The sequence below is a fragment of the Shewanella sp. 1180_01 genome, from assembly GCF_052850535.1.
In genome coordinates this window covers 1-56,873 of sequence record NZ_VXCT01000025.1, presented here as the reverse complement: position 1 = coordinate 56,873, position 56,873 = coordinate 1, and the positions used below count along the sequence as shown (strand labels likewise).

The window sequence follows — 56,873 nt, the reverse complement described above, 5'->3', positions numbered from 1 at the left end:
TTTTTCAATCACATTACCGTAGGCATCTTCGACGCGATCGATATAGAAAGGTTCGAGTAAGAAACCGCCGTTAGCAAACACGTTAAATGCAGTGACCACTTGTAATGGCGTTACTGAAGACGAACCTAAAGCTATCGACTCGTTACGCGGTAAGTCATTAGGGTCGAAACCAAATTTTATCAATTCAGCAATGGTGGCATCGAGTCCGACATGGCGCATTGCACGCACAGACATCACGTTGATTGATTGCGCTAAGCCCACACGTAAACGGGTTGGGCCGCCATAGATATCAGGCGAGTTTTTAGGGCGCCATGCGGTGCCTTGGCTGATATCGGGTTTATTGATCGGTGCATTGTTGATGAGAGTCGCTAAGGTAAAGCCTTTCTCTAATGCGCCAGCATAAATGAAAGGTTTGATGTTTGAACCTAATTGGCGTTTCGCTTGAGTGACACGGTTGTACTGGCTTTGGCTAAAGCTATATCCACCGACTAAAGAACGAATCGCACCATTTTGTGGGTCGAGTGACACAGTCGCGCTGGCAACTTCTGGTACTTGCGATAACTGCAAATATTGGCCGTTATCACGGATCCAAATACGCTCACCAACCTTGAGCATGTCAGAAGCTGACTTAGGTACACTGCCTTGACGCTTATCGGTAATAAATTTACGCGCCCACTTCAAACCATCCCAAGTAATGACTTTAGTCTCGCCCTTGGCGGTCATGACGCTGGCTTGTTGATCTGCAACGCTGATGACGGCTGCAGGTTGCAGTTCTTGAATCGAAGCCACCTTAGCAAGTTCAGCCTTGATTTGAGCTTGTTCTGGTTTTTCGTCTGTCCACAGTACGGCGGCAGGACCACGGTAGCCATGACGCTCATCATAGGCATAAACGTTATTACGTAATGCTTGCTGAGCTTTCAGTTGTATATCCGATGAAATGGTCGTGTAGACGTTGTAGCCATTGGTATAGGCTTCTTCTTCGCCGTACTTTTGCACCATATAATCCCGAGCCATTTCAGAAATATACGGGGCATAGAGATCAATTTCGGCGCCGTGGTATTTAGCGACCAGCGGCTCTTGTAGTGCGGCTTGGTATTCAGCTTGGCTGATGTAACCCACTTCATTCATCCGCATGAGGACGACATTACGGCGAGCGACGGCACGAGAAGGTGAGGTCACAGGGTTGAGTGTTGAAGGCGCTTTAGGTAAGCCTGCGATCATACTCATTTCTGAGAGTGTAAGGTCTTTAACATCTTTACCGAAATAAACTTGTGCAGCGGCACCAACACCATAGGCGCGTTGGCCTAAGTAAATGCGGTTTACATAGAGTTCTAAGATCTCATCTTTGGTAAGTAATTCTTCAATGTGATAGGAGATAAAGATCTCCTTCACTTTACGAATAATCGTTTTGTCGCGGGTTAAGAAGAAGTTACGTGCGACCTGCATGGTAATGGTACTCGCACCTTGCTTCTTCTCTCCTGTGGTTAGCATGACTAATGCTGCGCGAAGTACGCCAACGGGATCTATACCGCCATGCTCGTAAAAACGCGCATCTTCAGTTGCGATAAACGCCTGAAGTAGGGGTTTTGGTACTTCGTCTAACTTCAATGGAATGCGACGTTTCTCACCAAATTGTGAAATAAGTTTGCCGTCACTGCTGTAAATGCGTAAAGGTGTTTGAAGTTGCACATTTTTTAGTGTTGAAACATCCGGCAAATCCGGCAAAACATAAAAGTATGCTGCCACAATGGCGCCTACTCCCAAAAGGGCTAGACTGAATAGTGCTATAACAATACGTTTTAACCACTTCACCAAAATTTATCCTAATGTTCCGTTAAGTGCGACAGTATATAAGGCGCACACCTCTTGGTGAAGTAAAAACGTGAGAAGCCTAAAATAGCGTTTGTAAAATTATGAAACATTCTATACAAGTAAGTATAACAAGTTGATTTTGTGCTAATCTCTTTTACTGAAATATAAATAAAAAGTGACCACGGATTATGCTTTCAAATTTATGGAAGCGTCAGGCTCCGCAGATGGTGGGAATCGATATCGGTTCCCATGAAGTTAAGGCCATTTTGTTGAGCAAGACTGCTGATGGATACAAGATATTGAGTCATGCGGCGGTACCCATTAAAAAGGGAGCCGTTAACGATCATGATATTCGTGATGCTGATGCCGTTGTCGAATGCCTTAGGCAAATAAAACGCAATTTACCTAAATCGGTTAGATATGCGGCGGTGTGTGTTTCAGGCTCTGCTGTGATGACAAAAGTGATCTACATGGATGCCTCGCTGAGCGAGGAAGAAATGGAGGCGCAGATAGAAATTGAAGCCGACAACCTTATTCCATACTCACTTGATGAAGTCAGCATAGATTTTGAAACCCTCAGCGTAAATAGTACTGATCCTACTAAAGTGGATGTGTTGTTGAGCGCGTGCCGTACTGACAATATTGATGTCAGAGTCGATGCGCTCGATAGCGTAGAGCTGGAGGCAAAAGTTGTTGATGTCGAGGGTTATGCTTTAGGTCGCGCCGCCGAATTGATTCTGGCACAACTACCCGAAGGGGCGAAGCATAAGGCCGTCGCTATGATCGATATCGGCGCGAATATGACCACTTTCTCTGTGGTTGAAGCGGGTGAGACGACTTTTATTCGCGAGCAAGCCTTTGGTGGTGAGCAATTTACTCAGTCAATATTATCTTTCTATGGCATGTCCTACGATCAAGCTGAGAAAGCAAAAGTTGAAGGCGACCTACCACGAAATTATATGTTTGAAGTCTTGTCACCTTTCCAAACTCAGCTATTACAACAAATAAAACGTACGCTACAAATCTATTGTACTTCGAGCGGTAAAGAAAAAGTCGACTATCTCGTATTGTGTGGAGGGACATCTAAATTAGAAGGTATGGCTAACTTACTGACTAATGAATTAGGGGTTCACACTATTATTGCCGATCCTTTTCAAGGATGTTTGCACGCCGACGAGTCGATTAAAAGTGTGCTGCAACCGTCAATCAGCAAATATATGGTTGCTTGTGGCTTAGCATTGAGGAGTTACGGTCAATGGCGAACATAAACCTACTCCCTTGGCGTGAAGAGGCGAGAGAAAAACAAAAGCGCGATTATATTGGTATTTTAGCTGCGGTATTTTTAGCGTCAGCGGTCTTAGTCTATGTGGCAGTATCTCTATTGGACGTTATGACTGATGAGCAGAAAGCGCGTAATAGTTATTTGCAATCGGAAATTAGCCTGCTCGAAACACAAATTTCTGAGATTAAGAAAATTACCGAGCGTAAGAAAGACATTGAGCGTCGCACCGAAATTATTCTGAATTTACAACAATCCCGTAATTTACCTACTCATGTGTTAGATGAGCTAGTGCGAATCGTGCCCCCTGGAATATACCTTTCTAGCTTAGAGAAAAAGGGCAGTTTGTTACTGATAGAAGGGCGTAGCGAATCAAATAATAACGTTGCTAATATGATGCGTAAGGTAAAAACCTCTGAATGGCTAACCGATCCGAATATGCAATCGATCGTGACCCAAAATGAAGAATTACGGCAATTACAGCGATTCAGTTTAAGAGTCACGATTAAAGGCGCGAATGTAGGTGAGCCTGAGAAAATGACAAAAGGAGCGAGTAAATGAAACTCGATCTAAGTCAGTTTAATGATATCGACTTTGAAAATATTGGTGGCTGGCCAAACCAAGTTAAAACCTTTTTCGCGGTCCTATTAGCACTTTGTGTTTTTGCTGCGGGTTATTTCTTAGTCGTTTCAGATTCGGTTGATACTTATACCGCAGAGCAAGATAGGGAATTACAACTCAGAGATGACTTTAAGAATAAGTATCAACTTGCCGCAAATTTAAAACTCTATCGTGAGCAGCTAGCAACGATGGAAGTGCAATTCGCCGAGTTACTGAAGATGCTACCCTCTGAGAATGAAATGCCTGGTTTGCTAGACGATTTAACCTTCGTAGCGACCGATGCAGGACTTCGCATAAAGAGCTTAGATTGGGAGCCTGAAATTCAGCGGGATTTCTATATTGAGTTTCCCATCAAAATGTCCGTGACGGGCGATTATCATCAGCTAGGTAATATGGTGAGTGGCGTAGCAAAACTGCCACGTATTGTCAGCCTTCATGATTTTACCATTAAGCGCGATGATGCTGGCAACTTAGCTATGGAAATTTTAGCCAAGACCTATCGTTTTAAAGAGGGGGCTGAATTACCGCCTGAAAAGCCTGCTAAGAAGGGGAAGAAATAATGAAATTCTTACCTCTGATAGCTATGTGTCTTTTTTTAACGGGTTGTGTTGGCGATCGCAGTGATTTAGAGCTATTTGTTACTACAACCAAAGCACAACACGTTGCTCATATTCCACCTTTAAAAGAACCGCCGAGATTTGAGCACTTTGCCTATCAGGCCGAGTTAATGCGTAGTCCCTTTGTACCTCCTTCACGTGAATTAACGGAAGAGGTTGTTGATACCAGTAAGGATTGTTTACAACCGGATTTAAAGCGTCGAAAAGGGCGGTTAGAAACTTATCCTTTAGATAATTTAAAAATGCGCGGCACCTTAAGTGAAGCTGATACGACTTGGGCGTTAGTCGAGACAAATGATGGTAGTGTGTATCGGATGGGAGCTGGTGAGTATTTAGGTCTGTTTAATGGACGCATTTCTAAAGTTACTTCACAAAATGTCGAAGTAGTAGAATTAATTCCAGATGGTTCTGGTTGTTGGTCCGAAAGGACAAGCAATTTAGAACTTTCTGGAGAATAACGAGCGAAGGATGAGGAAATAATGAAATCTTCTGCCGCGATAAAAGTCCCGTTATTATCTTCAGGCTTAATCAAGTCTGTCATAGGGATCGCACTGGTATTTGGAATTTTGCCATCGAGTTTTGCGGCAAATCGATTAATGGATGTTAAATACCACGCCTTGGTTGACCATCAATTGGAGCTAGAGCTGGTCTTTGAAGATGCGATCACTCCGCCTGCAATAGACTCAAATGCCTCGCCCGCAGAGCTAGTGCTGACCTTCGATAATAGTATCTCAGGTTTATCTAAGGATCGTTTATCCATTAATCAGGTTGGGGTGACAGACATCACTACTGAGCAGCAAGATACTCGACTTAAAGTCATCTTAGGTATGTCCAAAGTGAAACCTTACCAAGGTTCAGTAATGGGGAATTCATATCGACTCACTATCAACGATGAAGTGGCGGGCACTCAAGCCCAAGCTGAAAACCCTTTCGTTAATAGCATTAAAAATATCGATTTTCGTCGTAATGATAATGGCGGCGGTGAATTATTAATCTATCTAAATAATCGTTCGGTTGCGGCTAATGTCGAGCAAGTGGGCGCTAAGCTCGAAGTGAAGTTATATAATACAGATATTAATAATGATCTTCTGTATGTTATGGATGTGAAAGATTTCTCCACGCCAGTAAAAAGCTTCGAGACCTTTAAAGAAGACTTAACAACGCGCATATTAGTTGATATCGCTGGTGAGTATGAATTCACTTACAAGCAAGAAGATAACCTCTTTAGACTTTCAATGAATAAAGTCGAGAGAGCTGCCGCCAAGAAAGATGTTAAAAAATACAATGGCCGGACTTTGTCGCTTAACTTCCAAAATATCCCAGTGCGCACTGTGTTGCAGATCATCGCCGACTATAACAACTTTAACTTAGTCACCAGCGATACTGTGGAAGGAAATATCACCTTAAGATTGGACGATGTGCCTTGGGATCAAGCTTTAGAGTTAATTCTGCAAACCAAAGGATTAGATAAGCGTATCGAAGGCAATATTTTAATGGTGGCGCCGAGTGAAGAACTGGCCATTCGTGAAAGCCAAAACCTCAAAAACAAACAAGAGGTTAAAGAGTTAGCACCGCTCTATTCTGAGTACTTGCAAATTAACTACGCTAAAGCGGTCGATATTGCTGAGTTATTGAAAAGCGCGGATTCAAGCTTACTTTCACCACGCGGTTCAGTCGCGGTCGATGAACGTACTAACACAGTGTTAGTGAAAGATACGGCTGAAACGATTGAGAACATTCACCGTTTAGTCGAAGTGCTCGATATCCCCATCCGCCAAGTGTTGATCGAGTCACGTATGGTGACAGTGAAAGATGATGTCTCCGAAGACTTAGGTATTCGTTGGGGCGTCACGGATCAACAAGGTAGTAAGGGAACCTCTGGCACATTAGAAGGTGCACAGAGTATTGCCAATGGGATTATTCCCACTCCCGATCAGCGTTTGAACGTTAACTTACCCGCGGCAGCCACCAATCCAGCGAGTATTGCCTTCCATGTCGCTAAATTGGCGGACGGTACCATTCTTGATTTGGAATTAAGTGCGCTAGAGCAAGAAAACAAAGGTGAAATCATCGCTAGCCCTCGTATCACCACCTCTAACCAAAAGGCGGCTTATATTGAGCAAGGTGTCGAGATCCCTTATGTGCAGTCTACTTCGAGTGGTGCAACGTCAGTCACGTTTAAGAAGGCGGTGTTGTCTCTACGGGTTACACCCCAAATTACGCCTGATAACCGAGTCATTTTAGATTTAGAAATCACTCAAGATTCTCAGGGTAAAACCGTTGATACTCCAACGGGTCCTGCTGTGGCCATCGATACTCAACGTATTGGTACCCAAGTGCTCGTTAATAACGGCGAAACCATAGTACTTGGTGGTATTTATCAGCAAAATCTGATCAGCCGTGTGAGTAAAGTACCAATTCTAGGTGACATTCCTCTGGTAGGTTTCCTGTTTAGGAACACAACAGACAAAAATGAGCGTCAAGAGCTACTTATTTTCGTCACCCCCAAAATAGTCGGTGAGAAGATCTAAGCACTTGCTATGTATCGACTAAAGCCAGCAGTTATTGCTGGCTTTATTATTACTGTTATACAATTCTTTGCATAAATAGCGCACATGGCTTGCCATAGTAGACCCTAAGCTGAGATAATCCTCGGTCAAGTCTCATAAGAGCAAGGTAACATATAGGTCGGCTTGATTTTGAGTCGATATAGGCATACTTTTCAATAAGATTCAGACGTACAAGAAATGGCTGAAAAACGTAATATTTTTCTGGTAGGCCCTATGGGCGCAGGTAAAAGCACAATTGGTCGCCATCTGGCGCAAATGCTGCATTTAGAATTCCACGATTCAGATCAAGAGATTGAGCAACGCACAGGCGCTGATATTGCTTGGGTGTTTGACGTCGAAGGTGAAGAAGGCTTCCGTCGTCGTGAAGCTCAGGTTATTGCTGATTTGTCTGAAAAACAAGGTATCGTCCTTGCCACCGGTGGTGGTTCAGTACAAAGCAAAGATATCCGTAATCATCTGTCTGCTCGTGGCATTGTGGTTTATCTGGAAACCACTATCGACAAACAGGTCGCTCGTACTCAAAGAGACAAGCGACGCCCATTATTGCAAGTGGATGATCCTCGAGAAGTGTTGGAGAATCTTGCAGAGATCCGTAATCCATTGTACGAAGAAATTGCCGATGTGATTGTCAAAACCGATGATCAAAGCGCAAAGATTGTCGCCAATCAGATCATTGAGCAATTAGGTTTTTAGGCAGAATTTATGAAGCAAATTCAGGTTAATTTAGGTGTACGTAGTTATCCCATTTACATTGGCCAGAATTTGATGAGTGATGGCGAGACCTTGTCTCGCTACCTGCTTAAAAAACGTATTCTTATCGTCACCAATGAAACTGTCGCGCCTTTGTATCTTAAACAGATACAAGAGACGATGGCTTCGTTTGGTGAGGTAGAGAGTGTTATCCTCCCCGATGGCGAACAATTCAAAGACTTAGCGCATCTAGATACTATTTTTACTGCATTGCTGCAGCAAAACTATGGTCGAGATTCTGTGCTGGTGGCTTTGGGTGGCGGCGTAATTGGTGATATGACGGGCTTTGCCGCGGCATGTTATCAACGTGGGATCGATTTTATTCAAATTCCGACAACCCTATTGTCGCAGGTGGATTCTTCCGTCGGCGGTAAAACGGCTGTTAACCATCCTCTTGGTAAAAACATGATTGGGGCCTTTTATCAGCCACAAATCGTGCTTATCGATACTTTATGTTTACATACGCTTCCAGCGCGCGAGTTTGCGGCGGGAATGGCGGAAGTCATCAAGTATGGCATCATGTGGGATGCTGATTTTTTTCAATGGCTTGAAGATAATGTAACGACACTAAAAACCTTAGATGCCCAAGCATTGGTTTATGCTATCTCCCGTTGCTGTGAGATTAAGGCCGATGTGGTTAGCCAAGACGAAACTGAGCAGGGTGTACGTGCTTTATTGAATCTAGGTCATACCTTTGGTCATGCGATTGAAGCCGAAATGGGCTACGGTAATTGGTTGCATGGTGAAGCCGTGTCAGCTGGCACAGTCCTTGCTGCTCAAACAGCTAAGGCACTGGGGCTTATCGATGAGTCAATAGTTTGTCGTATCATACAGTTACTACAAGCTTTTGATCTTCCAGTGAGTGCGCCGGAATCTATGGATTTCGACAGTTTCATTCAACATATGCGACGCGATAAAAAAGTTTTAGGCGGTCAGATTCGACTGGTGCTCCCAACGGCAATAGGCCGCGCGGATGTGTTTAGTCAAGTCACAGAATCTACCCTTGAACAGGTTATTCGCTGCGCATAAACACTGTGTGGTGGGCGAGTGACGTTTCAAGGTTCTGTCTTGCTTCCTTCTCAGGAAGCCCTCATACAAAGAATGCATCATGTTGCCAGTTATAGCGATCAGCTACTGGTGCTTTCTGGTGTTAGCGGTTCAGGCAAAACCACCTTAGTGACCGGATTAGCGACCGATTTTGACGAGTCAAATGCAGCATTTGTGATTTGCCCTATGCATGCCGATAACGCTGAAATCCGCCGTAAAATTTTGGTCCAGTTAATTTCATCCCCGATTTTTGACGACGATATTCCCCTCGCCGATACCCTGTTGCGGCTTGCTAGCACGCAAACTAAACCCTTACATATCATTATCGATGATGCGCATTTATTGCCTAAGGCTTTGTGGGCTGAGTGCATTATTCTCAATCAAATTCAGTGTGCGGGTAAGAATATTGCCGTCACACTCACGGTTCCACCGGCATTTTTAGCAGATCTACTTCCACAATTACCGGAGCAGTTACGGCGGCAGATATTGCCTATCAGTATTGAGCCGTTAACTATGCCTGAGCGTGAGGCCTTGTATCAAACGCTACTGAGATACAGCGAACAAAATCCTTTTACGCCAAGGGAAATTGTGCGCAGTCAGCTTGAGAAACAAACCGGTACGCCGCAGGAAGTGGTTAATTTATTAGATAAAGCCTTGCATAGCGCGCCGGAGAAGACATCTTCTTGGATGAAATATAAAGCTGTGATGGTGACTGCTGTGAGTATGCTACTCGCCTTAGGCATTTGGTTTGGTGTTACTCAGCCTTTTTCTGAGGAGCAAGCCTTAGAGGCTGCGACTTATCCTGCGATAGATTCACCCGCCTTTTTGTCCTACGGGCAAAAAGTCTTAACGCCGTATTTTACGCTGCGCGCTGAGCAACTGAAGCTCGCCGCGGAGACTGCGAAAGTTATTGAAATCGAGACGGCAGAAGAAGCCAAAACTGAACAAGCCGTCGATCCCTTAAGTGAATTCCACGGTGAAGCGCCACATCCCATGCCTGACGGTGCTGGCTTCGTGAGTGTGGGTGAAGTGAGTAGTAAGTCTTTTGGTGAGGATAAGCCGCTTGAGGATACAGAACCACAAGCTAAAGCGGCTCAGACTCAACCCGCAACCATTGATGCTGCAAAGGCCGATAAGCCGGTAGCTAAAGCGGGCTTGGATACGCAAAAGCCGCTCAAAGGTTACACAATACAGATTGCCAGTGTTGCTCAGTTGGACACCCTGCGTGCAACATTAAAGAGTATTGAGCATCTTGAGGGCGTTCGCGTTGCACAACATAAGCAGCGTTGGGTTGTCCTCGTTGGCAACTACGGTAGTAGCAAGTCAGCTTCGAATGCGGCGGCACAATTGGTTAAAGAGTATCGTTTCGAGCAGCCTTGGGTAAGAAAGTGGGCGGATTTAAAAGATTATCAACTAGAAGAAAGTCTGCCAAATCGTGAAATTTCAGAATAAACAGAGTACAATCATGGCCTTTATTTTTGTCGGCATTCATCAAGTTAAATGATAAAAAAACACAGAGCCTTCCTTAAGTGGGCTGGCGGTAAATTTAAATTGGTGGATGATTTGGCCAGTTATTTACCCACAGGAGACCGTTTGGTCGAGCCATTCGTGGGTGCAGGATCCGTTTTCTTAAATACGGATTATCCTAGCTACCTGCTCTGTGACATTAATCAGGACTTGATTGAGTTATACCAGATTGTGAAGCATCAACCAGAAGCTTACATTGCCGCGGCTAAGGCAATGTTTGTTGATGAGATGAATCAAAAAGACGCTTACTATCAGGTGCGGACCGACTTTAATAAATGTCGCGACCCTTTCCAACGTTCCGTGTATTTCCTCTATCTAAACCGTCATGGTTTTAATGGCTTATGCCGTTATAACCGTAAAGGCGGCTTCAATGTGCCCTTTGGTTCCTATAAAAAGCCGTATTTCCCCGAAAAGGAAATCTGGGCCTTTTCTGAAAAAGCGCAACGTGCCGAGTTTAAATGCATAGGCTACGAAAAAGCCTTTGAGCAGACACGTAGCGGCGATGTGGTTTACTGCGATCCTCCTTATGCGCCATTATCTACCACATCCAGTTTCACTACGTATGTCGGTGCGGGCTTTAGTCTAGATGACCAAGCGCTGCTGGCCCGTCATTCGCGCCATACAGCACTAGAACGTGGTATTCCTGTGTTGATCAGTAATCACGATATTCCATTGACTCGCGAGTTATACCGCGGCGCTCACTTAGCGAAAATCCAAGTGCAACGTAACATTAGCCAAAATGGTAGTGGTCGTAACAAAGTGGATGAGTTGATGGCGTTATATGATGAAAATTACGATCCAAAGGATGACTAGGTTCGACATAGCTTAGGTTTAGCTGAGCACTTGTCCTACGAGAAACATCAGGCTTGCCACTAAGATGACTGCCAACACGATTCCCATTGCGATATAAGGTAATGGTGAGCTAGTTTGGAAATCTTTTTTTCGATTGTCGTCAGTTTGTACCCCGAAAAAGGCGGCGACTGTGCTTTGGAATACTTGCCAGATACGGCTAAGCATTAGCATTAATAGGCGAGATGCGACGTAGTGGGTTTGAGATCATCCATAGGTTTATCTTGATGACCGTGTAATAGCTCAAGCAGATCGACAAAGTGGAACTGACTCGAACGGTTTTTACCTGTGAGCCACGTTTTCCAGCTTAGGGTTTGTGCTTGATCGGCGCAGCGATTATTGGGATGACTACTAGGTAAAGCACTATTGTAACGAGTGTCACTGCTACAAGCGCAAGAAGCTGTTTCGGTATTTTCCGTGAGTTTTTCAACACCAAAGGCTAACGTGGCCACGACAACTGCAGTGAATGCCAACATCATAGATGACTTAAATGTCACCGACCTAACATAGTGTGAAAACAAACTAAATCGCCCCTTCATAACGCTTCCTTTGAAATGAACCAGCATTGCGCCTCGAGTATAACAAACTCGCCTAGTTTATGAACAAAAATTTATCAATTGCCGCCAAAATGCGCGCAAATGTTAGCAAATTTCATCTTATCTAGACCCCAATTGACTACGATAGTTGCAGAATGTGTTGCTTTGCTGACTGCTACATCGCGTATCAATTGCCAGAAATGTGGCTTTAGCTATAGAGGCTTAGCTTAGCTCAGGGTAAAATAAGGCACTTTTTATCCAAATAGCAGCGAGTGTTTTATGCGTCCATTCTTGATTGCTCCATCGATTTTATCTGCCGATTTTGCCCGTTTGGGTGATGATGTAAAAGCCGTGTTAGATGCGGGGACCGACGTAGTGCATTTTGATGTGATGGATAATCACTATGTTCCTAACTTAACAATTGGCCCCATGGTGTGCCAAGCGCTGCGTAACTACGGTATTACCGCCGATATTGATGTGCATTTGATGGTTAAGCCAGTTGACCGTATCGTGCCTGATTTTGCTAAGGCGGGCGCATCTATTATTACTTTCCATCCAGAAGCCTCAGAGCACGTCGATCGCACACTTCAGTTGATCAAAGAGTGTGGTTGTAAAGCGGGTCTCGTGTTTAACCCTGCCACACCACTGCATTATCTCGACCATGTGATGGATAAGCTGGATGTGATTCTATTGATGTCGGTCAACCCTGGTTTTGGCGGGCAATCTTTTATTCCATCGACCTTAGATAAGCTGCGTCAAGTGCGTGCGCGTATCGATGCCAGCGGTTTTGATATTCGCTTAGAAGTGGATGGCGGCGTTAAGGTCGACAATATTGCCGAAATCGCGGCCGCCGGTGCCGACATGTTTGTTGCGGGTTCTGCCATTTTCGGCAAGCCAGATTACAAAACCGTTGTTGATGAGATGCGTGCCGAACTTGCTAAAGTTGGGGCATAGGTATGTGGGATAAGATTAAAGCGATAGCGTTTGATCTTGATGGCACGCTGATCGACAGCGTGCCTGACCTAACCGTTGCCACGCAGGAAGCCTTAGCCGAGTTAGGTTTGAAGAGCTGCTCTGAGGCCCAAGTGCGTACTTGGGTCGGTAACGGCGCCGAGATGTTGATGCGCCGCGCCATGACCCATGCCTTGGGATCGGATGTTGAGCAAACCGCGCTTGATGCGGCCATGCCGATTTTTATGCATCACTATCAAGAGAATCTTGAGAAGCACAGTGCGCTGTATAGCGACGTGCATCAAGTGCTGCAAACCTTGTTCGATGCAGGTTTTAAGCTCGCCGTTGTGACCAATAAACCCTATCGTTTTACCTTGCCATTACTCAATGCCTTTGGGATTAATGACCTTTTCAGCTTAGTGTTAGGTGGCGATACCTTAGCTAAGATGAAGCCCGATCCTTTGCCGCTACAGCACTTATTACATGAGTGGCAATTGGATAAAGAGGCGTTATTGATGGTCGGCGACTCTAAAAACGACATTTTAGCGGCGAAAGCGGCTGGGATAGCGTCAATCGGCTTGACCTACGGCTACAACTACGGTGAAGATATTGGGCTCAGTGGCCCAGATGCCGTATGTGAGCAATTTAGTGAGATTTTGAACTGGGTAAAACCTACTAAGTAATGCGTGTTTACCCGTTTTTTAGTCGATTTTTTTATAGTCTTTTTATATATAGATAGTGGAGCAATGACGTAATGACCAAACCCATAGTACTCAGCGGTGCACAGCCGTCCGGCGAATTAACCATAGGTAACTACATGGGTGCATTGCGTCAATGGGTTGCGATGCAAGATAGCCACGACTGCCTCTATTGTGTGGTCGACTTGCATGCCATTACCGTGCGTCAAGATCCTAAAGCGTTGCGCGAAGCCTGTTTAGACACCTTAGCCCTGTATTTGGCCTGTGGCGTCGATCCTAAAAAGAGCACAGTGTTTATCCAGTCACAGGTGCCACAACACACGCAATTGGGTTGGGCATTAAACTGCTACACCCAAATGGGCGAGTTGAGCCGCATGACGCAGTTTAAAGATAAGTCACAAAAGCATGCTAACAACATCAACGTGGGTCTGTTTGGTTACCCAGTGCTGATGGCGGCGGATATTCTGATTTATCAAGCGAACGAAATCCCAGTTGGTCAAGATCAGAAGCAACACCTTGAGTTAACGCGTGATATCGCGACTCGCTTCAACAATGCCTACGGCAATACTTTCACCATTCCTGAGCCGTTTATTCCTGAACATGGCGCAAAAGTGATGTCGTTGCAGGAGCCGTTGAAGAAGATGTCTAAGTCAGACGAAAACCGTAATAACGTCATCGGCCTGCTTGAAGATCCAAAAGCCGTGCTGAAGAAGCTGAAAAAAGCCATGACAGACAGTGATGAGCCGCCAGTCGTGCGTTTCGATATGGACAATAAGCCAGGCGTTTCTAACCTGCTGAGTTTAATGTCGGGTGTGACGGGACAAAGCATCGCAAGCCTAGAAGCCGAGTTTGAAGGCAAGATGTATGGCCATTTGAAAGGGGCAGCAGGCGAAGCGGTTGTGAGTATGTTAGCGCCGCTGCAAGAGCGTTACCGCACGATTCGTGCCGACCGTGCTTACTTAGACCAAGTAATGAAAGCTGGCGCTGAAAGTGCGCAGGCGCGCGCCGAAGTGACATTGAAGAAAGTGTACGAGAAGATTGGTTTGTTAGTGTAATCAATCGGTATCGATAAATTAAGCCGACGTCAGCGTCGGCTTTTTTGTGTCTGTATGTTCACCTTAGGCCTGTGATTTTAGCCAAGAGGAGAAGGCAGCAATCGCAGGCTCAGATAAGCGGCGCTGTTTACAAAAGAAAGTAAATTCAAATCCGGTATGCACATCGGGAAGATTCAAAGCGACTAAACGCCCCGTGGTGATATCGCCAGCCACCATAAAGTCCGGCGCTAGGGCTAAGCCTTGGCCTGCAATCGCCGCCTCAATTGCCATCACAATATGACTAAACACATGCTGTTGTTCGTTATCGAGTGGGATCTGGTGTGCCGATGACCACTTGTGCCAGTCGAGTCCGAGTGGGCCTTCATCGACAACCAGCAGGGCTTGTTGCTGGAAATTGCTCAGGCTAATGTCGCGCCATTTAAGGTAGAAATTTGGGCTGCATACTGGGATTAACCGCTCTTTATGCAGTAACTGTTGCCAGTATCCGCGTTGATTCAGTTTACCGGCGATGAAGATATCCGCCGTGCTAGTGCTGAGATCAGGATCTTGGGTGATCATCTCGAGGCGGATTTTCACGCTCGGATATTGGCGGCGAAAATCGGTGAGTCTGGGGATCAACCATTTCACCGAGAAGGAACTGTAAACAGCTAAGCACAGCTGCTGATTGGGCGTGTCGCGAACCTTCAAATTAAGATCACTTAACTCGTTGAATATCCGCTCTAACTCTAGAAATAGTCCGTGTCCTTTTGGGGTTAACTGCAGTTTACGCCCCTGACGGTCGAACAGTTGCTCGCCAAAATACTCTTCTAATACTCGCACTTGGTGAGAAACCGCACTTTGGGTGATGCACAGTTCATCGGCCGCCTTAGAAAAATGCTGTTGTCTGGCGGCGGCTTCGAACACTTGCAGAGCGCGTAATGGTGGGAGCTTTCTCATTATTTTCAATATCTAAAGGCTTTAGTATGAATCTAATTCATCTAGCATGAGAAAGCATCATTTCAGCTTAAGTTTTGCGAGGATTATCATGCCGCCATTGAGATTTATGGATGTTAAAAAATGCAACGTTCAGTTGTTATCGGTTTGATTTTATTGATAGTAGGTAATCTATTCAGTGCCTTCTATGATGTGTCGATCAAGTGGTTGCCGGACGATGCAAATGCCTCGACTTTCCTCCTTGTCAGGCAAATCTCCTCAGTCTTTATGCTGTTGCCAGTGTGGCTGTATTCACAGCGGCCAATGACAACACATATTTCAGTTCACCTTTGGCGTGCCAACATAGGCTCAGTTGGCGCGCTTTTTTTAATTATTGGCTTGATGGCATTGCCACTCGCGACGGTTAGCTCGTTGTTTTATTCGGCGCCTTTGATGATCATCTTGATGGGGTATTTTTTCCTGAGAGAGCGGATCACAGCCGCCCAGACCATCTGCACAGGCTTAGGTTTTGTCGGTATTTTGATTATCCTGCGACCGAGTGAAATGAACTGGTATGGCATTGCTGTGCTATTTTCGGCTTTTACCTTTGCGGTGAATCAGTTAGCGCTGAAAAAAGTGCCCCATGCTGAACATCCCGTATTAACGCTGATGTTGTATAACTTGCTGGGTATTCCTGCGACGTTAGTAATTGCGGCGTTTCAGGGCATCGAAGGTTTGAGTTGGGAGCTGGTGGGCGTGGCATTGCTGAGCAATGCATTTTTACTTGTGTATCATTGGTTTTGCGTGCTGGCCTACCGTAAAGCACAGGCGAGCGATATCGCGATTGCGGAATATAGTGGCTTGTTATTTATTGTCTTTTTAGGCTGGTTATTATTCGATGAATGGTTGGATAATTTAAGCTGGCTTGGCGCCGCTTTGATTGTGTTGCCTTCGTTGTTTTTACCTTGGCTAGGGTCGTTGTTATCAAAATCGACACCTAAGATAGCGGATACGCTAGCGGGGAAATAACGCTGAGCGTTTAAGCCTAAGTGTACGAGTTGACTCGCGACTTAGGCTTAACTTCCACTACGCTCAAATTACAACCTGCTCAAATTGTAAAATCACTCTGTATATTCAAATACTCTTACCACTTTACGCACGCCTGCTGTATTGCGGGCGATATCAACGGCTAAGTCTGCTTGCGAGCGATGGATAACGCCAAGCAAGAAGACTTCACCATTTTCAGTGATGACTTTAATGCGAGTCATATCCAAATCTTTCTCGTTTAGCATGCGGCCCTTCACTTTAGTGGTGATCCAAGTGTCGTTGCTGCGTGTGGTGAAAGAAGTTGGGTTGCCAATGCGGATCTGATTGTGGATCTTGCCGCCTAGCTTAAGATCTTGTACGACCTTGATGGCTTTATCCCTTAACGTAGAGTTAGGGGCTTGGCCTATCATAAGCACATTGCCATTGACGGACACACCAGTGATATTAGTTTGTTTTTTAAGATCTTCTTGCTCTAGTAGCGCGCTAGTGATCCTAAAATCGGTATTAGTATCATCAATCTGTGTCTTAACAGTGCGCTCATCGTTGGCCATCATAGCGCCACTCACTGCGCCCACCATAACGGCACCGGCGCAGCCTTGTAGCAGCAAGCAAACCATTAACAGCGGGGCAGCGTGTCTCATTGCTGCTCGTCCTGCGGGAAGAGTGTGCGGTCAATGTTGTCACACAGGCAGTGGATCACCAGTAAGTGCACTTCTTGAATACGTGCGGTGACGTTTGAAGGCACGCGGATTTCCACATCGCCCACGCTCAGCAGGCCTGCCATAGCGCCGCCATCTTTACCTGTTAGTGCAACGATAGTCATGTCACGGCTTAATGCGGCTTCCATGGCTTTAATCACGTTACCTGAGTTACCGCTGGTGGAGATTGCCAGCAGAATGTCGCCCGGTTGACCTAAGGCAAAAATCTGTTTTGAGAAAATCTCATCATAGCTATAGTCGTTGGCGATAGCTGTGATGGTTGAAGTGTCAGTAGACAGGGCGATGGCCGGTAAGGGTGGACGTTCAATCTCGTAGCGGTTTAGCAATTCAGCTGAGAAATGTTGTGCATCGCCAGCACTGCCGCCGTTACCGCAAGCAAGGATTTTATTGCCACCCAAAAGACAGTGCACCATCATCTCGGCCGCTTTGGCGATTGATTCTGGCAGTGCTTCGGCTGCATCGATTTTTGTCTGGATAGATTCAGTAAAGCTGTCTTTAATGCGTTCTAACATGGATAAATCCTTTCAGGATAAAGTGTTGCTATCATGCCATATTTCCACAAGCGTGTTGAGGCACAGACGTTAAAAATAATTTGTGTTGCTAATCTCGCACTATTGGCGCTTAAAAGGCATCGACGAGCCAATGAATTTGATCGGCTTCCATGGCGATGACATCGAAACGACAGGGCACATCGAGCCGATTGAGTTGCAAATAATGGTTGGCCGCTTTGCGAATCCGCGTGATTTGCGCAGCGCTTAAAGCCTGTAATGCGCCGCCATATTGGGTTGCCGAGCGATACTTCACTTCAACAAATACCCAATAGCTTTTATGGCGCATGATCAAATCAATTTCCCCAAACGGATAGCGGACATTACGTTCGACAAAAGTTAACCCTTGCTGTTCAAGGTAACGTTGTGCGTGCGCTTCTGCCTGCTGTCCGAGTGTCATAGCTGGCGGAAGCTGCCTCTTTGGTAACGTCCCCAGCTTAATTGGCGGTTTACTATGCCATCTGGACTAACCGATAAAGCGCCGCTGCGGCCATTGAATTGGTAACCCGTAAATGAGCGCATTTGTGCTAAACGGCCGATCAAGTCCATCGCATCATAACCCATAACAAACAAACGTTTCTGACTGTTATTCCAGCCCGAAAATAGTGTGTTAACCATTAGGTTTTCTTCGCCGTTTTGCATCAGCCAAGGGGCATCACTGAGGGTGAGGTTATTTAAATCCTGCGCCGTTTGTGTGCTTTCGTTCTCAACTCGGCTGCGGCTTGAGGTATACAAGGGAACTGGTTGAGTGAACACGCTGAAGTTAACATCGATAAAGGCCTTGAGCAGAGTCAGATCCTGCGGCGTTGAAATCATATAAATGGCATCAATATCTTGGCGTGAGCGGAAGTCAGCCTGCACTGAGTTACCCAGCAGTTCCTTGATGCGTGCGATACGGGCTTGGCTATCACGCACGCCAAGGGCATCTTGCACTGTGGTTTTCATTTTGTCGCCGCCATCGTAGTAATAGACTTCGACGACGTTATCGCTCTTCTTTTTCCACGCTTGAATAAAGCTCTCGGCCATACGTTTGCCAAGGGCATCATTGCTGGCGAGCAGCAATGGCATAGTGACGCCATCTTGATATAAATGCTCGGCGGCATCGGCTGCTTCTTGGGCTGGTGACAATGCAAAGTAGAATTTGTTTGGATCGGGTGTGAATTTATCCACTTGATTCAAAAAGAGTTGTGGTACAGGCGCAGCTGCAACTGTATTAGCTGTTTTTTCTGGGTTAGCCGCATTGGTCAGCGCATTAGTGGTGGCAGTATTTGCTGCATTCATCACTTGTATTTGTTCGATTTCAGTCGGCAGTAATGGGCCAATAATAAACTCGGCTCCTGCTGTCAGTGCCTGTTGATAGGCACTCGCCGCATCGTTGGCCGTGTCGTAAAAATTCACTGCGACTTGATCGTTTTGCTTTGCCATATAGCTAGCTAATATACCTTGGCGAATCGCATTGGCGGCGTTCGCTCTTGGCCCCGTCAGCGGCAACAGCACGGCAATATTTTTCGGCGTAAATGGTTTAGCGTTTAAGGCTCTATCCAAATCGGCGGGCAGTTTGGCTGCAGCTGGGTGATAAGGATTTTGTTTCTGCCATTCACCTAAGTAGCGCACTAACTGGGTGGGATCGACGGCATAATGCTTAGCGATATAAGCCAGTTGTAACCAGCCCGCAAACACTGGAGTCTTAGCATCTTGGGTAAACGTCTTTATGGTTTGTTCGTGCATCGGCTGCAGCACTTGCCAAATGGTGTTATTCACTTCGTTGGCTTGGGCGGGTGGCAAGTAAGTTGTCAGCAAACTCAACTCGCGCACTTGTTCAATTGGCTGTTTATTCAATTGATATAAATGCGCTTTGAATTGGTGATAGGCCGTCATTTGCCAGCTTGGCAGGCTCCAACTACTTGGATAATTTAAGGTTTTAAGGGCATCACTGTAGGTGGACGTATGTTCAAGTACACGTGCAGTTAAATATTTATGTTCGGCCAGTAATGTAGGGCTCTGAGTTAAGCTCGGCTGTATCGATTTAAGTAGCTTCTGCGCCGCCGCATAGTCATTGGCATTAATATAGGCATGGGCTGCTAGCAGCAGATAAGTATCGCGCTGCTGCGGGTCTTTGCTATTGGCCGCTTGCGCCAAATAGACATTTGCCGCCAAAGGTGCGGATGCTAATGAGGTAGCCACTGTGGCGGTTGTTCCAGTGGAATTGGGCGATGAAACACCACAACCCGCCAAGATTACCGATAAAATGGCCACGGAAACGAACTTAGTTGTATTCAGGCTTTTTAACACTGGGCTTCACTCTGGTAAGATGCGGCCTCTAGTTTAACCTTCTCTCGCGCTTGACGAAAGTCTTGGCACTGTCATTACAGAGGTATATATGGACCAAAGCGTCGCACTCTACATAGTTCCTACTCCCATAGGTAATTTGGGCGATATGAGCTCACGGGCAATAGAGGTGCTGAATCAGGTTTCATTGATCGCCTGTGAAGACACTCGCCACAGCGGTAAGTTATTGAGCCACTTTGGCATTACCACTAAAACCACGGCCTTGCATGACCACAACGAGCGTGCGCGTGCCCAGTGGATTGTGGATCAGCTTTCAGCGGGTCAGTCGATAGCATTAATTTCCGATGCGGGTACGCCGTTGATTTCCGATCCTGGCTACCACTTAGTCTCACATGTGCGCCAATCTGGGTTTAATGTGATCCCATTGCCAGGCCCTTGCGCGGCGATTACCGCCTTAAGCGCCTCGGGTTTGCCATCGGACCGTTTTACTTTTGAAGGATTTCTGCCCTCTAAAGAAAAAGCCCGCGCCGATAAGTTATTGGCACTGAAAGAAGATCCGCGCACGCTGATTTTTTACGAATCACCCCACCGCATCGAGCATAGCTTAACGACTATGGTCGAAGTGCTGGGCGGTGATCGCCATGTGGTGATGGCGCGCGAAGTGACGAAAACCTTCGAAACCTTTTTATCTGGCCCAGTTTCAGAAGTGCTCGCTAAAGTGAGTACTGACCCTAATCAGCAGAAGGGTGAAATCGTTCTTATGGTGCATGGCTACCATTTGAGTGATGACGAAGCGATTCCCACGGTCGCCATCAACACGCTCAAACTCTTATGTGAAGAATTGCCATTGAAGAAAGCCGCTGCAATTGCCGCGCAAATTCATGGACTTAAAAAGAATGCCTTGTATAAATACGGCCTAGAGTCTGATTTATAAGCGCTAAAACGGCCGCGAGCGGATTATCTGTGGTGCATCAGGGTGGCTTAGGCTATAATCCGCGCCGAGTTGGCCAGACAGTCGCCGCGTTCGCAAGAACGGGGAGGAAAGTCCGGGCTCCAAAGAGCGGGGTGCCAGGTAACGCCTGGGCGGTGTGAACCGACGACAAGTGCAACAGAGAGTAGACCGCCTGCCTGATTTATCAGGTCGGTAAGGGTGAAAGGGTGCGGTAAGAGCGCACCGTGCGGCTAGCAATAGTTCGTAGCAAGGTAAACTCCACCCGGAGCAAGACCAAATAGGGTTCCGTATGGCGTGGCTCGCGTTGGAACCGGGTAGGTCGCTTGAGCCTGTGAGCGATTGCAGGCCTAGATGAATGACTGTCCAAGACAGGACCCGGCTTATCGGCCAACTCACCTCATTCAATAAAAAGCCCGTTTGTCGTAATGACAAACGGGCTTTTTGTTTTTTAACTGTTGCAGTTTTAAGTGACCGTTACTTTTTAAATTATTAAAAATCAAAGTATTGAATTCCCCGTCCGTATCCAATCTATATCCTATTTAGTTGTCTGTTCTGTCGCTCTCTTTATCATCCTTCGCTGCAGGTAAAAATTACCCTATGTAGGTAACATCTACCGTTAACTGAGGGCATGGATATAAAGTATTTAAATCTAAGTATTTGTTTTTGTTTGCTTATATCAATTGGCTTAGCCGTTGCATTAGTTTATATGCAAAGTGCAGCATTTTGTTGCATTGCACTCGGTTCATCAAGGAGTCTGCTAATGGCCAGTTCAAAAAGTGTAACAGAACAAACTAACAGTAAAGATAATGGCGCGTTAAATTCGCCAACCACAGCGAAAGCCAGCGAAGTGACGCATCATGCCGTTGACGCTGTGGCAGAGAAAGCCGCTGTTGCAGAGGATACTTTGCGTAAAACCGCCGCCAGCTCGCAGGAAACGATGGCGCACAAGCAAGAGGAAATCAAACAGCAACTGCAAAGCTCTTACAGTAAAACCCGTGAGCTGGCAGCGCAAAATCCTCTGGCTACAGCCGGGATAGCGTTTGCTGCTGGTGTAGTGTTGACGGCTTTGTTACGCCGTCGCTAAGGTGGGGTTATGCAAAACCGTGCACAGTCAGAGGCGCCAGAGCAAAGACCAGTCCAGCATGCTGAACTCACTGGGCAGCCTGCATCCGCTGCCCAGAATAAGGTGGTTGATCAGGCCATTGAGCAATTGGCTGAAATAGCGGCACTGAGCAGCTCGGTGAAGCAGGCCTATATCAATCAGTTAAATCTGGCAGGAAAAATAGCAACGGCAGAGTGGCAGCTAACGGGTCGCAGCTTGATTATTGCTGCGGCTTTGGTTGTCTGTTTTGGGACGGGTATTACCCTATTCTGGGGCAGTATCTTGTTGTTGCTGGGTTATTTGCTGTTTCAACTGAGCGGCTCGCTGTTGATTACCGCGAGCGCGTTAGTGGTATTGCAGTTTGTGTTATTGATTTGGTGTTGGCGTAGTCTGAGCTATGTGCTGTCGCAAGCGGGTTTTTCAAAGACTTGGCAGCAGTTACGGCTGTTGTTTTCTACTCAAAAATCAGCCAACAAACAACAGGAAGATCAACAATGCTAGTGCAACAGTTACTGAAAAAACAGCAATTGAAGCTCACTGTGCTCACCGAACAAGGTCAGCTGCAGCATGAGTTATTGCAGGTGAGGAAACAACAACTAGCGCAAAGCGGTCGTGCTTTTATCGGTTCGACCCCCGGCCTTATTGTCAGTTTTAGCTTGGGTTGTCTGTTTCAAATGCGCCACAACAGCACAGTAAAACTGTTGCGTAGTACCTTCGGTCTGCGTTGGATGACCAAACTCTAACTGCCCAGTTATTCTCTGGACGGTTAGCGTTTGCTTTTGTAGGGCTAACCGGTATGACTTTGTAGATCAACATCTTATCTATGCGCTTCAACTCAGCACACTACCTTATTCGCAATTCGTAAATCAGCTGCTAAAAACTGCGTTTTACTAGGAATCGCCATTCCCAACTGTTCACTGACTCGCCGCCCGTGTAAGGAATCGAAAAATCGATATGGGCGACGTTGCCATAGCTGGAGCGAGAGGAATAAATCCGCGCGCCTATGCCTATGCTGCCCAGTGGACCGCTGACTTCGTTATTCTCGGCGAGTTGTCCGCCGGAAGCTTGACCCAAATCAGTAAAGACGGCCCAGCCCAATTCAGCCAATTGGTATAAGTTGATGTTGGGGTAATTACGTATCTCGGCGGTCAATAACCACTGATTGTCCCCTTGTTGGTATTCGTTTGGATAACCGCGCACGCCAGTTTCATCTCCCAGCCCTTTGGTCAGATCCAGATAAGTGTTCTGTGAAAGGCTGGCCCATGCTTTGCCGTAGGCTGTCCACTTAGGATTGATTTGATAGAAGTACTCGGCTTGGACATCGACCTTGTAAGTGTCTTTTTGGGTTGTACCGATTGTGCTAGTGCCGCCCATTTCTAACAGCCACAGTTGGTCGTCGAACTTATAGCCGCCAGTACTTTGCCAATTGACGTGGTAGCCGACAGGATTGTTATCGCCTATGTCATTGGTTTCTATGCCGAGTTGCACATAGTGATGCCAGCCTAAGTTAAAGTCTTCGTTGTTGGTGATCAGGTGAACGTTATTCAGTACATGGAAATCATCTTGGATAAACTCGTAAGCGACCCAAGGGTACATAAAGTCCCTATCTTGAGGCAGCATCGAATTGGGGTAGAGATCTGAATTGGCAAACTCGTGTTTGTCTTGGGTAACACCGGTAATAAAGCGAGAAAGATGCTCACTGTTCTTATTAATTAACCAGCCATATTGCAGATTAAGGTAGTCGACTGTGTGTTCGAATTCATTTATCTCTTGCCCATTTTGCCTAAGGGTATCAATACGGTTTTCGTCTAAAAACTCCGCCGAATACATGGTATTGGTATCGAGAGAATAGAAAGGCTTACTGACATAAACGTGCTTAGCTTCGCCGTCGCTATTGTCGTAAAACTCGGCGGCAACCGTGCCGTGCTCGATAATGCTCAGCGGAGCTTCGAACGCAAATTTGTAGCCATTACGGGATTCGTTGGACTGGTACTTGAGTCGAGTGCGGATACCTGTTCCGAGTAAGTTGTCTTCTTTAACACCAAAAGAATAACGAGTGTCGCCACCTGAACTACTCAGGCTCGCAGTGGGCAATAATGACCAGTTATCCCAGGTTTCGACGACAACGGACTCAACTGTGGGATCGGTATCGGCGAGGGGATCTTTTTCGGCGACATAAATTTTGGCGTCGCGGATATAGGGCACAGCCCGTAATAGCCGTTGCGATTCGTCGAGGTCTTTCTGGGCGACAGTATCATTTTCGCCGAAGGTCAGTTTATCGAGCACCACATATTCTTTGGTGTTGATGTGTAAAGCGTTCGCCCAGCGGTGGATGAAAAAAGCATCGGGATCGGATTCATCAAAAATAGGATTGTTAACTACGACGATCTTGCTGACTTTTTTAGTTTCTTGAGCCTTTGTTGCCGGATCGGCGAGCTTAGCGTCTTCTGCTTGGGCAGCACTGATTAGGCTGCCAACACAACAAGGTAGGATGCATGCATACTGAATGAATTTCTGCATAAAAGGCCACTCCCATGAAATTGACGACTGCAGCGAAAACAATTTCACTCTGCAATTCACAATTTAATAACACATGGAAAGCGGGTGTTAGTCAAGAAAACATTTTAATAAGTTTCTGATTTTACTTAAGGTTAACTTAAGGTGACGGCTGGGCGCGGGCTCCAGCCGAATTCACAATTGTTACAATGTTCGCCTTGGCGGGACGGCGACGTTGGCAAAAATCAATCCTGCGATCAGCGACATAAAAATTAAAAAGATTTGTGAGCCAATATGGGACTGATTGAGCATGGTCTCACCTGAGATTAAGGCATTGAGTCCTATATAGGTTTTACTGCCGGGCACTAAGATCACTATGCCTTGCAACAGGGCGATGGAGGCGGGAGCTTTCATCCAGCGGGCGAAGAGGTTGGAGTAAATCCCTACGGCCAAGGCGCCAAAGAATATGCCTACCGAATCACCAAAATAATGTCCGCCGAGCATGGCCGAGAAAAACGCCACAATTCCAGCTAATACGCCCCAAGGTGAATCTTGCATCCGTGCCTTGAAGATAAACACTAATGCCATAGATAAAATCGGCACCGCCGACCAAATTGCCCAGCGCGGCAACCCTTCTGGCTCGATATGAATCGCTTCGCCAAACACGGCTTTACCAATCGCCATGCCGAGCACTGCACCAAAGTACAGTTTAAACAATTGCATAATCGCATCCATGATGCGCGCCGTGCCGGAAATCAAATCCCGCGCGGCAAGTTCGGCTAGACCTAAGGTTAACGCTAAGCCGGGAATAAAAATAATGATCGAGGAGAGGATCACCACCGGGATATTAATGTTGGGATCGATACGCGCTATGCCGCAGGCGGCGATGGCGCAAAGAATGGTGGCGAAGGGTTCAAGCACTTCGGCCATGCGTGCCGAGCGTTCGGCGCGGTATACCAAGCCATAGACAAATAAGCCTAATAACCCCGACCAAAATACATCGTTCCAACCTGTGCCCATCAACATGGCAAAGGCGGCGGCAGAAGTACCAAAGGAAAAACAAGTTAACACTGGGCCATAGGGATTGGGTTTGTTGGCGATTTCTTCTAAGCGATCTAAGGCCTCGGCTAAAGTGCGCTTACCTGAAGTTAATTCATCGACTAATTCATCGGTGCGGGCGAGTGAACCTAAATCGAGTTCGCCGGGCTTCACCCGAGCGGCATGGTTATATTCTTGATCTGTATCGTGTTGTAAAACGAAGGTCATCGAAGTTGGCGAGATAAGGAAGTAGCCTTCGATACCTAAGGTGCGCGCAACGGTTTGTAAGTGGGTTTCTAGGCGATAAGCGGGTGTGCCAAACTTATGCAATGCCTTGCCTAGCTTTATGATAAATCTGCGTTTTTCGATAAACTCGTCGTTATCCAATCGGGGTCTTCACTGTATAAAAAGTTGTAGGGATTAACGCGCGCATATTAACCTATCTTGTCTATAAAAGGTTAACGGCTTTTAACCTTAATACAAATAAATTGCTGAATTTTTGCAGCTCGGGCTATAGTCAGCTTTTTGATAAGGGAAAATAGATATGTCTTTGATGGTAACGGGTCTTTACGCTAGCCTCACTGGGCTATTAATTGTCGCTTTAGCTTATCGAGTGGTGAAAGTCAGAAAAAGTCACAAGATTGGTCTAGGGGATGGCGGTAACAATGCGCTTGCCTTAGCGAATCGCGTCCATGTAAACCTGATCGAAAATGCGCCTATCGTATTGATTCTCATGCTGGTGGCCGAAGCCGGTGGCTTACCCGTATTTTATCTCCACTGCTTTGGAACTGTGTGGATAGTGGCGCGCCTGCTCCATGCTATCGGCTTAACCCAAGGCCAAGGCGGTTACCATTTTGGACGTTTCTGGGGCGTATTGCTCACTTGGCTAGTGATCATCAGTCTGGCATTGGTGAATTTGCTGCATTTTGCCCAAGGATTAGGAAAGGGTCTCTAGACGCTTGGGATTGGGCGGTTGATTCCGCCCTAAGCCATATCCATAGCGGATTTAGGGGTATTAGGCTTCAGGCTCAAATACCCCGAAAACGCCTTGATTGATGTTTTTTTAATCGCACTTATCCCTTGTTGCCTGCTATACTCCGCGTCCCTAAATTGGTGTAACTTATTTTCAGTGGCGCCTTTATTTGACATTACGTTTTCGGGTCATAATCGATGCAAGTTGAATCCACACTCTTTAGTCATCCCAAGTATTGGGCTACAGGCGACAGCACTGCGCCTTTCTTACCTATGTCTCGCAAGGAGATGGATAAGCTTGGCTGGGATAGCTGTGACATTATCATAGTCACAGGCGACGCTTATGTGGATCACCCAAGCTTTGGCATGGCAGTGATCGGCCGTATGTTAGAGGCCCAAGGTTACCGAGTCGGCATTATTTCCCAACCTGATTGGTCGAGCAAAGACGCCTTTATGCAATTGGGTCGTCCAAACCTGTTTTTTGGCGTCACCGCCGGCAACATGGATTCGATGATCAACCGTTACACCGCTGACCGTCGTTTACGTTCTGACGATGCTTATACCGCGGGCGATATTGGCGGTAAGCGCCCAGATCGCGCTGTGACTGTGTACACCCAGCGTTGTAAAGAAGCCTTTAAAGATGTGCCTGTGATCATTGGCGGTATTGAAGCCAGTTTACGCCGCATCGCCCATTACGATTATTGGTCGGACAAAGTGCGTCGCAGTGTGATTTTCGATGCCAAGGCCGACATTCTGATGTACGGCAACGCCGAGCGTCCTTTAGTTGAAGTGGCACGCCGCTTAGCTGCAGGTGAACCCATTAGCTCGCTGCACGATGTACGCGGCACTGCTGTTATCCGTAAAGAGCCGCTGCCCGAATGGCGCGGTATGGACTCGCGCAAGATTGACCAACTACACAAGATAGAGCCGTTGCCGAATCCTTACGGCGCCGATGATGTGGGTTGTGCTAACTTGTCTGGCCCGTCGGATGTGAAGATATTCGATAACGAAGCCCCTAAGCCAATTAGCGTTCAGCCGCCTAAACCTAAGCCATGGGATAAAACCTATGTGCTGCTGCCAGCGTTTGAAAAAGTCTCTGAAGACAAATATTTATATGCCCATGCTTCACGGATTTTGCACCAAGAGCAAAACCCAGGTTGTGCCCGTGCGTTATTCCAACCCCATGGCGATCGCGCCGTTTGGGTGAATCCGCCCGCATGGCCGCTTAATACCGATGAGATGGATGCAGTATTCGATTTGCCCTATCAGCGTATTCCTCATCCTATCTATGGCAAGGAAAAAATCCCTGCCTATGACATGATTAAGACGTCTATCAACATCATGCGTGGCTGCTTTGGTGGCTGTTCTTTCTGCTCGATTACCGAGCATGAAGGCCGAATCATTCAGAGCCGTTCACAAGAGTCGATTGTTAAAGAAATCAAAGATATTCAGGAAAAAGTGCCAGGCTTTACTGGGGTGATTTCCGATTTAGGCGGCCCAACTGCCAACATGTATCGTTTGGGCTGTACTAGCGAAAAGGCCGAAAAAACCTGTCGCCGTCTTTCTTGTGTATTCCCATCGATTTGCGGCCACTTAGGCACAGATCATAAACACACTATCGACTTGTACCGCGCAGCGCGTGCTGTACCTGGCATCAAGAAAGTATTGATCGCCTCTGGCGTGCGTTACGACTTGGCGATCGAAGATCCGGCTTATGTAAAAGAGTTAGTGCAGCACCATGTGGGCGGCTACTTAAAAATCGCCCCTGAGCATACCGAAGAAGGTCCGCTCAGCAAGATGATGAAACCCGGCATGGGCGCCTACGATAAGTTTAAAGAATTGTTCGATAAGTTTTCGAAGGAAGCGGGCAAAGAACAGTTCCTGATCCCTTACTTTATTTCGGCGCATCCAGGCACGACTGACGAAGACATGGTGAACTTAGCGCTGTGGTTGAAGGAACGTAAGTTCAAGCTCGACCAAGTGCAGAACTTCTATCCGTCACCGATGGCGAATGCGACCACGATTTATCATACCGAGTTAAACTCGCTGAAAAACGTCAAGCACACCAGTGAAGTGGTATCAGTGCCGAAGAAAGGGCGTCAACGTCGCTTGCATAAAGCATTACTGCGTTATCACGATCCTGCAGGTTGGCCATTAATCCGTGAAGGCTTAACCGCCATGGGGCGTGAAGACTTAATCGGTAATAGTCCGCATCAGTTAGTGCCGCCAGAAGGTCGAAATGAGCGCGGACCTAAGTGGATGAAAGATGCCAACCAAGGCCAAAAAGCCTTTACTCGCTTCTCGGGTAATCAGTTTGATGACCGCAAGGGCGATGGCAAATCTAAAGGTACGGCTAAAGGCGGCGCGCAAGCTCAAGTTGGTGCGGAATCAAAACCGGCCGCAAAAGGTGGAAAACCCGCAGCGAATGGCGCTAAGCCAGCGGGAAGTAAACCAAGTGGCTCTAAACCCAGCGGAGCCCATTCGAGCCGCCCTGGAGCGAAAGCGCCTTTCGGCCAGTCTGGTTTTAAGGCCAGCGGCTCTCAGGCTAAAGGTGGAAGTCCATCAAAAAGTGGTGGTAAACCTGCTGGTAAGTCCGCTCAGGGTCGCCAACAGGCTAAGTAATCACTTTTTTAGCCATCACAAATAATGTGCAAAGGCCGCGCCTGAAATAAGTTTGGAGCGGCCTAGCTAGCATGATCATCCCGCGATACTTTTCTTTTTATTCTCCTTTTTTACAATCCTTTTTGATTTCGCCACAATTTTGCCAGTATGTTTGCCTTAGCTCAGTCTGAAATAAGTTAATGTATATACGGGATAGCACTTGAGCTTTTTGTTATTAGCCCCTCATCATCTTTACCGATAAATGCTTACAATGAGCGGCGCCGCGATAAAAGAGTCCTAACTGGTATCGCAGGGCGAACTATTATAAAATCTCGTCTGATGCTTATGTCTACTATTTGTTTATATTCGATATTTTAGCTATACATCTCACCCATATCCGCGGCTTGTTAACTAACATTAGATACTATGAATAAAAAGCGTAGACCCACTCTTCAAGACGTTGCCGATCAAGTTGGGATCACCAAAATGACGGTGAGCCGCTATTTAAAAAATCCAACAAGAGTGGCGCAAAGTACTCAAGAAAAGATAGCTATCGCACTAGAAACCTTAGGTTATATTCCTAATCGCGCGCCGGAAATTTTGGCGCAAGCAACCAGCCGCGCCATTGGCGTGTTAGTGCCGTCGTTAACCAACCAAGTGTTTGCTGAAGTGCTGCGCGGTATCGAGAATGTGACTGGCAAACGCGGTTATCAAACCATGCTGGCTCACTACGGATATCAGGCCGAATTAGAAGAAGAGCGGGTGGCATCACTGCTTTCTTACAATATTGATGGCTTACTTTTATCCGAAAGTTACCACACGCCGCGTACCGTGCGAATGATTGAAACGGCGGGCATTCCGGTCATTGAAATGATGGATAGTGTGTCGCCTTCAATTCAACAGTGTGTGGGGTTCGATAACACAGCTGCCGCATACGAAATGGTTAAGGCCATGATTGCACAAGGCTATCGCCACATTGCTTACTTAGGCGCGCGCATGGATATTCGCACTCAGCTTAAGATGCGAGGCTACGAGTTAGCGATGCAGGAAGCCAAGCTCACACCTTTGGCGATGACCACCAATGAGGCCTCGTCGTTTTCCTTGGGTGCGTCGTTATTGCAGCAAACCTTAGCGAAATATCCCTATGTGGATAGCTTTTTCTGTACCAACGATGATTTAGCGGCGGGGGTGATATTTGAGTGCCAAAGACAAGGCATCAAGATCCCAGAACAAATAGGCGTTGCAGGGTTTCATGGCCATGATATAGGGCAATCCATGACGCCAAAATTGGCGAGCATTATTACCCCGAGAAAGGAGATCGGTCGAATTGCTGCCACTGAGCTATTAGATAGGTTAAATGGCAAAGAGATAGCAGAATCGGTTATCGATCTGGGCTATCGTATTGATTTAGGGGAAACATTGTAGACTTCCCCTCGATCTTTCGCTTAACGGCTAATGCCTAATGCCTAATGTTTTTGATCACTGGCTTGCGTTAGAGAAACGCTGAGATGATGACTGCAACTATGCCGCCCGTCGTGCCAATAATGGTTTCCATTACCGTCCAGGTTTGCAGCGTTTGTTTTTCTGACAATCCAAGAAAACGGTTGGCGAGCCAGAAGCCTGAGTCATTAACGTGCGAGAGCACAATCGAACCACCGCCAATGGCAATCGTAATCGCCGCCAATTGAGCACCATCTAAGTTCAATGGTTCAAGTATCGGGATGATAAGGCCGCAAGCCGTTAACATGGCCACGGTTGCTGACCCTTGGATCACGCGCACCGAAGCCGACAAAATAAATGCCAGTATCACAATCGGTAATCCCGAACCTGCCAGCATATTCCCTAACGCATCGCCGACACCCGAATCAATCAGCACTTGCTTGAACACGCCGCCAGCACCGGTGACGAGAATAATGACCCCCGCAGGTTGGAGCGCACTGCTACAGATTTCCATGATGCGGTCATTGGGAATGTTACGTCTCACGCCCAGCACATAAAATGCGATTAAACAGGCAAGCAGAATGGCGGTGAAAGGGTGACCTATCAAGGCGAGCCAATTATGCAGATCGGATTTTTCATCAATAAAGCGCGACACCACCGTCTTCAAACCGATAAGCAGCAGTGGAAAAATCACAATACTGATTGATAACGCGAATGAGGGGATAGGTCCGCCTTCTCGTTCGCCTTTCTCTTGCTGTTCGTGGGCTGGTAGCTCAACATGGACTTTTTGCGAGATGAGACTGGCAAAGAGTGGGCCGCCAAGAATCATCGCAGGAATGGATGCCAATAGACCAAAAACTATCATGTAGCCAAAGTCGGCATTGAGCTGGGAAGCGACCAAAATAGGCCCTGGTGCGGGGATAAGAAACGCCTGACAGGTGGCAATACCCGCGAGCAACGAAATACCAATTTTAACCACGCTGCCACCCCCTTTACGAACCACGGCAAAGGCGATGCCAATCAGCAGCACCACAGCAACGTCAAAGAAGAGGGGTAGCGCACAGATAAAGCCAGTAAAGGTCATCGCCCAGTGGGCTTTGTCGTTACCAAATTTATTCAGCAGTGTATGGGCTATCTGATCTAGTGCACCAGTCTCTTCCATGACGCGACCAAACATCGCCCCCAAAGCGACCACCACCGCCACAAAGCCCAGTGTTCCCCCCATACCTTGTTGAATAGTATTGGTGATATCGGCTGGGTTCATGCCGGAGAAAAGGCCGGCAATGATCGACACCAGTATCAGTGATACCACTGCATGTAATCTCACTTTCATCACTAAGAACAGTAGCAGGGCGATTGAACCCAGCGCTGTCAGAATCAATGACATATCAGACATAAGAGGACTTTTCCTTGTTAGTTAAGTTGTCCACATTTTTGTAGGTTACCGGTAACATGTTACCCGTAATATGATAGAGTGGGAAGTGACTAAATTGGAGAATTGGCATGAGGTTAACAAAGTGACTGAGAGAAAAAAAGGCAATAGCTATGTGTTCATGGGCGTCTCTAGTTGTGGCAAATCTTCGATTGGTGCCGCGGTCGCAAAGGCGTTAGAGACGAAATTTATCGATGGTGATGACCTGCATCCTAGAGCCAATATTATCAAGATGAAATCTGGCTCACCGCTTAACGATAGTGATCGGGCTCCTTGGCTTGAGCGCATCAACGATGCTGTGTATAGCATTGAACAAAAAGGTGAACAGGGGGTGATTGTCTGCTCTGCGCTGCGTCGTCAGTATCGTGACTTAATCCGTCAGAACAACAGTAAGCTGGTGTTTATTCATCTATATGGTGATTTTGAATTAGTCAAAGAACGCATGTTTGCCAGAAAAGCCCACTTCATGCCGATTGAGCTACTTAAGAGTCAGTTCGATACGCTGGAGATGCCCGCGACCGATGAAGCTGACGTTATCCAAGTTAGCATAGATGGCACTTTCGAAGAGGTGGTACAGCGCTGTATTCAGGCGATAAATGGCGAAGCATAAGCATAAGTTGGTCATTGGAGCTTAACGCGCGGCTTGGCTGCCTTATCATGATGTTGCAGATTAGCCTTTAAAGCGAAGGGGTAACTGAACGACAGTCGTCATTAATTAGTGCCGCCAAAGGTCGAAGCAAATCTGGAGCTAGCCGCTCGACATTGAAAAAAAACCACTCCAGAAATTGACTCGGAGTGGCGTAGAGATAATGGTAAGCCTGCGGTACCATCCAATGAGTGTTACGGCGAGCGTTTGTAGACGAAACGTGCGCCGCACCTCAGCCTCAAATAAGCTCACGCATATAGAGCGATGACGCGAGCTGCTTGTCCTGCAAAACATGTTTCAATTCAACATGTGACTAAAACAGCCACTGAAGACTGTTATTAAAAACAGTCCCGCTAAATATGACCAAGGAATGCCAAAGTTGAATGAGCGCTTTAGCCACCTTGGTCAAATTCCCTTGAGCCTTAAAAGAAGTAATTAATCCCGACTGCGAAGCTGTTGTCTTCCTGGGCCTCGAGCGCGGTATCATCCATATCACTGAAATCTAACTTCATTTCGGCAAACATCACGGTATCGTTGCTATAGCGATAGTGCAGACCCAGCATGGCAAATTGGCGGGTCCAATTACCTTGGATGGGCGTAGTTGCATCTGTGTCTAAATCTAAATAACTGAGCACGACCATAGGCACAAAACCGTTGTCGAATTGATAGGCCGTCATCAACTCGGCACCAGTGGCGTCGTAGAGATCACCATTGACCAGTTCATTACTCTTACTTTGGTGAGCGTTAAAACCCACATAAAGACCGCTGGCTTCGCGTCCTTCTGCATAGTGATAGTAGTCACCGTACATGGCACCAATGCCAATAATTTCATTGGTCTCATCGACTTGGGTATTACCTAAGTGGCCTTCAAAATCACCGCGGTTAAAGCCTGCGAGTAGCTTGAATTTGTCGGTTGCCGCATAGGTGATGCTGGCGCCGTAACTGCTGTCGAAACTCAACTCAGAGTTACTCATTTCGCTGCCGTCATCATTTTTTAAGCTGACATCGCCATTGGTTTTGGCGGCATATTGCAAGGCGATTTGCACTGGGCCGACACTATTGCGGTAAATAAAGGCGGAGTCGGCACGGCCAGTGCCAGTGAGGCCGCCATCGCCAAAGGTGTAAGCACCAACGCTGTAACCTGCGAAAACGTTGGGTAAATCTGTGGTGCCGGCGACATCGTAATAGGCGCCCCATTGTTTACCGAAGCTCAAACTCCCCCAGACATCGTGGGACATGCCGACATAACCTAAGCGGTTATAGAGAAAATCATCGGTCTTTTCGGCAGCGAGTTTGCCCCCTTGCATCACTAGGCCATCGTCGCTGGAGACCATATTGATCCCCCATTCTGTGGTGGCGAAGGCGGTCCAGCCGTTTCTCTCACTGCGCTCGAAGCTAAATCTTAAGCGTGATGAATCGTCGATAACCGAGGTATCGTGGCTGTCATTCAGGGCGGCAAACCCCAACCAACCGGTTAAATCTAATGTGTTTTTTTGATCTTTATAAAGCTCAACCGCCTGACTGCTGGTGGCCGTTAATAGCATAGGTAACACTAAGGCGAGACAAGTCTTATTCATAAATCCCCCGATAATGAGCAAGTATTCTCCAGGGGATCATAGGCTTAACCTATGATCCCTGAGTAACCGTTCTTTTAGATGGTGTAATTAATCGTTTTCGATAATGCGCTAGCCGGATTTAGGCTGGACGCGTATCGGCAACGGGTGCTTTGTTTGAGATCACGCCGAAGATAGTCCAACCGAAGAAGGTGGCCATGGCGCCAAGCATTACAGCGGTTTCACCTGAGCTATACAGGGCATAGAAGCTATATAAGGCGCCGATCACGGCAATCACGTTGGCAATACGGGCTTTATTAACCGGTACTTTTTGCTGTCTTTGCATTATGCCAAGGGCGGCCATCGATAGGATGTAAGGCACAATGTTGGTGACGACGGCGAGGTTAACGAGTGCTTCGAACTGTTTGCTCAGTGATGGGCTAATAGTCATCAGAGATAAAACGGTTTGAATACAAACGATAATGGTCATACCCCAAATTGGCGCATCGGCTTTACTGACTTTAGAGAAGATTTTAGGGAAGAATCCTTCATCTGCAGAGGCTTTAAACACTTGGGCAATAGTGAACTGCCAACCTAGCAGCGAGCCAGTACAAGAGATAATGGCGCAGGCCATCACGATTTTACCGACCACAGGGTTAAACATCTGCGCGAAGGCTAAACCGAAGGGCGCGTTTGACATGGCAAGTTCGGCGTTTGGCACAATACCGGCAATGACGTTAGTAGAGACGATATAAATTACCGCCGCGCCTAAAGTACCGCCCATTACTGCGATAGGGACGTTTTTCTCTGGATTATCGACGGCTTCTGAGTTGGCACAGGCCGATTCTAAACCAAGGAATGCCCACAAAGTCATCGCGATAGAACCGCCTAACGCTTTGAAGAATGGCATATCATGCGGGTTCCATGCACCTTTGTAGAGGTCGATGTCGAACCAGAACCAACCAATTAACGACACGCCAATCACGGGTAGAATAATCCCCCACACAGTCACGCTACTCACACGACCTGTGATACGGGCACCACCGAAGTTAGCAATCGTTGCCAGCCAAAGCACGCCAACGGTTGCAAGACAAATGGCCATTGGGCTTAGGTTTACATCAAGCAGCACGGCGGCATAACCCACGGCCGAGATCGCAATGGCGACGTTGGCGATGAGCAGCGAAACGGCATAGGTGTAGTTAGCCATAAAGTTGCCAGAGCGGCCGAAGGCATATTCGGCATAACCGCCCATACCACCGGATTTCTTACTGAACATACCGCACTTGGCAAAAGCGTAGGCGAGGGCAGTTGAGCCCGCCGCCGTGACTAACCAAGATAAAATCGAAATAGTACCGACTTGAGCTAATTGGGTTGGCAGCATAATAATGCCCGAACCCATCATGTTGACTATGGTGATAATAGTTAATTGGACGACGCCAATTTTATTTTCTGATTTACTCATACTAATAACCTAATGTAGGTGACTTATTATAGGGAGTATGAAATTGACTGCAGAGCGGGGTTAATAAACTCTGCAGTCAGTCTTCATTATTTATTTAGTACATAGCCCATTGCTTGAATTTTGCCGTCAGGGGTGTTTTCGAGATAAACACCTTGTAGTTCTGGCGAGAATCCAGGTAATAAGTTGATACCTTCTTCGAGAGCTTGGAAATAACGTTGAACAGAGCCACCCCATATTTCACCTGGTACCATACATAGCACACCTGGTGGGTAAGGAAGTGCGCCTTCTGCAGCAATTCTTCCCTCAATTTGTGATAGCGGGACTAATTCGACTTTGCCACGAATAAATTCTAGGTTTGCTTCCTGTGGATCCATGACTTTGGTTGGGAAATACGCTTTACGGAACATTTCTTTCTGCAGTTGTTTTACGTCATGGCTGACATAAAGATTGTGCATTTCTTGGCAGAGTTGGCGGATGGTATAGTCTTGATAACGCGCTTTATTCGCGTTATAGACGTTAGGTAAAACTTCAGATAATGGCGCATCTTCATCGACTAATTTCTCGAATCGAGATATTTGCGAGACCAGATGTTGCATCTTGGCCATATCTTCCGCAGGCGTCATCAGGAATAAAATCGAATTTAAGTCGCACTTCTCAGGAATAATATTATTTTCCCGTAAGAAGTTAGCCAGAATAGTCGCTGGAATACCAAAGTCGGTATATTTACCGGTTTCTACATCTATGCCTGGTGTTGTTAATAGGAACTTACAAGGGTCAACGAAGTATTGGCCTTTGTCATAACCTTCGAAGGAGTGCCATTTCTGACCAGGTTCGAATTCGAAGAAACGTAAGTCATCGGCCATTTGCTCAGTTTCATAGTCTTGCCATAGGCGGCCATCTATCATGGTTGGCACGAATGGCTTGATATATTTACACTTTTTCAGCAGTAGCTTACGTGCTTCGATGCCGGCTTTTACCGCTTCGCGCCACAGGTAACGACCGCTTGCGCCTTCATGCATTTTCGCGTTCACATCTAGCGCCGCAAATAGAGGATAGAAGGGGCTGGTAGAAGCATGCATCATAAAGGCGTTGTTGAAGCGTTTATGGTTGCAATATCTATCTTGTCCTTTGATATGTTTATCTTTTTTATGGATTTGCGATGTTTGCGAGAAGCCCGCCTGCTGTTTATGCACCGACTGAGTCACGATAATGCCAGGATCTTCAGCGGTCAGTTCGAGCAAGAGTGGCGAGCAGTCATTCATCATAGGGATGAACTGTTCGTAACCGACCCAAGCCGAGTCGAATAAGACGTAATCACACAGATGACCAATTTTATCAATTACTTGGCGAGCATTGTAGATGGTGCCGTCATAAGTGCCGAGTTGGATAATCGCTAAACGGAAGGGGCGTTTTTCATCGGCTCTTTCTGGGGCGACTTCGCGAATTTGATCTCTTAAATAGGACTCTTGGAAGCAATGAGCGTCGATACCACCAATAAATCCGAAGGGATTACGCGCGGTTTCTAAATAAACTGGTGTTGCACCAGCTTGGATTAACGCGCCATGGTGGTTTGATTTGTGGTTATTGCGGTCGAATAATACCAGGTCACCTTTAGCAAGCAGCGCATTGGTCGCCACTTTATTTGAAGATGAAGTCCCGTTAAGTACAAAGTAGGTTTTATCGGCATTAAAGACTTTGGCAGCATATTTCTGCGCTGCCAGTGGCGCGCCTTCATGGATCAATAAATCACCCAATTTGACGTCGGCATTACACATATCGGCGCGGAAAATCGTTTCGCCAAAAAAGTCGAAGAACTGACGACCCACAGGATGTTTACGGAAGAATTGTCCGCCTTGGTGACCTGGACAAGCAAAGGTGGAATTACCCATCTCAACGTACTTTTTCAGTGTGCCGAAGAAAGGAGGTAATAGCGCTTGCTCATATTTATCGACCGCAGTTTCAACCTGTTTTCCGTAGAAGTCAGTGTTATCGCCGCAGAGTTCAAATACCCCAGTAATAGATGAGCAAACATCGTCTGGGAAAGTTTCTTCGCAGCAAACTGAAACGAAAATAGGGAGTTTCAATCCGGTGTTTTTAATCTTCTCAACAATACCATTTCTAACATCATCAACAGAGACTACAGCCGCGCCCACATCGCAAAAATCTGTGGTTAATACATTGACGACTTCTCTGTCGATATCGAAACAAGATCTAACAGATAAGCTAGCGGCTACTTTTAATGATTTCATAGTTAATTTCCCTTTTACTTTTTAAAAAATAGATACAAGTGTGCCTATACCTAATTAAAAACATTAATGGCATAAAAATTAGATATAGCTATTCCGTGCGCAGATTAGATGTGGTTATGCCAATGTCGCGAAATAAATAAAAGTTAAAATATATTTATTGGGCGTGCAAATAGCTTAGCCGCAGTAAAACTGCACTGATAAAAGAATGCTTTGATAGTGACGCAAGTTAATAAACCAAAAAAAGACAGTACATTAAGTGTTTGCAAAAATTAGAGCAATAGCACTTTAGACCTGTTCGTTGGCCTACTACCTGCGCTGAGATTAGCGGAGGAAGATAAAGGAGTGATCGAAATAGTCACGTTGACTAGGCATCATGATATGCCGCGTGCGCCGGATATGCGCCATGATTTTAGATTTCCTCTTCATATACGACTCCATTATGACTTAGAGAAAACAGTTAGGTTTTATTACGTAGTGAAGTTTATATGCGAGTTATAAATAAAATCATGACCTATGTCTTACTTTTTAATAATTGGCACTTAAATTTAACTTATTTAATCGATATTAAACTGAGTCAATCATACTTAAGTATCTTTATCTAAATTATGAAAGTAAATATTGTCAATGTTATTTAAATGATGATTTTTGCATAAAACATCTTATTATTTTTTTCTGATTTTAATTAAAGGGCTGTAGTAATAAGCTTCTTGATTTATACCGCACGACGAACTTGAATGGTTATGCATAAATTCTCTTTACAAAATCACATGCATGCTGAAAAATTGCAAAAATGACAGTTTTTTTCTCACATTTGAGCATTTGGGGTAGAAAGTTGCCGTTTCTGGGCAGATGTGATCTTTTGGATTGACGTAGATTAGTCAGGTCGAAACATCAATGGGAGATAGACATGAATAAATGGTGGCTAGGGGCGAGTTTAGTATTGGGCTTATTTGGACAGGCACATGCTATGACGTTAACGAGCAAAGATATGAGCGAGGGCAATAAACTCACATCGCAATTAGTATTTAATGGTTTCGGTTGCCAAGGTGAAAACATTTCGCCGCAACTGACTTGGACTGACATACCTGCGGGGACGAAAGCGTTTGCGGTGACGGCTTATGATCCTGATGCGCCAACGGGCAGCGGTTGGTGGCACTGGGCGGTATATAACTTACCCGTAGCGCAAACATCATTGGCGCAAGGCGCGGGCTCGCATGCTGATGCACTGCCCAAAGGCGCTATTGCTTTGAAGAACGACTTCGGCACCACTGACTTTGGTGGCGCTTGTCCGCCCGAAGGTCATGGCGTACACAGGTATGAATTCACTGTGTGGGCATTGCCCAGTGCATTAGATCTGCCAAAGGACGCTAGCCCTGCATTATTAGGCTTTATGCTCAGAGCACAAGCCTTAGGTAGCGCCAAGTTGACTGCGGTATATAACCGATAATCCATTGATAATTAGGCTGGTGTCATGATCCGTTTGTTTGAATATGATTCGAAGCAGGCACAATCTTTATCTCAAGTACCTGTGCACCAGCCGTCGATTATTCGGGTTATGCATGGGGAAAAGTCTTTACTCTGGCAAGATGAATCCGTTTTGGTGGGCCAAGGTCAGTTACTGTTAATTCCTGCGGGTTCGCATATCAGCTTTGTGAATCGGCCTTTTCTTGGGCGCTATCGGGCGGTACAGTTATTACTCCCCCACGATTTGCCCCAAGGCATTTTATCGAGCATGGCCGATTGGCGCGATCCTATGCCAGTCCAAAACGTATCGCGCGCGGTGGACTTAGCTTGGAATGCGTTATTACAGAGTTTGAGCTTGTCTCTGGCTGATTCTGTTCAGCTGCATTATCTGGCTGCGTTACTGCTCAGTTTGCCTGATAAACGCAGTGTGAACTGGTTGTATGGCCACACGCAACGCAGCGTGACTCAAGCGGCCTTGGCTTTGATGAGCGTGAGTCCTTCGGCGCCATGGCAGCAGGAGGAGATTGCCGACAAGTTACACATGAGCACGGCCAGCCTTAGGCGTAAATTGGCGTTAGAAGACACCAGTTTTAGGCCGTTGTTAGTCGAAGTCCGGCTGAGCCATGGTTTGGCCATGCTGCAAAACTCGGGCGAGCCATTACTACAAGTGGCCTTAGCCTGTGGTTATCAATCGGCGGAAAAGTTTTCCTTACGTTTTAAGCAACAATTTGGCCTGACCCCTGCGGCTTATCGTCGTACACTGTGAGGAGGAATAGATTGATACTCAAACAATCTCAAGCTGCAGGAGCGATATAATGGCGGATGAGCAATTTACCGACAGCGGATTTTGGAACAAGGTTAAACTCTTTAGCCGTCAGGCGGGCAGGGAAGTGATCGAGCGTGCCCTGTGGCTTTATTATGCGGCGCAGCAGCCGAATACGCCTAAATGGGCCAAGTCTGTCATCTTCGGTGCCTTGGCGTATTTTATTTCTCCCTTAGATGCGATCCCCGATCTCACACCTTTAGTGGGTTTTACCGATGACTTAGGTGCCCTTGCCGCAGCTTTGACTATGGTGACCTTATATATCGATGACGAAGTGAAATCCCTCGCGGCGGATAAACTGGCGCTCTGGTTTGGCGATAAACCGACGGAACCTAAGGTTTAAGCCTAATGGGCGCGACAAGACCTAAGTGATGCTAAATTGCGCTAAAAATATGATTTTATTAGGAGTCGTTGATTTGGTTTTTACTTAGATTTTCTGGGGTAAAAATATTTTTTTGCAAACGTTTCACTATTGCTTGATTGCGCTATATGCTAGCGCTGTTTTGTAAGCCCCTTGTGTTTGTTTAGGCAGATAAATGAAAAATATTATGGTAGTGATCCTATGGTTTTTAGGTGTCTCTGCCGCTACCCCCGCGTTTGCCGATGAGGCCTCTCCGGAACAACTCGCCCGTCTTTATCTCGATTTTATGGCGCAGAATAGTCGCCAGAGCGAAGCTTTGTGGCCGGGTTTTCGCCTCGAAGATAAAGTGCACCTCTTTAGTTATGGCGGCAACGTCTGGCTGCGTCAGCCCGGTGGCGAAATCATTCAAGATAATAGTGTCTTAGAGTCAGTCAACCTGCAGTCTGGTTTGTCTGTTAATTTCGGTTTTCCGCAATATCAAGGTCAGCCAGGGGTATTAATCCAACTCGAAGCGCCGAACATCCAATTCACTTCCGACACTAAGCCCACGGATTTAGCCTTTTTAATCTGGGCCAGTAATGGTCTGCATGAAGCTTTCCATTTTTATGCGCAATCCGAATGGCGAGTATTAGAAGAGGGCAGGCGTTACGAGGGCGAAGTGTTTCCGCTCAGCCTCGATGCCCGTTATTACCGTTTACAGTTGTTTGATGCCTTAATGGCGGCGCTGGCACAACCCGAGCAGCAGTCATTACACTTGAGCCATGCGGCCTATTGGTTGCAGCAATGGCGTCAAATTGCGCCAAACGAGGATAGAGTCGGTTACATCAACGACCTCGTCGAAGGCAGCGCTAAGTATGTGGAATTGGCCGCTGGCGCACGTATCTTAAGCCAAAATCAAACCTTACTCGGTTATCAGCAAATACTGACCCAATATGTGCACGACTATTACCAGCAGAGGAAAATGTTGGGTGGTTGGACGGCTGAGGCGGAAAACATCGGCGCCTTGGCGGGCATATTGTTGGATAGCACTCAAGATCCTTATGTGTGGAAAGAGTCCGTCATGTCGGGCATGTTACCGCTAGATTTACTGTTAAATCGCGTGAAACCAGTGCCGCCCGTAGAAAGAAAAGACAATAAACAGAAGAAGCCGTTACAGGAAATGCTGGCGTATTATCTCGCCACTCAAGCGAAATTGTCGCAGCTATTATTGAATGCGCAGGACGTTAGAGTACCGTTATTGGTGATGCCGAGCGTGAGCGATAGCAGTAGTTTTATTGATGTGGGTGATGTGCGGTCTGGTTTTTATGTTGTGCCGTACCAAGATGAAATGACGCAAGCCTATCTAGGGATGAGCACGCAATTTAGTAACTTGTCAGTGAGTGGCAGTCCATTACTCGATGTTCCTGTACAAAATTATTGTGAGGGCATTGAGGCTGCAACTCTGTTACCTTTGGCATTCCCCTTTCAGCGTGAGGGTCAGTATCTGGTATTCAATGAAGCAGAAGTCCATGGAACTATTAGGGTTTCTGCGAGTGTTGTTGATGGAAGAACCCTCTACTGTGCGATGAATTAATAATGAGAAAAAATCAGCTCGAATTTACCTACATGCGTGGCATTGCGATTATCTTTATCGTGCTTGGACACAGTATTTACAACTCTGGAGAAGGTTTCCCGCTGTTATTGGAAAACCTATTACGCGGTGGCACGGCCTTGTTCGTGTTTATCTCGGGATACTTTTTCCATCGTATTTTTTATAAGGATTTCGACTACAGCAAGTTCATGAAGAACAAAGTACAGAACGTACTTTATCCTTTTTTAGTCGTCTCTCTGATCGGTTTATTCTGTTTGTGTTTGCGCTGGATTTTTATGGAGCACCAGTCGCTCGACAAACTCTTGCTGAGTATTTTTTACACCATACGTAACGGTTATATCCTGTATCCGCATTGGTATATTCCATTCATCATGGCGGTGTTTTTATTTTCGCCAATATTTTTGTGGTTTATCCGTTGCTCACAGCAGATGCGTTGGACGCTATTTGTACTGAGTTGTGTGGTGGCTATTCTGCTGCATAGACCCATAGGTAACGTCAATTTCATCCACTCAGTGGTGTATTTTATGCCTTTCTATTTGATTGGTATTTTATATTCGCAAGATGAACATATTGTGACGCGCTTTGGTTCTATCTTTACTGCCCTCGCGATGATTTTTTTAGTGGTGAGCTTAGTCGAGCAAACTTATATAGTGCAGCATATTGGTAACTACCATAAGGCTCCGTTTGAATATAACGGCATCGATTGGCAGTTTATTCAAAAACTCTGTTTATGTGTGTTAGTGCTGAATTTCTGCGAATGGTTGTCGGGGCGCAGTCGATTGCCTTGGTTAGTGGAAGTGGCTGAGATGAGTTTTGCGATTTTCTTTATTCATCCGCTGTTCGACATGATGTTTAACGCCACCGCGACCTTAATGCGTTACCGTTTACCGCCGGGATCTTGGATCACTAGCGTGCTCTTCTCCGCGGGGATTTTTATCTTCCTGATGATGGGCAGTATTATTACGGCTCGCTTTATTAAGAAGCGTCTCGGTAACCGTTCACGCACGTATATCGGCTGGTAATCACTTGGCTTATCATCACTAACACTAGGGAAAATTCAGTTTGAATTTATTTCCTAGTGTTAGGGTGTTTTTCATCTAAAAAATGGAGAACATGATGAAGTCCAAAATTGCCCTACAGAGTCTCGCGCTCGCCAGTTTGTCTTCGATTGCCTTACCATCTATAGCGGCTCAAGTTGAGCCCTTATCCACTGAGACGCAGAATGCTTTCTTCGCGCAAATTGCCGCCCATTGTGGCCAAGCTTTTGCGGGCAAAGTGGTTTCGGGTGACACTGCGGACTCGGCCTTTAGCGGTAAGTCTTTAATTATGCACGTGCGCGAATGCAGCGACACTGAGCTTAAGATCCCGTTCCATGTCGGTGATGACCATTCACGTACTTGGGTGCTGACTAAGACGCAGCAAGGACTTAAGTTGAAACACGACCATCGCCATCAAGATGGCAGCGAAGATGCTGTGACTATGTATGGCGGCGATACCATGAATGATGGGACAGTGCTGAAACAATCGTTCCCCATTGATCGAGAATCTATCGACAACTTCGTTAAGAATGGGCTCACTCAGTCGATCACGAATGTGTGGCACATGGAAATTACGCCAACAACGTTTAGCTATCAACTTACGCGCGAAAACCGCGATTTCAAAGTCGATTTTGATCTCACTCAACCTGTTGTATTACCGCCAAAACCTTGGGGGCATGAGTAGTTTAGCTGGGCCTATAATTGGGCTGATGTTGCTATAATCTGATGTATTTCACTTTATTCTATGTATTTCATTTGTGATTTGCTTTCAGCAGAAACCTTTGCTGAAAGCATGCTTTGACATTCTCTATCCGGCTCCTTATCAGCATTGCGGAATTACTTATTATCGTATGAGTATCGACTCTGATACTATTTCTATCTAAACCTAGACATGAACTTATCAGTCCAAAACATGATAGAACTCGATTCTCCAACGCTAATCATCGCACAAGCTATTGTTCAATGGCTGCTTGCAATATTACTGATGGCTGAGAGGGGAATGGATAAAGGGACAAAATACTGGGTTATTGCACTGTTTATTCACGGGATTGCTAACTTACTGCTGTTTTCTCGTCCTTATTTACCTCCCGTTGTTGCGGTTATTTTTTATAATTTTTGCGTCACTACTGCGTTTTCATTCAGTTATCTGGCGTTTGCTCGCTTAGTGGGTAAACAAGCGCCGCTTTGGCTCGTTTTATTCCCCATATTCGTGATGATCCTGACTATGTCTATTTATATTGATGACATAGCCATGCGAGTTATTTTTGCAAGTATTATTACGGGTACTCAATTTATCTTAATGGCATTTATTTTAACGAGAGGCAATTGGTCTGGAAGTGAAAAGCTAAAGGGCTGGTTGATGTATTCTACTGGCTTATTCGGGTTAGGCTTTATCGTAAGAGCCTTATTTTGTTATGTAAAACCAGAATTATTTATTCATTTAGTCGCCAAAAGTTCTTTTCAGAGTGGTTTAGTGATTGCTGGAATGATTTATATCATTTTCAGCACGGTTGTCATTCTGTTAGTTAGATTGGATAGATTAAATAAAGAGTTATCCACATTAGCTTCGCAGGATAGTTTGACGGGTTTATTTAACCGAAGGGCTTTTATGCATAATGCGACGAGTATCATCGCCAGTGAAAACTTTCCCGTTAGTGTGCTTATGTTAGATCTTGATAATTTTAAGAAAATTAATGACGTACACGGACATAATGTCGGCGATACTGTGCTTAAGCTTTGTGCTGATGCTTTGCAAGATGGACTAAAGCAATATGGCATTATTGGCCGTTTCGGTGGCGAAGAGTTCGCCGCCATTTTACCCAGAGCGGATAGCGAACAAGCATTAGCTGTATCCGAAAAACTTCGATTAGCTATTGAAACAATTAATGTAAATCCAGATATACGGTTATCAATTAGTATTGGTGTGGCGACGTCTAGTAGTGTTTCGAGTATTGAGCCTTTGCTTATTCGGGCCGATAAGGCTTTGTATGAGGCTAAATCTAAAGGTCGCAATCAGGTAATTCATGCAGATCTGTTAGCACTTAATTAGTTTTTTATTCAATGGCTTATTTATTCTGTTATTTCATGTATTCAGCCTTTATATGACCAAGTCACTTGGGAACAAGCTAAAAGTGGTTTGAAACATTGTTTACTTTTATCTTTAAATCATAACGTTATAAAAGACCTAACAAAAAAACGGCGAGCACTAAGGCTCGCCGTTTGATTTAACCGTTTAATGGTTCGTATTAGTTAGCTTTAGGCTCGAAGCTAAAAGCTTGACCCGCAAGGGCTGCTTCAAACATCAAACCGCCTTTCGCTGCAGTAAATACCGCCATGCCGTTAATGTAAGAGCCACTTGCTGAGCGATTGCCACCCGATTGGCCTGCGCCTGCTGAGTTGCCTGTGGTTCCCGCTTGAGCACTTGCGCCCATGTTGATGGCAACCGCCGAGGCTTGGGCATCAAACTCGAAACTACCGCTCGTGAAGGCTTCATAGGATTTAGCATCTTTAAAGAAGATGATCTCGCTGTAGGCTTGCCCACCTAATTGAAAACCGATGGATAATTGAGTCAGGCTCGAATCACCCATATAAACACCGCCTTGATAGACTCGGCCCTTACCATAGGCTGCGCCAATGCCTATGCCGCCTTTACCCACAGTCGGGAATAACGCATAGCCATAGGCTGTGTCGAAAAACTTACTGGTTTCTTTCGCTTTTTGGAAATTGACTACCGCCTGATCATAGCTTTCATCTGCATGTGCAGTAGGCGCCGCAAATAGGCTCACGATAAGGCATGTCGATGCCGCAATGGCAGTTAAAAATGATTTCATGGTAACGCCTCTTCAAGTCTTCAGTTGATCCAGACTAGCCTTTATCGACACAAATGACAGCCCAAAGTGACTCCTGTGTCAGCTTAGGTTCAGTGTTCGACTCAATGGTTGGAGTGATATTGATGGTGATTATTGGAGTGTGGTTTCGCCAATTAGTTCTTAGGTGGTGAAGAAGCTTGGGGTTTTTCTGCGTCGTCCTGCTGAATTTGATGTAAGAATTCATACTCCTCAGGGGTGAGCACATTTTCAATCGCGATCGGGCGTGGCTGTGGTTGGGGTTTAGCCAGGCGACCTTTTAGGTAGGCAGATCGGGTGATTTGTTTCAGGCCGTATACGGCCAACATATACATGCTCAGCAGTAAGGTGAGTCTTGGTAACGCATGCGATAGCAACGATAAGTTATCACCAAGATAGAAGGGCAAAATCACCACAAACACGCGGATCAACCAGTTCAACAACATGGCTAAAGTCAAACCTATCAGCCACCGAAACCGAATGGTACCGAGCGCCTCTTGGGTTAATGTGGCATCACTTTGATTGCGTTTATGCCGACGAAACAGCACCCACAGTGCGATAAAGTAACAACAGGTTTGTATTGATAGCAGTGCGGGCAGTATGGCGCCCCATTGGCTAATGCTAATTTCCTTCAGCATTTGGGCTAAAGGTTGCCACTCCCCGTTGGGATGTGCGCTTAATCTTAGGGCGATATCTAAAATGGCGAAAACTAAGGTGAATGCCGACGGCCAGTAATGTTTTGAAAATCCTAGTGGTTTATGGGTCGGAACTAAACTGCGTTTGCAATAGAGATAGAGCAAGGGCATAAGCAAAAAATAGATAGGGTTAATCAGGTTGAATAGAATATGGATCGGAATTGGACTGTTATCGCGGTTCAACAAACCCGTTAGGAAGTACAGGGCGATGAGACTTAAGAAAGCGGCGAGGAGTTTTTGGTTACCGTCTGGGTGATAAAAATAGCGAATATAAATAGCTAACGCGAGGCAATGTACGCCTCCGAATAACGACAACCACCAGTAAGCTTGAGCGAAAAAAGTATTAAAATCGTTCATATGCGATACCTCGAGCCCTGTTATATCAGGGAAATCGGCTTGGTAAAAGTATCGCCGTTAGTTTTTCTGCAGGCAGGCTATGCGCCGATGACGATTTGAAGCCGCCTCGGGCACAGCGCTGGGAACGGGAATGCGTTCCGCGAGTAAGTGTTTGATTGCACGAATAGGATGCGGTAACAGCATCCTAGGACCGGAGAAGATCATGATCTCTTTGACGATTTGTTTTTGCGCTGGTTTGTAGCAATGTACTGGGCATTTATTGCAGGTGGGTTTGCTTTGTCCGTAGGGGCAGCGATCTAGGCGCGTTGCGGCATAATCCAATAACTCAATGCAATCTGCGCATAGGCCTGTCGCGTCTTGGCCTTGGTGTTTCGCCTTGCAATAAATCGTCACCATAGCGGCAATGGTCTGGTGTTCGTACAGGAGTTTGCCCGTAAGCAGTGTGGCTGTGCCCATTGGAATACCTTAGCTTGTCACTCGGATATCCCATCATAGGCAGTGAAATTGGCGCTGACAAAACGAAAGCGCCAATTTATGAAGGTGCGCACAAAATGGGGCTTTAAACAATCCTGCCATCTTAGCATCCGCACCTAAAAGTAAACCTTAGATATGCATCACTTTGTCGGCAGCCAGTGTCCAGCGAGTTAAATCTTGTAGCGTACCTATGTGCGCGCCTTCGATGATCATTTCCGCCGTGACGCCTCGCGCTTGAGTGCAGGTCTTACAAAGCAGGATAGGCACTTGCTGCGCTGAGAGGATCTCGAACATCTGTTGTAGGTTATAGCTTAAGTCGGGTGTGGTTTGATTTTTGAGTGCGCCAAACACGGCATCAGACATGAGAAAGAGTTTAAGATCGACGGCTTGTTCATCCTGATCCTTCAGTGCTAATGCGATGCGTAGGCTGTTAAATAGCTTTTCTGTCCCGTAGGGGCTAGCGTGGGCCACGATGAGAATACTTTGCATCAGGTTTTCCTTATATTTGTCGTAAACTGGGCGATTGGGGTGATAAGGCAATACGGTTGCGTCAGTCTAGCGCAATTGGCTATAACTATTTGAGCGCAAGATCGTATAAAAAGGCATAAATACTTGATTTACACCGACACAATGGACTTTAATAGCGGTTAATCTCTGCTCAATTTTTAGCTAGACTCGGTTGCCATGGACACTGTCCTAATGGATTTTGGCAAACCAATTGACACGGCTTCTGACGAGAAGCGGCCATCAAAGGTGAACAAGAATGAAGATCATAGTCGTATTTATACTAATTGCTGTCGGGGTGTTTTTATTTCTTCGCGCGCAGCGATTGGCGAAAGAAGAACAAGAGGCGATGAAACCTAAATCGACCACGGTAAAACCTGTTGTTCCTACCGAAGAGGCACCTATTTCCTCCGCTGCTGAACCCGAGCGCGTAGAGCCTGAACCAGTTGAGCAAGCTGAGGACGCTCGCGTGGTGGAAGTGGAGCCTGTCATCGAAGTTGAAGCCGAATTGATGCCCCGTGAGACCAATGAGCCGGCGAACATTTCGGTGGAGCTAGACACAGATATCATCGAAGTCGATATTCCTGCGGCCCATAATGAAGAGGCGGTGATCATTTTAGGCACCACGCCAACAGATGAACAAGCTGACGTTAAGACTGAAGCTGAGCCAGCATCGAGCACGCGTTCAGAGGTCGGTGCGCCAGGGGCTTGGGCGAATGTAACCTTAGTTCGTGCCTTTGAAGAATATCAAGGGGCAACGTCAGCCAGTGCTCGCTATACCGCGCTGCAAAATATGGTCGCAGAGTGCTACAAGCAGCGTAAATCGGCGGATTATCTTAACTATGGCGCTCAGTTAGCTGAAGAATATGTCGCACTGTTCCAAGCGGCTAGCGCCGAGCAAGGCAAAGATACTGAGCTTAAGTCTTCCGGTTTCTTGCATTTAGCCACCTTGCTAAATGATACCCAAGCCTTCGATGCCGCCATTGTCATTTGTCGTAAAGCATTAGAGCTTGGGCTGAGCGATGGCACTGTCACTGGCTTTGAGGGCCGGATCAATCGGATTGAGAAAGCACAGGCTAAAGCAACTACGGCTTAACACTTTGGTTGGGAGCGCTTAGCGGGTAAACCCTTAAACGAAAAGCGGTTATTTCCCTCGTCTAAGCAGTGTAGAATCCCTACTAACTGAATGCGCAAAAGGCGAACTAAGGTTCGCTTTTTTTATGGGCTTGATAGGGGAAAAATGAAACTAAGCTACGCCTTACCGAATATCTTATTCGGGCTTGGATTATTGCTACTCAGTGGCTGTACTAAAACCCCAGAATGGACCCTATTTTATTATCCCGATGCGAGTGCCATTCCGGTGACGCCTTTGCAGGCTGAGGATATTAATGGCTACTACGACACCTTAGCGCAATGCCAGAGCAAGGCCCACGGCATGCAGCGTCTAAGCAGCTCTGGCGTGAGTGGCTTTGGCCTTGGTGTGTATCAATGTGGGCACCTATGTGAGTTCGACGATAAGTCGGTGCTGGTTTGCAAGACCATGAGCCAATAGGTGGACAAGATGAAGTTTAAACAGGATTTTTTTACGCAGTTACCTGAGTTTTACTCGCAAGTGTACCCGCAAGGTATAACTAAGCCTGAATGGCTGGCATGGAGTGATGACGCTGCGCAATTGATTGGCTTGAGCCAACCCACAGATGAGCTGTTATTGGGCTTGTCTGGCAATGCCGCCGTCGATGGCGCAACTTACTATGCTCAAGTGTATAGCGGCCACCAATTTGGCGGTTACACGCCGCGCTTAGGGGATGGACGCTCGATCATTTTAGGTGAAGCGATTGGCCCAAATGGCGCATGGGATGTCGCCCTTAAAGGCGGCGGTCCGACGCCTTATTCGCGCCGTGGTGATGGCCGCGCTGTGATGCGCTCTGCCGTGCGTGAGTTTTTAGTCTCTGAGGCGCTGCATCATTTACATGTGCCGACGACCCGTGCCTTGGCGGTGATTGGCTCTGACCTACCCGTATGGCGTGAGAGCCAAGAAACCGCAGCCATTACCGTGCGTTTAGCTCGCAGCCATATTCGTTTCGGCCATTTCGAGTTTTTCTGCCACAGTGAACGCGGCCGTGCCGATAAGCTGATTCAATTACTCAACTTCACTATTACTCAGCATTATCCCCATTTGAGTTGTGATGCCGCAGGCTATAAAGCGTGGTTTTTACAGGTAGTGCAAGATACCGCCAAGATGATTGCCCACTGGCAGGCGGTCGGTTTTGCCCATGGCGTGATGAACACAGACAATATGTCGATTCTGGGTGACAGTTTTGACTTCGGCCCCTTTGCGTTCCTCGATACATTCCAAGAGGATTTTATCTGTAATCATTCGGATCCCGAAGGTCGCTATGCCTTTGGACAGCAGCCGGGTGTCGGTTTGTGGAACTTGCAACGCTTAGCGCAGGCGCTCACACCTGTGATCCCATCCGATGACTTAATTGCGATTCTTAATCAATACCAAGAGGCGCTAGTGCAGCCTTATTTGCGCTTGATGCGGGCGAAATTAGGTCTCTCTGCAGTTGATGTCCCGTCGGTAGAGCAGGACAAACAGGATCTCGACCTCATAGGTCGATTCACTGTGCTGATGGAGAAGAATCAGCTTGATTACACTCAGACTTGGCGCCAATTAGGCAAGTTAGATCCGACCAGCAAACACAGTGCGCTACGGGATGACTTTATTGATGTCAGTCAGTTTGATACTTGGTATCAAGCCTACCAACAACGATTGGGCGCAGTAGCGGATATCCCAGCGTGGCAAACTGAGCGCAATAGTGTGAATCCCAAATATATTTTGCGTAACTATTTAGCCCAAGAGGCGATAATCGCGGTGGAAGAGGGTAATCTTGCGCCGCTGCATTTGCTGCAAAAAATCTTAACTCAGCCCTTTGCCGAACACGCAGAGCATGAAGACTTGGCCAAGCGTCCACCGGACTGGGGCCAAGGTTTGATCATGTCATGTAGTAGTTGATTGGATAACAAGCATGAAATTACCAAGCACGCATTTAAAAGCTATTAGCTTAGATACCATAAGCTTAGATAGAAGCGCCTTAAGTTTAGCGGTCAGTGCGGATATCGATTTTGATCGTTTCGCCGACTTTGCCGAACCCTTAGCCGCGGCGCTTGATTGCACTGTGCGCGAGCGTCAGTGGGGCGCCGACAGGCATCAATGGTTATTAGAATTTGAAGGCAGCCAGTTATGGCTCAATTATGAGTTTTACGGCAACATTTGCTGGCTGTCGACCGAACGAGAAGCCGATTTTGAGGTGCTAGAATACTTAGCCACTTTGCTGCAACCTCACCTAAGAGTGAACTGAATATGAGTCAGAATATGACGCCACCAACCACGAGTTCTAGCGGCGCTGAGTTCCATTTTCAAGCCCTAACACCGGATTTGATCTTAGATGCGATCGAAAGTCTGGGCGTGTACCCGGAAACAGGCTTGCTTGCGCTGAACAGCTACGAGAACCGCGTCTATCAGTTCCGCAGCGATCAAGGGCTGCGTTATGTGGTGAAATTCTATCGCCCCGACCGTTGGAGCGACGCGCAGATCCAAGAGGAACATGATTATGCGCTCGCACTTGCGGCAGAAGATATCCCGATTGCCGTGCCTGTGATCATCGAAGGTCATACGTTACACAAGTACCAAGGCTATCGATTTACCTTGTTTCCTTCATTAGGTGGCCGCGCCTTTGAAGTCGATAATTTAGAACAGCTGGAATTAGTGGGTCGATTCATCGGTCGTATACATCAGTACGCGGCGCAAACTGTATTTGCTGAACGTGAACCGCTGAATCCGCAGATTTTAGGCGCCGAGCCGCTCTCGTGGTTAAAGCAATCTAATCTAGTGCCTAACAGCCTACGCTTACCGTTTTTTACCGTCGTTGAGCAAGTGTTGGCTAAGGCGAATGCGATTTGGGATCGCCAAGATTTTGCGGCCATTCGTTTGCATGGCGATTTACACCCAGGCAATATTTTGTGGACGCCAGACGGTCCCGGATTCGTCGATTTAGACGATGCGCGTATGGGGCCAGCGATTCAAGATTTATGGATGATGTTAACAGGTGATAGAGCGCAGCAGTTGATGCAGCTTGAGATATTGCTCGAAGCCTATGAAGAGTTTTGTGAGTTTGATACCAGGCAGTTAGCCTTGATTGAACCGCTGCGGGCGCTGCGTATGGTGCACTACAACGCGTGGATTGGTCGTCGCTGGGACGATCCTGCTTTCCCGATGAACTTCCCTTGGTTTGGGGATGAAAAATATTGGGAACAGCAGATCTTGGCATTTAAGGAGCAACTTTTTGCCCTTGGCGAGCCACCACTGAGCCTAGTGCCTTATTAGTATTGAGCAAAATATGATGTCACAGACGTATCTTGTGACATTAGATTGAACTCTTCAGCTTGAGTTACACTCAAAAAATGGAATATGTTAGTCTCCAGCCAATTTATCAAAAATGATTTAAGGAATGTTCATGAAAAAAGTATTACTTATGGCCGCGGCTTTGTTACTGGCGCCACTGGCTGTATCGGCTGTGGAATACCAAGAAGGTGTGCACTACACAGTGATTAATGATGGCCCTGCAACCGCTAAGCCAGAGATCACTGAGTTTTTCTCTTTCTATTGCCCACACTGCTTTAATTTCTCTAAAACAGTTGTGCCAAAAATTCTCGCAGAAAAGCCAGAAGGCGTAGCGTTTAACCAAGCACACGTTGATTTTATTGGTAAAGAAATGGGCGTTGAAATGTCACGCGCATTTGCTGTTGCACATCAGTTAAATGTCGATGAAAAAATGGATGCGGCGTTATTTTCTGCCATTCATGAGAAAAAAGAACACTTCACTAGCCTTGCCGATATTCGTGCCCTTTTCGTGGCTAACGGTGTCGATGGTAAAACCTTCGATGCGGCGGCAGAATCTTTCATGGTGAAGGCGCAAATGGCGAAAATGAAGCGTGATACTGAAAACGCTAAGCTGACAGGCGTACCTGCTCTTGTCGTTAACGGTAAGTATCGTGTTGAGACTGGCGCGATTAAATCCTACGACGAACTGTTAGATATCGCTTTCTACTTAACCAAAAAATAGTTTTATGGCGTTATCACATCACTGTCATGCGGGTTTGTGATAATGCTGAATATACTGAGTTTGAAAGGAGCCTGAGGGCTCCTTTTTTATTGCGGTACGGCGCAGACTAGGCGATTTTGAGGTTAGTCGCTTGAACTTATTGAATAAAAGTGAGGCAAAAAAAAGGCAAAAAAAACCGTACTTCTCGTAAAAGAAAGTACGGACTTGAGCCAGAGGACTCATTTTTACCCTGAGTAACGCTGTTAATTTAGCAGAGCGTCAAAAAAATGGCAAGTGACATTATTATGGCGCTTTGTTTATTTGGGTTACAGCGTGGCAAATTGATAAGTTAACTAAATCAGATGATTAACTGTTTTTGGCAATAAATTATGAAAAAAAGCACGCTAACGATGAAACTCAAGTGGTAAAGCTTCTGTCAAACAACTGTAATCAATAACAACAAGAATGCTTGTAGGTGGTCATATGAGAGTTTTTCCTGTCTACGCACCTAAGCTTATCGTTAAGCATGCGCGTATTTTTCTCACTGGTGTTATTTGGGTTAAAGACTTAGGACGATTGGAATTTGAGAAGGGACGGTTTTTGCTGCCAAGAAAAAGCCTGCCAAAAGTGAAGCAGGCTATTTTAGAATTGAACGAACTGATCGAAGCGCAGCATCATCAAACAAAGGCTGTTTAGATTTCGCTGTTTAACAAGCCAACAAGGCCAGTCACTTTTTCGTTCCAAGAAGTGAGTTCTTCTTGTAGTTGCTGGTTTTGCGCATTCAATTGTTGATTGTGCTCACTCAGCGTAGACGCTTTTTGCTTCTCTTCTTCAAGCTCCATTTTTAGAAGCTCGATAGTTTCGAGTGCAGCCTGGATTTTGGTTTCCAGTTTGGACAGTAATTCAAGGCTCATCTGGAGAGTCCTATGGTTTCTGGATGGGACTGTGATTCTAGCAGTGCCTAGAACTTAAGGAATAGCGATTCTTGTCGTTTGGTCAAAAAACACCCTATTACTGGGTTCTAAATTAAGTTTTTTTGCATTTGTTATTAACTCGTTAGTATTCTTGGTTTTATTTTTTATCGGAATGGTCCATGTCGCCTAGTCTGCTCGCCATACTCCCGCTACTGTTGACCTTAACCTTAGCCCTGTTTTTACGTCGTACACTGGTGGCGTTAGGCGTCGGCATCGTCTCTGGCGCGCTATTGATCGCCCAATTTGACCCGCTGCAAACTGGGCGGTATTTGCTTGATATCGGTGTTAAACAATTTTATGCCCAAGGCGCGTGGCAAGCGTGGCACCTCAATGTGCTATTGGCCATGTTGCTGCTAGGTAGTATGACGCAATTGTTAGCACGTGGCGGCGCCGTGGGTCAGTTTGGTGATTGGCTTTATAGCCGTATCCGCACTGAACGTCAGGCGCGTCTGGGAGTGGTTTTCCTCGGTTGGTTAGTGTTCATTGATGGGATTTTCAGTTGCCTTGCCGTCGGTCATGTTTGTCAGCCATTGAAGCGTTATGGCATTCGCCATGAGCAGCTCGCTTATCTGGTCGATTCCAATGCCTCGCCCCTGTGCGCGCTATTGCCTTTCTCCAGTTGGGGCCCCTATGTGATGGCACTTATTGCGGGGATCAGCTTTTTGCCAGTGTCGCCGCTGGAAGCCTTTATAGATGTGGCCTTATTTAACTTTTACGCCATAGTGACCTTAGGTTTGTCCGTGCTTGTTGCTTGGTATGGCGTGGGTTTTCGCTCTTTTGTCGCCCCAACTGAGGTCAAATCCTCTAATGCGGTCGAGGCCAAGGGTAATCCTTGGCTGCTCGCAATCCCTATGCTGACTCTATTATTGGCTTCGGTGGGACTAACTTTGTGGTCGGGGGCTCAGCAGGTCTCGTCTTGGGATGTGTCACTCTGGCTGGCTAAGGCTGATATTGGTGCCTCTATGCGCGACGCTTGTTTGTTGGCGACCTTGGTCACACTGATTATGTTGAGCTTGTCTGGGCGACGTTTAACGGCGTTAGTGGGGGACTTGAGCCACGGTGTGCGTATAATCGCTTTCGCCATTGCGATTTTGCTCTGTACTTGGATGATTGGCGCTGTGATCCAAGATCTTGGCGTGGCGAAATTGTTAGCTGCTTGGGCTAAGTCTTATCTTTCTCCACACTTGCTGGTGGCGGGCATGTTTTTACTCTGCGCGATTATGGCTTTTGCGACGGGTTCAAGCTGGGGAACATTTGCGATTATGATCCCGATTGGCGCTGAGATTGCCCATAATTTAGATCCTCATCTGTTATTGCCTGTATTGAGCGCTGTGATGGCGGGATCAGTTTTTGGCGATCACTGCTCGCCCATCTCAGATACCAGCGTGCTCAGTGCGACCAGTTCAGGTTGCGCTCCCCATGATCATGTGGTGACTCAGTTGCCTTTCGCGTTAATCGCGGCGTGCTCGGCATTGGTTGGATTCCAATTAGTGAATTTAGCTGTGGCGACGCCGTTAGTGTGGTTGGCCGTGGTGAGCTGTGGTCTCGGTTTTTTTGCCTTGATGGCACGTTTCTACTCGCCTTGGCCTAACTTAGCGGCGCAGACATAACGCCTGTTTATCGTTAAAATGGCCTATTCGGTTTGAGTGAAACCCTTTATTTCAATGTACTGATTTAAGAGATATCAATATGAGCATTACCCGTTTAGACGTTGGCACCCGCATGAGCAGCATAGTCATTCACCAAGGTACTGTGTATCTGTGTGGCCAAGTGGCGAAGGATAAGTATCAAGATATCATTGAGCAAACCGTCACTATGCTGGAGGAAGTCGATACCTTGTTGGCGCAGGCGGGGAGTTCGCGTGAGCATGTATTGTCAGCGACTATCTATCTGAAAGACATGGGTGATTACGATGCGATGAATGCCGTATGGGATGCTTGGGTGCCTAAAGGCCATGCGCCAGCCCGCGCTTGCGTGCAAGCTGCTATTGCTGAGCCGGAATATTTGGTTGAAGTGTCTGTGATAGCGGCGGTCGCGGTTTAAGCGCGGAGCTATTTTTCGCCCTGTGTAGAATCCTGTCACCGAGTGTCATGACTCGGTGAAGCTTTTCCGCAATACACCTCGCTATCTAAACCTGCATTATTCATCACGTTCACTCTCTTCTAGCTAAATCTTTCAGCTTTAACCTAATAAGTATTCCATTAAATGTTTAGGCACAAGCGGTGGATGATCCACATATTGCATTGAGAGTGCCGCGGCGATCGCATCAATATTCTGTTGCGCTAAGCCCTGTTCGATAATGGCAAACGCCCAAGGAGCCTCAGTTTTGAGCTTTAGGTAATAAGGCGTGTTGATAAATTGTGCGAGTGAGTAAGCCGCGCCACCTAAACCATGCCCCCAACCATCGCTAACCTGAAAGGGTCTATCAAGATGCGCCGTATCAAACTCAATCAGCTGGGGATATTGGCCATTATGCCCACCGGTCCAGTGACCGATTTCAACCGCTAACATCATCTTTGCCATGTGTTGTCCTCGCTAACCTTGTTTAGTGGCAATCTGCATCCTGCCAAATTCAGCATTCACATCGACAGGCGTGATAGCGACGATATGGTCTAGCCTAAGGGATTGTTTATTTTGTTGCTGCTGGATAACAAGCCACTCGGTTTTGTCGGCCCTTGTCTCTGTGGTGATGGCTTGGCCTTGGCACTGCGTGCCATCAATCAACTCAATCTTGAGCTGATAACCGCGCAGGCAGGCAAGTTCGAGGTAATCGTAGTGCTCACAGGGGATCATCTTATAGTCAGACATAGGTTTATCTCATCGGGAGTTCGACCCCATTGTGGCAAAAATACTTGCCATTGGCATTATGTGT

The 56,873-nt window shown here is 46.5% G+C and carries 59 protein-coding genes and 1 other RNA gene (1 of these 60 running past the window's edge); 38 read left to right on the top strand and 22 right to left on the bottom strand.

What is annotated here, in order from left to right; all coding sequences use genetic code 11:
* Positions 1-1,812, bottom strand: partial view of a penicillin-binding protein 1A gene (locus FW758_RS14040; RefSeq protein WP_446445707.1) — the 5' portion only. The gene continues 723 nt to the left of window position 1, outside the view; only the first 1,812 of its 2,535 coding nucleotides appear in the window; the start codon lies at positions 1,810-1,812; its stop codon lies beyond the left edge, outside the window.
* Between the two features lie 188 nt (positions 1,813-2,000).
* Here FW758_RS14040 and FW758_RS14035 point away from each other — a divergent pair, with 188 nt between their 5' ends.
* The 9 genes from FW758_RS14035 (at position 2,001) to FW758_RS13995 (ending at position 11,036) form a co-directional block, all read left to right on the top strand.
* The gene (locus tag FW758_RS14035; RefSeq protein WP_259579315.1) at positions 2,001-3,080 is read left to right on the top strand and encodes a pilus assembly protein PilM; all 1,080 of its coding nucleotides are present in this window, start codon (positions 2,001-2,003) and stop codon (positions 3,078-3,080) included.
* Positions 3,068-3,652, top strand: a complete 585-nt coding sequence (locus FW758_RS14030) for a PilN domain-containing protein (protein WP_107946263.1) — start codon at positions 3,068-3,070, stop codon at positions 3,650-3,652. Before FW758_RS14035 ends, FW758_RS14030 begins: the two co-directional genes overlap by 13 nt.
* Positions 3,649-4,272, top strand: a complete 624-nt coding sequence (locus FW758_RS14025; protein WP_446445706.1) for a type 4a pilus biogenesis protein PilO — start codon at positions 3,649-3,651, stop codon at positions 4,270-4,272. Before FW758_RS14030 ends, FW758_RS14025 begins: the two co-directional genes overlap by 4 nt.
* Positions 4,272-4,787, top strand: coding sequence for a pilus assembly protein PilP (locus tag FW758_RS14020; RefSeq protein ID WP_107946265.1), 516 nt, complete (start codon positions 4,272-4,274; stop codon positions 4,785-4,787). Before FW758_RS14025 ends, FW758_RS14020 begins: the two co-directional genes overlap by 1 nt.
* A gap of 21 nt (positions 4,788-4,808) precedes the next feature.
* Positions 4,809-6,860 carry a type IV pilus secretin PilQ gene (locus FW758_RS14015; protein ID WP_446445705.1) on the top strand — a complete coding sequence of 684 codons (2,052 nt, stop codon included), beginning with the start codon at positions 4,809-4,811 and terminating at the stop codon, positions 6,858-6,860.
* Between the two features lie 216 nt (positions 6,861-7,076).
* Complete coding sequence (gene aroK / locus FW758_RS14010) at positions 7,077-7,592, top strand: shikimate kinase AroK (protein ID WP_006083542.1); 516 nt, start codon at positions 7,077-7,079, stop codon at positions 7,590-7,592.
* Between the two features lie 9 nt (positions 7,593-7,601).
* Positions 7,602-8,678: a 3-dehydroquinate synthase gene (aroB, locus tag FW758_RS14005; RefSeq protein ID WP_012090484.1), complete on the top strand. Its 1,077-nt coding sequence runs from the start codon at positions 7,602-7,604 to the stop codon at positions 8,676-8,678.
* An 18-nt stretch (positions 8,679-8,696) separates the two neighbouring features.
* Positions 8,697-10,148: an AAA family ATPase gene (locus FW758_RS14000; RefSeq protein WP_446445704.1), complete on the top strand. Its 1,452-nt coding sequence runs from the start codon at positions 8,697-8,699 to the stop codon at positions 10,146-10,148.
* Between the two features lie 48 nt (positions 10,149-10,196).
* The gene (locus FW758_RS13995) at positions 10,197-11,036 is read left to right on the top strand and encodes a Dam family site-specific DNA-(adenine-N6)-methyltransferase (RefSeq protein ID WP_012588791.1); all 840 of its coding nucleotides are present in this window, start codon (positions 10,197-10,199) and stop codon (positions 11,034-11,036) included.
* 18 nt (positions 11,037-11,054) lie between these two features.
* On the opposite strand, the gene FW758_RS13990 is transcribed toward FW758_RS13995, so the two are convergent.
* Complete coding sequence (locus FW758_RS13990) at positions 11,055-11,240, bottom strand: DUF2970 domain-containing protein (RefSeq protein WP_107946268.1); 186 nt, start codon at positions 11,238-11,240, stop codon at positions 11,055-11,057.
* Positions 11,241-11,245: 5 nt separating this feature from the next.
* Complete coding sequence (locus FW758_RS13985) at positions 11,246-11,611, bottom strand: hypothetical protein (RefSeq protein ID WP_071940652.1); 366 nt, start codon at positions 11,609-11,611, stop codon at positions 11,246-11,248.
* 276 nt (positions 11,612-11,887) lie between these two features.
* Here FW758_RS13985 and rpe point away from each other — a divergent pair, with 276 nt between their 5' ends.
* From rpe to trpS, 3 genes are all read left to right on the top strand, one after another.
* A complete protein-coding gene (gene rpe / locus FW758_RS13980) occupies positions 11,888-12,562 on the top strand; it encodes a ribulose-phosphate 3-epimerase (RefSeq protein ID WP_006084504.1) in 675 nt (224 codons plus the stop codon).
* A gap of 2 nt (positions 12,563-12,564) precedes the next feature.
* On the top strand, positions 12,565-13,242 hold the full coding sequence (locus FW758_RS13975; protein WP_446445703.1) for a phosphoglycolate phosphatase: 678 nt from the start codon (positions 12,565-12,567) through the stop codon (positions 13,240-13,242).
* Positions 13,243-13,313: 71 nt separating this feature from the next.
* Positions 13,314-14,312 (top strand): tryptophan--tRNA ligase, encoded by a 999-nt coding sequence (gene trpS, locus FW758_RS13970; protein WP_446445702.1) that lies wholly within the window; start codon positions 13,314-13,316, stop codon positions 14,310-14,312.
* A gap of 63 nt (positions 14,313-14,375) precedes the next feature.
* On the opposite strand, the gene FW758_RS13965 is transcribed toward trpS, so the two are convergent.
* Positions 14,376-15,248: a LysR substrate-binding domain-containing protein gene (locus tag FW758_RS13965; protein WP_006083533.1), complete on the bottom strand. Its 873-nt coding sequence runs from the start codon at positions 15,246-15,248 to the stop codon at positions 14,376-14,378.
* Positions 15,249-15,368: 120 nt separating this feature from the next.
* On the opposite strand from FW758_RS13965, the gene FW758_RS13960 reads away from it, so the two are divergent.
* On the top strand, positions 15,369-16,253 hold the full coding sequence (locus FW758_RS13960; protein ID WP_446445701.1) for a DMT family transporter: 885 nt from the start codon (positions 15,369-15,371) through the stop codon (positions 16,251-16,253).
* A gap of 92 nt (positions 16,254-16,345) precedes the next feature.
* Here FW758_RS13960 and dolP read toward each other — a convergent pair whose 3' ends face one another.
* The 4 genes from dolP to FW758_RS13940 form a co-directional block, all read right to left on the bottom strand.
* Positions 16,346-16,912 (bottom strand): division/outer membrane stress-associated lipid-binding lipoprotein, encoded by a 567-nt coding sequence (gene dolP, locus FW758_RS13955; RefSeq protein WP_006083531.1) that lies wholly within the window; start codon positions 16,910-16,912, stop codon positions 16,346-16,348.
* Positions 16,909-17,502, bottom strand: a complete 594-nt coding sequence (locus tag FW758_RS13950) for a phosphoheptose isomerase (RefSeq protein WP_006083530.1) — start codon at positions 17,500-17,502, stop codon at positions 16,909-16,911. Before FW758_RS13950 ends, dolP begins: the two co-directional genes overlap by 4 nt.
* A gap of 109 nt (positions 17,503-17,611) precedes the next feature.
* Entirely contained in the window at positions 17,612-17,938 is a 327-nt protein-coding gene (locus FW758_RS13945; RefSeq protein ID WP_347098250.1) for a YraN family protein, read from the bottom strand.
* Complete coding sequence (locus FW758_RS13940; protein ID WP_446445700.1) at positions 17,935-19,830, bottom strand: penicillin-binding protein activator; 1,896 nt, start codon at positions 19,828-19,830, stop codon at positions 17,935-17,937. The genes FW758_RS13945 and FW758_RS13940 overlap by 4 nt, the downstream gene beginning before the upstream one ends.
* 88 nt (positions 19,831-19,918) lie before the next feature.
* Between FW758_RS13940 and rsmI the strand changes: the two genes are divergently transcribed.
* The 5 genes from rsmI to FW758_RS13915 all read left to right on the top strand — a co-directional run bounded on the left by rsmI (position 19,919) and on the right by FW758_RS13915 (position 22,624).
* Positions 19,919-20,761: a 16S rRNA (cytidine(1402)-2'-O)-methyltransferase gene (gene rsmI, locus FW758_RS13935; protein ID WP_446445699.1), complete on the top strand. Its 843-nt coding sequence runs from the start codon at positions 19,919-19,921 to the stop codon at positions 20,759-20,761.
* 65 nt (positions 20,762-20,826) lie between these two features.
* Positions 20,827-21,178: RNase P RNA component class A (gene rnpB, locus FW758_RS13930), an RNA gene on the top strand.
* 361 nt (positions 21,179-21,539) lie between these two features.
* Positions 21,540-21,863, top strand: a complete 324-nt coding sequence (locus FW758_RS13925) for a DUF883 C-terminal domain-containing protein (RefSeq protein ID WP_012090475.1) — start codon at positions 21,540-21,542, stop codon at positions 21,861-21,863.
* A 9-nt stretch (positions 21,864-21,872) separates the two neighbouring features.
* Positions 21,873-22,382 (top strand): hypothetical protein, encoded by a 510-nt coding sequence (locus FW758_RS13920; protein WP_446445698.1) that lies wholly within the window; start codon positions 21,873-21,875, stop codon positions 22,380-22,382.
* A complete protein-coding gene (locus FW758_RS13915; RefSeq protein WP_011848121.1) occupies positions 22,376-22,624 on the top strand; it encodes a hypothetical protein in 249 nt (82 codons plus the stop codon). Before FW758_RS13920 ends, FW758_RS13915 begins: the two co-directional genes overlap by 7 nt.
* A gap of 130 nt (positions 22,625-22,754) precedes the next feature.
* On the opposite strand, the gene FW758_RS13910 is transcribed toward FW758_RS13915, so the two are convergent.
* On the bottom strand, positions 22,755-24,401 hold the full coding sequence (locus tag FW758_RS13910) for a hypothetical protein (RefSeq protein WP_446445697.1): 1,647 nt from the start codon (positions 24,399-24,401) through the stop codon (positions 22,755-22,757).
* A gap of 180 nt (positions 24,402-24,581) precedes the next feature.
* Complete coding sequence (locus FW758_RS13905; protein ID WP_006083522.1) at positions 24,582-25,802, bottom strand: threonine/serine ThrE exporter family protein; 1,221 nt, start codon at positions 25,800-25,802, stop codon at positions 24,582-24,584.
* Between the two features lie 157 nt (positions 25,803-25,959).
* On the opposite strand from FW758_RS13905, the gene FW758_RS13900 reads away from it, so the two are divergent.
* The 3 genes from FW758_RS13900 (at position 25,960) to gntR (ending at position 30,413) form a co-directional block, all read left to right on the top strand.
* Positions 25,960-26,370 (top strand): MAPEG family protein, encoded by a 411-nt coding sequence (locus FW758_RS13900; protein WP_006084485.1) that lies wholly within the window; start codon positions 25,960-25,962, stop codon positions 26,368-26,370.
* A 215-nt stretch (positions 26,371-26,585) separates the two neighbouring features.
* Entirely contained in the window at positions 26,586-29,009 is a 2,424-nt protein-coding gene (locus FW758_RS13895) for a YgiQ family radical SAM protein (protein WP_446445696.1), read from the top strand.
* Between the two features lie 405 nt (positions 29,010-29,414).
* Entirely contained in the window at positions 29,415-30,413 is a 999-nt protein-coding gene (gntR, locus tag FW758_RS13890) for a gluconate operon transcriptional repressor GntR (RefSeq protein ID WP_012197748.1), read from the top strand.
* 67 nt (positions 30,414-30,480) lie between these two features.
* Here gntR and gntU read toward each other — a convergent pair whose 3' ends face one another.
* Positions 30,481-31,824, bottom strand: coding sequence for a gluconate transporter (gene gntU, locus FW758_RS13885; RefSeq protein ID WP_006083518.1), 1,344 nt, complete (start codon positions 31,822-31,824; stop codon positions 30,481-30,483).
* Between the two features lie 70 nt (positions 31,825-31,894).
* On the opposite strand from gntU, the gene FW758_RS13880 reads away from it, so the two are divergent.
* Complete coding sequence (locus FW758_RS13880) at positions 31,895-32,470, top strand: gluconokinase (protein WP_446445695.1); 576 nt, start codon at positions 31,895-31,897, stop codon at positions 32,468-32,470.
* 458 nt (positions 32,471-32,928) lie between these two features.
* Here FW758_RS13880 and FW758_RS13875 read toward each other — a convergent pair whose 3' ends face one another.
* The 4 genes from FW758_RS13875 to speFL form a co-directional block, all read right to left on the bottom strand.
* Positions 32,929-34,083, bottom strand: a complete 1,155-nt coding sequence (locus FW758_RS13875; protein ID WP_012588781.1) for a porin — start codon at positions 34,081-34,083, stop codon at positions 32,929-32,931.
* Between the two features lie 118 nt (positions 34,084-34,201).
* Entirely contained in the window at positions 34,202-35,521 is a 1,320-nt protein-coding gene (potE, locus tag FW758_RS13870; protein ID WP_071940644.1) for a putrescine-ornithine antiporter, read from the bottom strand.
* Between the two features lie 86 nt (positions 35,522-35,607).
* A complete protein-coding gene (gene speF, locus FW758_RS13865) occupies positions 35,608-37,770 on the bottom strand; it encodes an ornithine decarboxylase SpeF (RefSeq protein WP_446445694.1) in 2,163 nt (720 codons plus the stop codon).
* A 321-nt stretch (positions 37,771-38,091) separates the two neighbouring features.
* On the bottom strand, positions 38,092-38,175 hold the full coding sequence (gene speFL / locus FW758_RS13860; protein ID WP_224022194.1) for a leader peptide SpeFL: 84 nt from the start codon (positions 38,173-38,175) through the stop codon (positions 38,092-38,094).
* 502 nt (positions 38,176-38,677) lie between these two features.
* Here speFL and FW758_RS13855 point away from each other — a divergent pair.
* The 7 genes from FW758_RS13855 (at position 38,678) to FW758_RS13825 (ending at position 45,096) form a co-directional block, all read left to right on the top strand.
* On the top strand, positions 38,678-39,217 hold the full coding sequence (locus FW758_RS13855) for a YbhB/YbcL family Raf kinase inhibitor-like protein (protein ID WP_259506479.1): 540 nt from the start codon (positions 38,678-38,680) through the stop codon (positions 39,215-39,217).
* Positions 39,218-39,241: 24 nt separating this feature from the next.
* Complete coding sequence (locus FW758_RS13850; protein WP_446445693.1) at positions 39,242-40,000, top strand: helix-turn-helix transcriptional regulator; 759 nt, start codon at positions 39,242-39,244, stop codon at positions 39,998-40,000.
* Positions 40,001-40,049: 49 nt separating this feature from the next.
* Entirely contained in the window at positions 40,050-40,400 is a 351-nt protein-coding gene (locus tag FW758_RS13845) for a YkvA family protein (RefSeq protein WP_006083509.1), read from the top strand.
* 193 nt (positions 40,401-40,593) lie between these two features.
* Positions 40,594-41,991, top strand: coding sequence for a hypothetical protein (locus FW758_RS13840; RefSeq protein ID WP_446445692.1), 1,398 nt, complete (start codon positions 40,594-40,596; stop codon positions 41,989-41,991).
* A 2-nt stretch (positions 41,992-41,993) separates the two neighbouring features.
* Positions 41,994-43,031, top strand: coding sequence for an acyltransferase family protein (locus FW758_RS13835; RefSeq protein WP_106649133.1), 1,038 nt, complete (start codon positions 41,994-41,996; stop codon positions 43,029-43,031).
* A gap of 94 nt (positions 43,032-43,125) precedes the next feature.
* Positions 43,126-43,731: a hypothetical protein gene (locus tag FW758_RS13830; protein ID WP_446445711.1), complete on the top strand. Its 606-nt coding sequence runs from the start codon at positions 43,126-43,128 to the stop codon at positions 43,729-43,731.
* A gap of 228 nt (positions 43,732-43,959) precedes the next feature.
* Positions 43,960-45,096 (top strand): GGDEF domain-containing protein, encoded by a 1,137-nt coding sequence (locus tag FW758_RS13825; RefSeq protein ID WP_446445691.1) that lies wholly within the window; start codon positions 43,960-43,962, stop codon positions 45,094-45,096.
* A 196-nt stretch (positions 45,097-45,292) separates the two neighbouring features.
* On the opposite strand, the gene FW758_RS13820 is transcribed toward FW758_RS13825, so the two are convergent.
* The 4 genes from FW758_RS13820 to FW758_RS13805 all read right to left on the bottom strand — a co-directional run bounded on the left by FW758_RS13820 (position 45,293) and on the right by FW758_RS13805 (position 47,907).
* On the bottom strand, positions 45,293-45,877 hold the full coding sequence (locus FW758_RS13820) for a YSC84-related protein (RefSeq protein WP_006083498.1): 585 nt from the start codon (positions 45,875-45,877) through the stop codon (positions 45,293-45,295).
* Between the two features lie 152 nt (positions 45,878-46,029).
* Positions 46,030-46,944, bottom strand: coding sequence for a hypothetical protein (locus FW758_RS13815; RefSeq protein WP_012588776.1), 915 nt, complete (start codon positions 46,942-46,944; stop codon positions 46,030-46,032).
* A gap of 57 nt (positions 46,945-47,001) precedes the next feature.
* Complete coding sequence (locus tag FW758_RS13810) at positions 47,002-47,400, bottom strand: nitrous oxide-stimulated promoter family protein (RefSeq protein WP_259586145.1); 399 nt, start codon at positions 47,398-47,400, stop codon at positions 47,002-47,004.
* A 147-nt stretch (positions 47,401-47,547) separates the two neighbouring features.
* Positions 47,548-47,907, bottom strand: a complete 360-nt coding sequence (locus FW758_RS13805) for a DsrE/DsrF/TusD sulfur relay family protein (protein ID WP_446445690.1) — start codon at positions 47,905-47,907, stop codon at positions 47,548-47,550.
* Between the two features lie 274 nt (positions 47,908-48,181).
* Between FW758_RS13805 and FW758_RS13800 the strand changes: the two genes are divergently transcribed.
* The 7 genes from FW758_RS13800 (at position 48,182) to FW758_RS13770 (ending at position 53,723) form a co-directional block, all read left to right on the top strand.
* On the top strand, positions 48,182-49,018 hold the full coding sequence (locus FW758_RS13800) for a hypothetical protein (protein ID WP_446445689.1): 837 nt from the start codon (positions 48,182-48,184) through the stop codon (positions 49,016-49,018).
* Positions 49,019-49,162: 144 nt separating this feature from the next.
* Entirely contained in the window at positions 49,163-49,474 is a 312-nt protein-coding gene (locus FW758_RS13795; RefSeq protein ID WP_259214608.1) for a hypothetical protein, read from the top strand.
* A gap of 9 nt (positions 49,475-49,483) precedes the next feature.
* Positions 49,484-50,938 carry a protein adenylyltransferase SelO gene (locus FW758_RS13790; protein ID WP_012588772.1) on the top strand — a complete coding sequence of 485 codons (1,455 nt, stop codon included), beginning with the start codon at positions 49,484-49,486 and terminating at the stop codon, positions 50,936-50,938.
* Positions 50,939-50,951: 13 nt separating this feature from the next.
* Positions 50,952-51,284 (top strand): DUF3630 family protein, encoded by a 333-nt coding sequence (locus FW758_RS13785; RefSeq protein ID WP_006083491.1) that lies wholly within the window; start codon positions 50,952-50,954, stop codon positions 51,282-51,284.
* 2 nt (positions 51,285-51,286) lie between these two features.
* Positions 51,287-52,309: a serine/threonine protein kinase gene (locus FW758_RS13780; RefSeq protein ID WP_446445688.1), complete on the top strand. Its 1,023-nt coding sequence runs from the start codon at positions 51,287-51,289 to the stop codon at positions 52,307-52,309.
* A gap of 130 nt (positions 52,310-52,439) precedes the next feature.
* Positions 52,440-53,048, top strand: coding sequence for a thiol:disulfide interchange protein DsbA/DsbL (locus tag FW758_RS13775; protein WP_220776584.1), 609 nt, complete (start codon positions 52,440-52,442; stop codon positions 53,046-53,048).
* 462 nt (positions 53,049-53,510) lie between these two features.
* Positions 53,511-53,723 carry a DUF1107 domain-containing protein gene (locus FW758_RS13770; RefSeq protein ID WP_106649149.1) on the top strand — a complete coding sequence of 71 codons (213 nt, stop codon included), beginning with the start codon at positions 53,511-53,513 and terminating at the stop codon, positions 53,721-53,723.
* Here the strand turns inward: FW758_RS13770 and FW758_RS13765 are convergent.
* Positions 53,720-53,941, bottom strand: coding sequence for a cell division protein ZapB (locus tag FW758_RS13765; RefSeq protein ID WP_006083484.1), 222 nt, complete (start codon positions 53,939-53,941; stop codon positions 53,720-53,722). The two genes, FW758_RS13770 and FW758_RS13765, sit on opposite strands and share 4 nt — an antisense overlap.
* 179 nt (positions 53,942-54,120) lie before the next feature.
* Between FW758_RS13765 and FW758_RS13760 the strand changes: the two genes are divergently transcribed.
* Together FW758_RS13760 and FW758_RS13755 are read left to right on the top strand one after the other, a co-directional pair.
* Positions 54,121-55,611 (top strand): Na+/H+ antiporter NhaC family protein, encoded by a 1,491-nt coding sequence (locus tag FW758_RS13760; RefSeq protein WP_446445687.1) that lies wholly within the window; start codon positions 54,121-54,123, stop codon positions 55,609-55,611.
* A 79-nt stretch (positions 55,612-55,690) separates the two neighbouring features.
* Positions 55,691-56,044 (top strand): RidA family protein, encoded by a 354-nt coding sequence (locus FW758_RS13755; protein WP_446445686.1) that lies wholly within the window; start codon positions 55,691-55,693, stop codon positions 56,042-56,044.
* A 138-nt stretch (positions 56,045-56,182) separates the two neighbouring features.
* Here the strand turns inward: FW758_RS13755 and FW758_RS13750 are convergent, their stop codons facing one another.
* Complete coding sequence (locus tag FW758_RS13750; protein WP_446445685.1) at positions 56,183-56,524, bottom strand: hypothetical protein; 342 nt, start codon at positions 56,522-56,524, stop codon at positions 56,183-56,185.
* Between the two features lie 12 nt (positions 56,525-56,536).
* Entirely contained in the window at positions 56,537-56,809 is a 273-nt protein-coding gene (locus FW758_RS13745) for a Rho-binding antiterminator (protein WP_446445684.1), read from the bottom strand.
* Positions 56,810-56,873: the final 64 nt, after the last annotated feature.

Excerpts from the sequence above, each read along its gene's own strand:
- rpe (WP_006084504.1), top strand. The coding sequence starts at position 11,888 with ATGCGTCCATTCTTGATTGCTCCATCGATTTTATCTGCCGATTTTGCC.
- FW758_RS13770 (WP_106649149.1), top strand. The coding sequence starts at position 53,511 with ATGAGAGTTTTTCCTGTCTACGCACCTAAGCTTATCGTTAAGCATGCG.
- dolP (WP_006083531.1), bottom strand. The coding sequence starts at position 16,912 with ATGAGACACGCTGCCCCGCTGTTAATGGTTTGCTTGCTGCTACAAGGC.
- FW758_RS13960 (WP_446445701.1), top strand. The coding sequence starts at position 15,369 with ATGCAACGTTCAGTTGTTATCGGTTTGATTTTATTGATAGTAGGTAAT.
- FW758_RS13750 (WP_446445685.1), bottom strand. The coding sequence starts at position 56,524 with ATGGCAAAGATGATGTTAGCGGTTGAAATCGGTCACTGGACCGGTGGG.
- FW758_RS13800 (WP_446445689.1), top strand. The coding sequence starts at position 48,182 with ATGAAGATCATAGTCGTATTTATACTAATTGCTGTCGGGGTGTTTTTA.
- aroK (WP_006083542.1), top strand. The coding sequence starts at position 7,077 with ATGGCTGAAAAACGTAATATTTTTCTGGTAGGCCCTATGGGCGCAGGT.
- FW758_RS13975 (WP_446445703.1), top strand. The coding sequence starts at position 12,565 with ATGTGGGATAAGATTAAAGCGATAGCGTTTGATCTTGATGGCACGCTG.
- FW758_RS13825 (WP_446445691.1), top strand. The coding sequence starts at position 43,960 with ATGATAGAACTCGATTCTCCAACGCTAATCATCGCACAAGCTATTGTT.
- FW758_RS13765 (WP_006083484.1), bottom strand. The coding sequence starts at position 53,941 with ATGAGCCTTGAATTACTGTCCAAACTGGAAACCAAAATCCAGGCTGCA.
- FW758_RS13835 (WP_106649133.1), top strand. The coding sequence starts at position 41,994 with ATGAGAAAAAATCAGCTCGAATTTACCTACATGCGTGGCATTGCGATT.
- gntR (WP_012197748.1), top strand. The coding sequence starts at position 29,415 with ATGAATAAAAAGCGTAGACCCACTCTTCAAGACGTTGCCGATCAAGTT.
- FW758_RS13895 (WP_446445696.1), top strand. The coding sequence starts at position 26,586 with ATGCAAGTTGAATCCACACTCTTTAGTCATCCCAAGTATTGGGCTACA.
- FW758_RS13900 (WP_006084485.1), top strand. The coding sequence starts at position 25,960 with ATGTCTTTGATGGTAACGGGTCTTTACGCTAGCCTCACTGGGCTATTA.
- FW758_RS13745 (WP_446445684.1), bottom strand. The coding sequence starts at position 56,809 with ATGTCTGACTATAAGATGATCCCCTGTGAGCACTACGATTACCTCGAA.
- FW758_RS13950 (WP_006083530.1), bottom strand. The coding sequence starts at position 17,502 with ATGTTAGAACGCATTAAAGACAGCTTTACTGAATCTATCCAGACAAAA.
- rsmI (WP_446445699.1), top strand. The coding sequence starts at position 19,919 with ATGGACCAAAGCGTCGCACTCTACATAGTTCCTACTCCCATAGGTAAT.
- FW758_RS13780 (WP_446445688.1), top strand. The coding sequence starts at position 51,287 with ATGAGTCAGAATATGACGCCACCAACCACGAGTTCTAGCGGCGCTGAG.
- FW758_RS13850 (WP_446445693.1), top strand. The coding sequence starts at position 39,242 with ATGATCCGTTTGTTTGAATATGATTCGAAGCAGGCACAATCTTTATCT.
- FW758_RS13925 (WP_012090475.1), top strand. The coding sequence starts at position 21,540 with ATGGCCAGTTCAAAAAGTGTAACAGAACAAACTAACAGTAAAGATAAT.
- FW758_RS13995 (WP_012588791.1), top strand. The coding sequence starts at position 10,197 with ATGATAAAAAAACACAGAGCCTTCCTTAAGTGGGCTGGCGGTAAATTT.
- FW758_RS13760 (WP_446445687.1), top strand. The coding sequence starts at position 54,121 with ATGTCGCCTAGTCTGCTCGCCATACTCCCGCTACTGTTGACCTTAACC.
- FW758_RS13785 (WP_006083491.1), top strand. The coding sequence starts at position 50,952 with ATGAAATTACCAAGCACGCATTTAAAAGCTATTAGCTTAGATACCATA.
- FW758_RS13830 (WP_446445711.1), top strand. The coding sequence starts at position 43,126 with ATGAAGTCCAAAATTGCCCTACAGAGTCTCGCGCTCGCCAGTTTGTCT.
- FW758_RS13840 (WP_446445692.1), top strand. The coding sequence starts at position 40,594 with ATGAAAAATATTATGGTAGTGATCCTATGGTTTTTAGGTGTCTCTGCC.
- FW758_RS13815 (WP_012588776.1), bottom strand. The coding sequence starts at position 46,944 with ATGAACGATTTTAATACTTTTTTCGCTCAAGCTTACTGGTGGTTGTCG.
- FW758_RS13845 (WP_006083509.1), top strand. The coding sequence starts at position 40,050 with ATGGCGGATGAGCAATTTACCGACAGCGGATTTTGGAACAAGGTTAAA.
- speFL (WP_224022194.1), bottom strand. The coding sequence starts at position 38,175 with ATGGCGCATATCCGGCGCACGCGGCATATCATGATGCCTAGTCAACGT.
- FW758_RS13880 (WP_446445695.1), top strand. The coding sequence starts at position 31,895 with ATGATAGAGTGGGAAGTGACTAAATTGGAGAATTGGCATGAGGTTAAC.
- FW758_RS13805 (WP_446445690.1), bottom strand. The coding sequence starts at position 47,907 with ATGCAAAGTATTCTCATCGTGGCCCACGCTAGCCCCTACGGGACAGAA.
- FW758_RS13945 (WP_347098250.1), bottom strand. The coding sequence starts at position 17,938 with ATGACACTCGGACAGCAGGCAGAAGCGCACGCACAACGTTACCTTGAA.
- FW758_RS13875 (WP_012588781.1), bottom strand. The coding sequence starts at position 34,083 with ATGAATAAGACTTGTCTCGCCTTAGTGTTACCTATGCTATTAACGGCC.
- FW758_RS13810 (WP_259586145.1), bottom strand. The coding sequence starts at position 47,400 with ATGGGCACAGCCACACTGCTTACGGGCAAACTCCTGTACGAACACCAG.
- FW758_RS14025 (WP_446445706.1), top strand. The coding sequence starts at position 3,649 with ATGAAACTCGATCTAAGTCAGTTTAATGATATCGACTTTGAAAATATT.
- trpS (WP_446445702.1), top strand. The coding sequence starts at position 13,314 with ATGACCAAACCCATAGTACTCAGCGGTGCACAGCCGTCCGGCGAATTA.
- FW758_RS13795 (WP_259214608.1), top strand. The coding sequence starts at position 49,163 with ATGAAACTAAGCTACGCCTTACCGAATATCTTATTCGGGCTTGGATTA.
- FW758_RS14015 (WP_446445705.1), top strand. The coding sequence starts at position 4,809 with ATGAAATCTTCTGCCGCGATAAAAGTCCCGTTATTATCTTCAGGCTTA.
- FW758_RS13985 (WP_071940652.1), bottom strand. The coding sequence starts at position 11,611 with ATGAAGGGGCGATTTAGTTTGTTTTCACACTATGTTAGGTCGGTGACA.
- FW758_RS14020 (WP_107946265.1), top strand. The coding sequence starts at position 4,272 with ATGAAATTCTTACCTCTGATAGCTATGTGTCTTTTTTTAACGGGTTGT.
- FW758_RS13915 (WP_011848121.1), top strand. The coding sequence starts at position 22,376 with ATGCTAGTGCAACAGTTACTGAAAAAACAGCAATTGAAGCTCACTGTG.
- FW758_RS13965 (WP_006083533.1), bottom strand. The coding sequence starts at position 15,248 with ATGAGAAAGCTCCCACCATTACGCGCTCTGCAAGTGTTCGAAGCCGCC.
- FW758_RS13910 (WP_446445697.1), bottom strand. The coding sequence starts at position 24,401 with ATGCAGAAATTCATTCAGTATGCATGCATCCTACCTTGTTGTGTTGGC.
- speF (WP_446445694.1), bottom strand. The coding sequence starts at position 37,770 with ATGAAATCATTAAAAGTAGCCGCTAGCTTATCTGTTAGATCTTGTTTC.
- potE (WP_071940644.1), bottom strand. The coding sequence starts at position 35,521 with ATGAGTAAATCAGAAAATAAAATTGGCGTCGTCCAATTAACTATTATC.
- aroB (WP_012090484.1), top strand. The coding sequence starts at position 7,602 with ATGAAGCAAATTCAGGTTAATTTAGGTGTACGTAGTTATCCCATTTAC.
- FW758_RS13775 (WP_220776584.1), top strand. The coding sequence starts at position 52,440 with ATGAAAAAAGTATTACTTATGGCCGCGGCTTTGTTACTGGCGCCACTG.
- FW758_RS14030 (WP_107946263.1), top strand. The coding sequence starts at position 3,068 with ATGGCGAACATAAACCTACTCCCTTGGCGTGAAGAGGCGAGAGAAAAA.
- FW758_RS13990 (WP_107946268.1), bottom strand. The coding sequence starts at position 11,240 with ATGCTTAGCCGTATCTGGCAAGTATTCCAAAGCACAGTCGCCGCCTTT.
- gntU (WP_006083518.1), bottom strand. The coding sequence starts at position 31,824 with ATGTCTGATATGTCATTGATTCTGACAGCGCTGGGTTCAATCGCCCTG.
- FW758_RS13755 (WP_446445686.1), top strand. The coding sequence starts at position 55,691 with ATGAGCATTACCCGTTTAGACGTTGGCACCCGCATGAGCAGCATAGTC.
- FW758_RS13790 (WP_012588772.1), top strand. The coding sequence starts at position 49,484 with ATGAAGTTTAAACAGGATTTTTTTACGCAGTTACCTGAGTTTTACTCG.
- FW758_RS13920 (WP_446445698.1), top strand. The coding sequence starts at position 21,873 with ATGCAAAACCGTGCACAGTCAGAGGCGCCAGAGCAAAGACCAGTCCAG.
- FW758_RS14035 (WP_259579315.1), top strand. The coding sequence starts at position 2,001 with ATGCTTTCAAATTTATGGAAGCGTCAGGCTCCGCAGATGGTGGGAATC.
- FW758_RS13820 (WP_006083498.1), bottom strand. The coding sequence starts at position 45,877 with ATGAAATCATTTTTAACTGCCATTGCGGCATCGACATGCCTTATCGTG.
- FW758_RS13855 (WP_259506479.1), top strand. The coding sequence starts at position 38,678 with ATGAATAAATGGTGGCTAGGGGCGAGTTTAGTATTGGGCTTATTTGGA.